The organism is Clostridium sp. Marseille-QA1073 (assembly GCF_054863625.1).
Genome location: NZ_JBSVQM010000019.1, coordinates 1 through 57,671 on the forward strand (window position 1 = coordinate 1; position 57,671 = coordinate 57,671).

General features: G+C 27.1%; 58 protein-coding genes and 1 pseudogene (1 of these 59 running past the window's edge). 43 read left to right on the forward strand and 16 right to left on the reverse strand.

What is annotated here, in order from left to right:
• Positions 1-88 precede the first annotated feature (88 nt).
• The gene (locus ACY1IQ_RS15365; protein WP_461614788.1) at positions 89-463 is read left to right on the forward strand and encodes a phage holin family protein; all 375 of its coding nucleotides are present in this window, start codon (positions 89-91) and stop codon (positions 461-463) included.
• A 352-nt stretch (positions 464-815) separates the two neighbouring features.
• On the forward strand, positions 816-1,313 hold the full coding sequence (locus ACY1IQ_RS15370; RefSeq protein ID WP_461614789.1) for a hypothetical protein: 498 nt from the start codon (positions 816-818) through the stop codon (positions 1,311-1,313).
• Between the two features lie 111 nt (positions 1,314-1,424).
• Here ACY1IQ_RS15370 and ACY1IQ_RS15375 read toward each other — a convergent pair whose 3' ends face one another.
• Positions 1,425-2,510, reverse strand: a complete 1,086-nt coding sequence (locus ACY1IQ_RS15375; protein ID WP_461614790.1) for a YibE/F family protein — start codon at positions 2,508-2,510, stop codon at positions 1,425-1,427.
• Between the two features lie 207 nt (positions 2,511-2,717).
• On the opposite strand from ACY1IQ_RS15375, the gene ACY1IQ_RS15380 reads away from it, so the two are divergent.
• The 6 genes from ACY1IQ_RS15380 (at position 2,718) to ACY1IQ_RS15405 (ending at position 6,798) form a co-directional block, all read left to right on the forward strand.
• A complete protein-coding gene (locus tag ACY1IQ_RS15380) occupies positions 2,718-3,146 on the forward strand; it encodes a Fur family transcriptional regulator (RefSeq protein WP_461614791.1) in 429 nt (142 codons plus the stop codon).
• A gap of 14 nt (positions 3,147-3,160) precedes the next feature.
• Positions 3,161-4,126 (forward strand): metal ABC transporter solute-binding protein, Zn/Mn family, encoded by a 966-nt coding sequence (locus ACY1IQ_RS15385; protein ID WP_461614792.1) that lies wholly within the window; start codon positions 3,161-3,163, stop codon positions 4,124-4,126.
• Between the two features lies 1 nt (position 4,127).
• Positions 4,128-4,814 (forward strand): metal ABC transporter ATP-binding protein, encoded by a 687-nt coding sequence (locus ACY1IQ_RS15390; RefSeq protein ID WP_461614793.1) that lies wholly within the window; start codon positions 4,128-4,130, stop codon positions 4,812-4,814.
• Entirely contained in the window at positions 4,811-5,638 is an 828-nt protein-coding gene (locus ACY1IQ_RS15395; protein WP_461614794.1) for a metal ABC transporter permease, read from the forward strand. The genes ACY1IQ_RS15390 and ACY1IQ_RS15395 overlap by 4 nt, the downstream gene beginning before the upstream one ends.
• Positions 5,639-5,642: 4 nt before the next feature.
• On the forward strand, positions 5,643-6,215 hold the full coding sequence (locus ACY1IQ_RS15400) for a TIGR03943 family putative permease subunit (RefSeq protein ID WP_461614795.1): 573 nt from the start codon (positions 5,643-5,645) through the stop codon (positions 6,213-6,215).
• Between the two features lie 301 nt (positions 6,216-6,516).
• Positions 6,517-6,798 carry a DUF1599 domain-containing protein gene (locus ACY1IQ_RS15405; RefSeq protein WP_461614867.1) on the forward strand — a complete coding sequence of 94 codons (282 nt, stop codon included), beginning with the start codon at positions 6,517-6,519 and terminating at the stop codon, positions 6,796-6,798.
• Between the two features lie 130 nt (positions 6,799-6,928).
• Here ACY1IQ_RS15405 and ACY1IQ_RS15410 read toward each other — a convergent pair whose 3' ends face one another.
• Complete coding sequence (locus ACY1IQ_RS15410; protein WP_461614796.1) at positions 6,929-7,276, reverse strand: DUF3147 family protein; 348 nt, start codon at positions 7,274-7,276, stop codon at positions 6,929-6,931.
• Positions 7,277-7,290: 14 nt separating this feature from the next.
• Entirely contained in the window at positions 7,291-7,563 is a 273-nt protein-coding gene (locus ACY1IQ_RS15415; protein WP_461614797.1) for a metal-sensing transcriptional repressor, read from the reverse strand.
• Positions 7,564-8,120: 557 nt separating this feature from the next.
• Between ACY1IQ_RS15415 and ACY1IQ_RS15420 the strand changes: the two genes are divergently transcribed.
• The gene (locus ACY1IQ_RS15420) at positions 8,121-8,504 is read left to right on the forward strand and encodes a hypothetical protein (protein WP_461614798.1); all 384 of its coding nucleotides are present in this window, start codon (positions 8,121-8,123) and stop codon (positions 8,502-8,504) included.
• Between the two features lie 189 nt (positions 8,505-8,693).
• On the opposite strand, the gene ACY1IQ_RS15425 is transcribed toward ACY1IQ_RS15420, so the two are convergent.
• The gene (locus ACY1IQ_RS15425; RefSeq protein WP_461614799.1) at positions 8,694-9,170 is read right to left on the reverse strand and encodes a GNAT family N-acetyltransferase; all 477 of its coding nucleotides are present in this window, start codon (positions 9,168-9,170) and stop codon (positions 8,694-8,696) included.
• Between the two features lie 107 nt (positions 9,171-9,277).
• Positions 9,278-9,700 carry an NUDIX hydrolase gene (locus tag ACY1IQ_RS15430; RefSeq protein WP_461614800.1) on the reverse strand — a complete coding sequence of 141 codons (423 nt, stop codon included), beginning with the start codon at positions 9,698-9,700 and terminating at the stop codon, positions 9,278-9,280.
• Positions 9,701-10,423: 723 nt separating this feature from the next.
• Here ACY1IQ_RS15430 and ACY1IQ_RS15435 point away from each other — a divergent pair.
• From ACY1IQ_RS15435 to ACY1IQ_RS15460, 6 genes are all read left to right on the forward strand, one after another.
• A complete protein-coding gene (locus tag ACY1IQ_RS15435; protein ID WP_461614801.1) occupies positions 10,424-10,558 on the forward strand; it encodes a hypothetical protein in 135 nt (44 codons plus the stop codon).
• A gap of 228 nt (positions 10,559-10,786) precedes the next feature.
• On the forward strand, positions 10,787-10,960 hold the full coding sequence (locus tag ACY1IQ_RS15440; protein ID WP_291581545.1) for a hypothetical protein: 174 nt from the start codon (positions 10,787-10,789) through the stop codon (positions 10,958-10,960).
• Positions 10,961-11,232: 272 nt separating this feature from the next.
• Positions 11,233-11,418 (forward strand): hypothetical protein, encoded by a 186-nt coding sequence (locus tag ACY1IQ_RS15445; RefSeq protein ID WP_461614802.1) that lies wholly within the window; start codon positions 11,233-11,235, stop codon positions 11,416-11,418.
• A gap of 20 nt (positions 11,419-11,438) precedes the next feature.
• The gene (locus ACY1IQ_RS15450; protein ID WP_461614803.1) at positions 11,439-11,792 is read left to right on the forward strand and encodes a hypothetical protein; all 354 of its coding nucleotides are present in this window, start codon (positions 11,439-11,441) and stop codon (positions 11,790-11,792) included.
• Between the two features lie 176 nt (positions 11,793-11,968).
• On the forward strand, positions 11,969-12,835 hold the full coding sequence (locus tag ACY1IQ_RS15455; protein ID WP_461614804.1) for a DMT family transporter: 867 nt from the start codon (positions 11,969-11,971) through the stop codon (positions 12,833-12,835).
• A 27-nt stretch (positions 12,836-12,862) separates the two neighbouring features.
• Complete coding sequence (locus tag ACY1IQ_RS15460; RefSeq protein ID WP_461614805.1) at positions 12,863-13,999, forward strand: ComEC/Rec2 family competence protein; 1,137 nt, start codon at positions 12,863-12,865, stop codon at positions 13,997-13,999.
• Between the two features lie 100 nt (positions 14,000-14,099).
• Here ACY1IQ_RS15460 and ACY1IQ_RS15465 read toward each other — a convergent pair whose 3' ends face one another.
• From ACY1IQ_RS15465 to pflB, 4 genes are all read right to left on the reverse strand, one after another.
• Complete coding sequence (locus ACY1IQ_RS15465; protein WP_461614806.1) at positions 14,100-15,188, reverse strand: AI-2E family transporter; 1,089 nt, start codon at positions 15,186-15,188, stop codon at positions 14,100-14,102.
• Positions 15,189-15,287: 99 nt separating this feature from the next.
• Positions 15,288-15,782 (reverse strand): hypothetical protein, encoded by a 495-nt coding sequence (locus tag ACY1IQ_RS15470; RefSeq protein WP_461614807.1) that lies wholly within the window; start codon positions 15,780-15,782, stop codon positions 15,288-15,290.
• Positions 15,783-16,087: 305 nt separating this feature from the next.
• Positions 16,088-16,834 carry a pyruvate formate-lyase-activating protein gene (gene pflA, locus ACY1IQ_RS15475; RefSeq protein WP_461614808.1) on the reverse strand — a complete coding sequence of 249 codons (747 nt, stop codon included), beginning with the start codon at positions 16,832-16,834 and terminating at the stop codon, positions 16,088-16,090.
• Between the two features lie 123 nt (positions 16,835-16,957).
• On the reverse strand, positions 16,958-19,186 hold the full coding sequence (pflB, locus tag ACY1IQ_RS15480; protein ID WP_461614809.1) for a formate C-acetyltransferase: 2,229 nt from the start codon (positions 19,184-19,186) through the stop codon (positions 16,958-16,960).
• A gap of 678 nt (positions 19,187-19,864) precedes the next feature.
• Between pflB and ACY1IQ_RS15485 the strand changes: the two genes are divergently transcribed.
• From ACY1IQ_RS15485 to ACY1IQ_RS15540, 12 genes and pseudogenes are all read left to right on the forward strand, one after another.
• On the forward strand, positions 19,865-20,722 hold the full coding sequence (locus ACY1IQ_RS15485; protein WP_461614810.1) for a hypothetical protein: 858 nt from the start codon (positions 19,865-19,867) through the stop codon (positions 20,720-20,722).
• Between the two features lie 259 nt (positions 20,723-20,981).
• Positions 20,982-22,274 carry a trigger factor gene (gene tig / locus ACY1IQ_RS15490; RefSeq protein ID WP_461614811.1) on the forward strand — a complete coding sequence of 431 codons (1,293 nt, stop codon included), beginning with the start codon at positions 20,982-20,984 and terminating at the stop codon, positions 22,272-22,274.
• A gap of 153 nt (positions 22,275-22,427) precedes the next feature.
• Positions 22,428-23,015: an ATP-dependent Clp endopeptidase proteolytic subunit ClpP gene (gene clpP, locus ACY1IQ_RS15495; RefSeq protein ID WP_461614812.1), complete on the forward strand. Its 588-nt coding sequence runs from the start codon at positions 22,428-22,430 to the stop codon at positions 23,013-23,015.
• 19 nt (positions 23,016-23,034) lie between these two features.
• Entirely contained in the window at positions 23,035-24,327 is a 1,293-nt protein-coding gene (gene clpX / locus ACY1IQ_RS15500; protein ID WP_461614813.1) for an ATP-dependent Clp protease ATP-binding subunit ClpX, read from the forward strand.
• Between the two features lie 432 nt (positions 24,328-24,759).
• Positions 24,760-26,445, forward strand: a complete 1,686-nt coding sequence (gene lonB / locus ACY1IQ_RS15505; protein WP_461614814.1) for an ATP-dependent protease LonB — start codon at positions 24,760-24,762, stop codon at positions 26,443-26,445.
• A 160-nt stretch (positions 26,446-26,605) separates the two neighbouring features.
• Positions 26,606-28,939, forward strand: a pseudogene (lon, locus tag ACY1IQ_RS15510) (endopeptidase La).
• Positions 28,929-29,516: a ribosome biogenesis GTP-binding protein YihA/YsxC gene (gene yihA / locus ACY1IQ_RS15515; protein ID WP_461614815.1), complete on the forward strand. Its 588-nt coding sequence runs from the start codon at positions 28,929-28,931 to the stop codon at positions 29,514-29,516. Before lon ends, yihA begins: the two are co-directional and overlap by 11 nt.
• A 605-nt stretch (positions 29,517-30,121) precedes the next feature.
• Positions 30,122-30,628, forward strand: a complete 507-nt coding sequence (locus ACY1IQ_RS15520; RefSeq protein ID WP_461614816.1) for a lysostaphin resistance A-like protein — start codon at positions 30,122-30,124, stop codon at positions 30,626-30,628.
• A gap of 481 nt (positions 30,629-31,109) precedes the next feature.
• Positions 31,110-31,628 (forward strand): hypothetical protein, encoded by a 519-nt coding sequence (locus tag ACY1IQ_RS15525; protein ID WP_461614817.1) that lies wholly within the window; start codon positions 31,110-31,112, stop codon positions 31,626-31,628.
• Between the two features lie 74 nt (positions 31,629-31,702).
• A complete protein-coding gene (locus tag ACY1IQ_RS15530) occupies positions 31,703-31,972 on the forward strand; it encodes a hypothetical protein (protein ID WP_461614818.1) in 270 nt (89 codons plus the stop codon).
• Positions 31,973-31,991: 19 nt separating this feature from the next.
• The gene (locus ACY1IQ_RS15535; protein WP_461614819.1) at positions 31,992-32,213 is read left to right on the forward strand and encodes a hypothetical protein; all 222 of its coding nucleotides are present in this window, start codon (positions 31,992-31,994) and stop codon (positions 32,211-32,213) included.
• A gap of 182 nt (positions 32,214-32,395) precedes the next feature.
• Positions 32,396-33,319 (forward strand): hypothetical protein, encoded by a 924-nt coding sequence (locus tag ACY1IQ_RS15540; protein WP_461614820.1) that lies wholly within the window; start codon positions 32,396-32,398, stop codon positions 33,317-33,319.
• A 50-nt stretch (positions 33,320-33,369) separates the two neighbouring features.
• On the opposite strand, the gene ACY1IQ_RS15545 is transcribed toward ACY1IQ_RS15540, so the two are convergent.
• The 3 genes from ACY1IQ_RS15545 to perR form a co-directional block, all read right to left on the reverse strand.
• Positions 33,370-33,750 (reverse strand): bactofilin family protein, encoded by a 381-nt coding sequence (locus tag ACY1IQ_RS15545; protein WP_461614821.1) that lies wholly within the window; start codon positions 33,748-33,750, stop codon positions 33,370-33,372.
• 194 nt (positions 33,751-33,944) lie between these two features.
• On the reverse strand, positions 33,945-34,880 hold the full coding sequence (locus ACY1IQ_RS15550) for a VCBS repeat-containing protein (RefSeq protein ID WP_461614822.1): 936 nt from the start codon (positions 34,878-34,880) through the stop codon (positions 33,945-33,947).
• Positions 34,881-35,200: 320 nt separating this feature from the next.
• Positions 35,201-35,638: a transcriptional regulator PerR gene (perR, locus tag ACY1IQ_RS15555; protein WP_461614823.1), complete on the reverse strand. Its 438-nt coding sequence runs from the start codon at positions 35,636-35,638 to the stop codon at positions 35,201-35,203.
• A 174-nt stretch (positions 35,639-35,812) separates the two neighbouring features.
• Between perR and ACY1IQ_RS15560 the strand changes: the two genes are divergently transcribed.
• The 6 genes from ACY1IQ_RS15560 to ACY1IQ_RS15585 all read left to right on the forward strand — a co-directional run bounded on the left by ACY1IQ_RS15560 (position 35,813) and on the right by ACY1IQ_RS15585 (position 42,046).
• A complete protein-coding gene (locus ACY1IQ_RS15560; RefSeq protein WP_461614824.1) occupies positions 35,813-37,189 on the forward strand; it encodes a PhoH family protein in 1,377 nt (458 codons plus the stop codon).
• A gap of 311 nt (positions 37,190-37,500) precedes the next feature.
• Complete coding sequence (locus ACY1IQ_RS15565; RefSeq protein WP_461614825.1) at positions 37,501-38,511, forward strand: phosphodiester glycosidase family protein; 1,011 nt, start codon at positions 37,501-37,503, stop codon at positions 38,509-38,511.
• 19 nt (positions 38,512-38,530) lie between these two features.
• On the forward strand, positions 38,531-39,556 hold the full coding sequence (locus ACY1IQ_RS15570; protein WP_461614826.1) for a hypothetical protein: 1,026 nt from the start codon (positions 38,531-38,533) through the stop codon (positions 39,554-39,556).
• Positions 39,557-40,145: 589 nt separating this feature from the next.
• Positions 40,146-40,793 carry a site-2 protease family protein gene (locus ACY1IQ_RS15575; protein WP_461614827.1) on the forward strand — a complete coding sequence of 216 codons (648 nt, stop codon included), beginning with the start codon at positions 40,146-40,148 and terminating at the stop codon, positions 40,791-40,793.
• Between the two features lie 29 nt (positions 40,794-40,822).
• A complete protein-coding gene (trmB, locus tag ACY1IQ_RS15580; RefSeq protein ID WP_461614828.1) occupies positions 40,823-41,482 on the forward strand; it encodes a tRNA (guanosine(46)-N7)-methyltransferase TrmB in 660 nt (219 codons plus the stop codon).
• Positions 41,483-41,728: 246 nt separating this feature from the next.
• Positions 41,729-42,046 (forward strand): GNAT family N-acetyltransferase, encoded by a 318-nt coding sequence (locus ACY1IQ_RS15585; protein ID WP_461614868.1) that lies wholly within the window; start codon positions 41,729-41,731, stop codon positions 42,044-42,046.
• A 232-nt stretch (positions 42,047-42,278) separates the two neighbouring features.
• Here the strand turns inward: ACY1IQ_RS15585 and ACY1IQ_RS15590 are convergent, their stop codons facing one another.
• Positions 42,279-43,070: a metal ABC transporter permease gene (locus ACY1IQ_RS15590; protein WP_461614829.1), complete on the reverse strand. Its 792-nt coding sequence runs from the start codon at positions 43,068-43,070 to the stop codon at positions 42,279-42,281.
• A gap of 9 nt (positions 43,071-43,079) precedes the next feature.
• A complete protein-coding gene (locus tag ACY1IQ_RS15595; protein WP_461614830.1) occupies positions 43,080-43,733 on the reverse strand; it encodes a metal ABC transporter ATP-binding protein in 654 nt (217 codons plus the stop codon).
• Between the two features lie 436 nt (positions 43,734-44,169).
• On the opposite strand from ACY1IQ_RS15595, the gene ACY1IQ_RS15600 reads away from it, so the two are divergent.
• The 10 genes from ACY1IQ_RS15600 to ACY1IQ_RS15645 all read left to right on the forward strand — a co-directional run bounded on the left by ACY1IQ_RS15600 (position 44,170) and on the right by ACY1IQ_RS15645 (position 54,947).
• The gene (locus tag ACY1IQ_RS15600; RefSeq protein WP_461614831.1) at positions 44,170-45,087 is read left to right on the forward strand and encodes a metal ABC transporter substrate-binding protein; all 918 of its coding nucleotides are present in this window, start codon (positions 44,170-44,172) and stop codon (positions 45,085-45,087) included.
• 473 nt (positions 45,088-45,560) lie between these two features.
• Positions 45,561-46,175 (forward strand): histidine phosphatase family protein, encoded by a 615-nt coding sequence (locus ACY1IQ_RS15605; protein ID WP_461614832.1) that lies wholly within the window; start codon positions 45,561-45,563, stop codon positions 46,173-46,175.
• 10 nt (positions 46,176-46,185) lie between these two features.
• A complete protein-coding gene (gene cobU, locus ACY1IQ_RS15610) occupies positions 46,186-46,743 on the forward strand; it encodes a bifunctional adenosylcobinamide kinase/adenosylcobinamide-phosphate guanylyltransferase (RefSeq protein WP_461614833.1) in 558 nt (185 codons plus the stop codon).
• Positions 46,744-46,815: 72 nt separating this feature from the next.
• Positions 46,816-47,565 carry an adenosylcobinamide-GDP ribazoletransferase gene (cobS, locus tag ACY1IQ_RS15615; protein WP_461614834.1) on the forward strand — a complete coding sequence of 250 codons (750 nt, stop codon included), beginning with the start codon at positions 46,816-46,818 and terminating at the stop codon, positions 47,563-47,565.
• A 12-nt stretch (positions 47,566-47,577) separates the two neighbouring features.
• The gene (locus ACY1IQ_RS15620; RefSeq protein WP_461614835.1) at positions 47,578-47,796 is read left to right on the forward strand and encodes a DUF1450 domain-containing protein; all 219 of its coding nucleotides are present in this window, start codon (positions 47,578-47,580) and stop codon (positions 47,794-47,796) included.
• A gap of 507 nt (positions 47,797-48,303) precedes the next feature.
• Positions 48,304-49,152: a DegV family protein gene (locus ACY1IQ_RS15625; protein WP_461614836.1), complete on the forward strand. Its 849-nt coding sequence runs from the start codon at positions 48,304-48,306 to the stop codon at positions 49,150-49,152.
• A 534-nt stretch (positions 49,153-49,686) separates the two neighbouring features.
• Positions 49,687-50,535, forward strand: a complete 849-nt coding sequence (locus tag ACY1IQ_RS15630; RefSeq protein WP_461614837.1) for a DegV family protein — start codon at positions 49,687-49,689, stop codon at positions 50,533-50,535.
• Between the two features lie 4 nt (positions 50,536-50,539).
• Positions 50,540-50,986, forward strand: a complete 447-nt coding sequence (locus ACY1IQ_RS15635) for a PadR family transcriptional regulator (protein ID WP_461614838.1) — start codon at positions 50,540-50,542, stop codon at positions 50,984-50,986.
• 179 nt (positions 50,987-51,165) lie between these two features.
• A complete protein-coding gene (locus tag ACY1IQ_RS15640; RefSeq protein WP_461614839.1) occupies positions 51,166-52,914 on the forward strand; it encodes an ABC transporter ATP-binding protein in 1,749 nt (582 codons plus the stop codon).
• A gap of 2 nt (positions 52,915-52,916) precedes the next feature.
• Positions 52,917-54,947, forward strand: coding sequence for an ABC transporter ATP-binding protein (locus tag ACY1IQ_RS15645; RefSeq protein WP_461614840.1), 2,031 nt, complete (start codon positions 52,917-52,919; stop codon positions 54,945-54,947).
• 513 nt (positions 54,948-55,460) lie between these two features.
• Here ACY1IQ_RS15645 and ACY1IQ_RS15650 read toward each other — a convergent pair.
• Together ACY1IQ_RS15650 and ACY1IQ_RS15655 are read right to left on the reverse strand one after the other, a co-directional pair.
• The gene (locus ACY1IQ_RS15650) at positions 55,461-56,213 is read right to left on the reverse strand and encodes a DUF4397 domain-containing protein (RefSeq protein ID WP_461614841.1); all 753 of its coding nucleotides are present in this window, start codon (positions 56,211-56,213) and stop codon (positions 55,461-55,463) included.
• Between the two features lie 705 nt (positions 56,214-56,918).
• Positions 56,919-57,671 carry the 3' portion of a magnesium transporter CorA family protein gene (locus tag ACY1IQ_RS15655; protein WP_461614842.1) on the reverse strand. The gene runs 186 nt beyond the window's last position, so 753 of the gene's 939 nt are visible here — the last part of the coding sequence; its start codon lies off the right edge, out of view; the stop codon is at positions 56,919-56,921.

Here is a 57,671-nt window from a genome sequence, read left to right on the forward strand (position 1 = left end):
ATATATATTCTTCATTATTTATTATATTTCTCAATTATATGAGCATACTATATATGTGACAATAATAATTTATAAGGGAGGAATTTTAATGGAACAGAATAAAGAAAATAAAAGAGATGATTCAAATAATAATAGTATTTGGGGGTGGATATTAAGATTAATATTAGTTGCAGTTGTTTTAGGGATAACATCATTTTTAACACCTGGATTTACTATTCAAGGATTATGGTCATTTTTGATAGCTGCACTTGTAATAACTGTATTAGATTATTTCGCAGAATCACTTATGGGAGTTGACGCATCTCCTATAGGAAAAGGATTAAAAGGATTTGCTATTGCTGCTGTAATAATATATTTGGCACAATTTTTAGTTCCAAATATGAGAGTATCTATAATAGGAGCATTATTAGCAGCTATAATTATAGGAATTTTAGATGCATTATTACCTGGAAGGATAATGTAATCTAACTATTTCGTAAAATGCTTTATTTGAAACGCATTTTTAAAGTAAGTGAGTTAATTTTATATTAGATTGAGATCTAGAAATGCTGAATATTTAGTTTACTTTAAATAATACATAAGAGCTTGCAAAAGCTCTTTTTTATGTTTAAAATATTACAAAGTTATATTAAACATTCAATACTGTATCCATATATTAATATAAAATATGTAATCTTAATTTAAGAGAAGCTTAAAATTATACATATAGATATCTCCCAAAATATATGATAATATAAATTTTAGAATTGCATATACTATATAGCTAAAATATAAATAATATTTAGTAAATTATCATTTTAGATAGGAGAGTACGTATGTATAAAGATTTTTTTATCAGCCAAAATGAACAAGAATTTTACCCAGAGGTTTCTTGTGGAATAGCAAGCTTATCAATGTTGTTAAAATATCATGGCATATTGGAGTGGCAAGATTTTAAAATCTTAGGTGAAAAATTAAATTTTAAGTTATCTCCTGGAGAAAAAGGATATGATGAAGATGATTCACCTTATGGAGTTTATCCAGAGGATATTTTTAAATTTTGTGTTGAAAACAAAATTAAATTTAGAATGTCTTTTTATGATGATGAGTGGAAAGAATGTTTAAAAATAGCGCCTATTATGGTTCTTCTTACAGGTAATGAAGAAGAATTTGGACTTAGAAATAGCCATTGGGTTGTATTGGTAGAGAGAAATAAGGACTACTTTACGTACTATGATCCTTGGTATAAAAAAGAGAATGATGAATATATAAGGCATATTTGGTATAAGGATTTTCATGAATATTACACAGGAATAGCCTGTCAAATACTATAATTATAGATGTATGAATAGGTATAATAATTAAGTCTACGAGATAAGTGAAAGGACTATATCAAAATAGAAAATAATTTCTATTTTGATATAGTCCTTTCTATAATATATATGTTAATCCATAAAGGCTCTAGCAAAAACTGTTAAAGGTACTGATAATATAATCCCTATGCTACCAGCTAGCGATCTTAGAACTTCTATTGATATGTCTTCTAAATTAATAATATAGGTAAAATCTACATTATGTGCCATAAAAATCATTAAGCTCACCAAAGAGCTACCTACATAAGCTAAAATAAGAGTGTTTGACATTGTTCCTATTACATCTCTACCTACGTTCATTCCACAGTTAATCAATGCTTGTCTAGTTATATCTTTATTACTCTCTTTTATTTCATTCATTGCTGTAGCAACAGACATACTCATATCAATGTTTGCACCTAATGCCCCAATTACAACACTTGAAAATAATATGGATTGAAAATTAAAGTTAATTTTTTGAGGAATTCTTAGTAGTTGCATATCTTCTTCAACGTTAATAGATATTTGAAGAGATTTACTCATTATTGCAGTAACTATTCCAGCGATAGTTACACCACCTAATGTTCCTATAAAAGAAGCAAAAGTTTTTTTACTAACTCCATTTTGAATGATTAATGAAAAGAAAGCTATAATCAAGCTGCAGATAATTGTAAGAACTATAGGATTATATCCGCTAAGTAATCCAGGCAAAAGTAATATTGAAATTACATATATGGTAAATGCTACAGATAATAGAGCATTTACACCTTTTATTCCACCTACAATTAGTACTAATAATATAAAAAAGGAAACTAAAAATAATAACTTTTTTTCCCTAATATATTGATATATTGTAATGTTTAAATTTTCCTCATTGGATGCTTGAATTAATAATAAAACCTTATCATTCTTTTTTAAAGATAATAAATTATTACTTAATGATAAAGTATTGTCAACAATAAACTCCTTTCCTTTATATATACCATCTTCTACAATCACTTTTACTTTTTCAATATCTGAAGAATCTGATTTCAATACTTCTTTTATTGTAGCTTTGCTAAATTCTTCATTAGTAAAAGAATTATTCTTGCTTATATTAATATGAAATGGTGATAAAAGAAAAATTATGAGAAATAAAAGTAGTGTAAATATTATTCTTGAAAAGGAAAAGGAGCTCATGGAATTCACCTCTCGAATGTAAAATAATTACAAATATATTATGATATCATAATGGAATTGTCAAGAAAACTTTGGAATTAAACTAAAATATTTTAAATAAAAGGAGATGAAAAAATTATGAGATTTATCAAATGATATTGACAAATAAATTAAAATAGTGATATCCTTATTAAAACTCATTCCTAGTTTCAATAAGGAGGTATTATTATGCCAAATACAAATAAACAATCTAACATTTCAAGGAATACTAAGCAAAAAGCATTAATACTTGATTGTATGAAAGATCATAATGGAGAACACATTACAGCTGAAGAAATCATTGATATCTTAAAAGCAAATGAAACTCCAGTAGCAAAGTCTACAGTATATCGTTACCTATCACAATTAGAGGAAAGTGGCTTAGTGAGGAAGTATTTACTTACAGAAAATCAACCAGCTTGTTATCAATTCATAGGTGAAAATACAATATGTCAAGAACATTATCACCTTATGTGCCAATCTTGCGGTCAGATTGTGCATTTTGAAAATTCTGCACTTCAGGGATTATTGGAGAGTATAAAATCAACAGATGGATTTACTATTGATGGACGTAGAACTGTATTTTATGGATTATGTAAATCCTGTGCCAACTTATAGTAGGAGGATAAAAAATGAAAAAGTTATTATCTATGTTTACAATTATAGTAATGATGTTTTATCTTACTGCTTGCAATAACGCAAATGAAAACCAAGAAGTTAGTAATCATAAATTAACTATTGTTGCATCACTATTCCCACAATATGATTTTGCTCGTCAGATTGTGGGAGATAGGGCAGAAGTTAAATTACTCTTACCGCCAGGAATAGAAAGTCATACTTTTGATCCTAAGCCTAGTGATATGTCAAACATTTATAATGCAGATATGTTTATATATACAGGTAAATATATGGAGCCTTGGGCTGAAAAGGTGATAGAAGGGGTATCGAATAAAAACTTATTAGTAATTGATGCGTCAAATGGGATTAGTCTGGTGAAAGAAGAACATGATCATGATGAGCACAAAGAGGACCATGAAGAAGATAATCATGATGAAGATGGACACCATCATGAATATGATCCACATATTTGGCTTGATCCAACTTTAGCAATGAAGATGGTTGATAATATTGTAGCTGGACTTTGTGAAAAAGACGTTAACAATGCTGAATTCTATCGTAAAAATGCAGATAACTACAAAAAAGAGTTACAGAATTTAGATGACGATATTTTTAAAGTGGTAAAAAGGGGTAAAAGAGATATATTGGTGTTTGGAGGACGTTTCGCCTATAGCTATTTTCTAAATCATTATGGTTTAAAATATGAATCTGCTTATGATTCTTGTTCTACTGAAGGTGAGCCAAGTGTACAAGCTATAACTTCCATTATTGATTATATAAAGAAAAATGACATTCCTTGTATATATCACGAAGAGTTTGTAGATCCAAAAGTAGCTAAGTCTATTGCACATCAAACAGGTATATCAGCAGAACTTTTTAGTACAGCACACAATCTATCAAAAAATCAATTAGAGAATAAAACAACATACATTGATATTATGCGGGAAAATCTTGAGAATATCAAAAAAGGATTGAATTAATATGTGGATTTTAAAAGTTTCTCACTTAGATATATTTTATCAATCCGTATTGGCTGTAAAAGATGTGAGTTTTGAAATAGCCGATGGAGATTATTTTTGTATTGTAGGATCAAACGGGTCTGGGAAAAGCTCATTAGTGAAAGGTATATTAGGACTTGTACCATTTAATAGAGGAAAAGTGGAGTTTTATATATCAAAAGAACAAGTAGCTTATTTGCCCCAGATTAGTACAATTCCTTCTGATTTGCCTGCTACAGTTCATGAAATCATAATTACAGGAAGACAAAAAAGTGCTAGGAGAATTCCTTTCTACTCACGAGATGATATAAAAGCTACAAAAGAAGCTATGGCTCTTTTAGAAATAACAGATATATCAAACAAGAGGATTGGAGAACTTTCAGGTGGTCAGAAGCAAAGAGTATTGCTGGCCAGAGCACTATGTAAAAATCCTAAATTATTAATTTTGGATGAACCTTGTTCTGGTTTGGATGAAGATATTACGAAGAGTTTATATAGGATATTATCAGACTTAAACACTAAGCATAATATCACAATTCTAATGGTTTCTCATGATCTAAATAAAGTTGAAAAATATGCTAAACGTGTAGCTGTGATGGATAATCACTTACAATTTTGTGGGAACATGGAGGAGTGGCAAGTTTTTAGAAGAGGAGATATAAGGAAATGACAATAAATAAAATATTTGAAATTTTTAACTATCCTTTTGTTGCTCGTGCTCTGATTGTAGGGTTACTAGTGTCTCTTTGTGCTGCTCTTCTCGGTGTAATACTAGTTCTAAAACGTTATTCATTGATAGGTCATGGACTTGCAAATGTTGGGTTTGCATCACTATCCTTTGCTATGTCTATAGGACTATCTCCTTTATATACATCCATGCCTGTAGTGATTGTAGCTTCATTTATCATTATGGCTGTTAGTCAGAAAAAAGGTGTAGCTGGAGATGTAGCTATTGGAATTGCATCAACAGCTTCTCTTTCAGCAGGTGTTATCATAACATCTATAACAAGAGGATTTAATATAGATGTTTGCAACTACATGTTTGGCAGCATATTAGCAATGAATAATTTCGACATTTTCTTAAGTATTATATTGTCAATCTTGGTAATAGGGCTTTTTATTTTATTTTATAATAGACTATTTCTCATAATTTGTGATGAGAGTTTTGCTAAAGCTTCTGGTATTAATGTTACAATATATCAATTTCTAATAGCCTTCTTAACAGCTCTCACTGTAGTGGTTGGAATGAGAATTATGGGTACGCTTCTCATTTCAAGTCTCATCATTTTTCCCGCTATAACTGCTAAAAAAATTGTTCATAGCTTTAAAGCACTAGTAATTACTTCTGCCATTATTTCTATGGTTTGCTTTATTATTGGAATCATAGTGTCCTTTATTTTTAATATGCCAACTGGAGCAAGTATTGTTACAGTAAATATTGTTATGATGATTCTTTCGGAACTTGCTAGCAAGTGCATTAGAAGAGGGAGATGAAAAAATGAAAAAAATGTGTTTAATGGCGCTTATTTTTATATTGACTATAAGTGTAGGTGGATGTGGCACTTCTAATCAAAGTATGCCTGATAACTATTGGGATAAAGAAATAGCTGATAACTCTATTATGGTTGATACACCAAGTAATACATATGATTCAGATGGGCAAAGTGAAAAAAATATTGATAGAAAGGACTCTAGTTCTGAAAATCAATCAAGACCTAAGGCAGATATTATAATTCGTGATAATTTCTTTCTTGGACAGCTTGATGATATGTACATTAATTTAAATAGTTATAAAGGTAAGACTATTCAATATGAGGGATTTATATACAACTTAGTAGAAGAAGAGAATGCAAAGCAACCATTTGCCGTTTGTCGTAAATATTTTTGTTGCGGTACAGATGCATATCTTGTAGGATTACCATGTGAATTTAGTGGGGATATACCTGACAATAACCTTTGGGTAGTTGTGACAGGTATATTAACGGAGGACGAGGAAGGTCACTCACCTTATTTAAAAGTGACAGATTTATCCGCCTTAAGTGAGCCAGGTAATGAATTTATATATAAATAAAATTTTATAAAAGTTGAGTATAAAAAAGAATATAGCTATTTTTGAATATAAATAGATTAAATAATTAATACTTTAGTAAATGAAACTGTATGTTACATTTTTTATATTTAACAAATAATTTTTAGAAATTTTGTTTGCTTTGTGAAAAGAAAATTTTATTCATTATTTTTAAAAAGTTTATAAATTGATTATGAACATTTTAAAAGAACTTAGAATTGTGAGTATAAAAAGATTTAAATAACTAAATAAACAAAATTTGTAGTATACTATATATATTAAATAGAAATGCTAAGAGGAGATAATTATGGATAAGTCATCTAAACACATGGAAATATGTAAAGAACTAAATAGTTTATACGCAAGAAAAAATCATGACTATGGAGATAGCTTTGGTAAGGGATTTAAAGAATATGGCATGGTAATGCCGATAATAAGATTGGAAGATAAATTAAGTAGGCTTAAGACATTAATTAAAGCAGAAAATAAGGTTGATGAGAGTATAGAAGATACATTAATGGATTTAGCTAATTATTCTATAATGACATTAATAGAATTAAAGTATGAAAAAAGTCGCATAGAATGAAGTTAAAAGTGTATTGATAGAAGAAGTTAATAATTATATTTAAAGTAATATATATGTTATAAAGAGCAAAAGATTGAATCTAGTGTATCTAGTTAACTGATAAAATTTCTTTATTCAATCTTTTTAGAATTTATAAATTAATTCCAATTTTATTTAAAATATAAGAGTATGCAGTATAAAAAATAATCATAATAATAGAAGAGAAAATTATTGATTGAATAAAATTAAAGCCATGCTTAAGCAAAATAGCTAAAGCTATAAAGAATAACATTGAAGGTAAGATCATAAAACATATAGATGAAGATAAAGAAATTACTTGATTTATATCTTTAGTATCATTATAAAGCCATATTAAAGCCAATATGGAAGTTATAGGTAAAGATATAATAATAGCTCCAACAAAAGGAGATTTCTTACTAATAGTAGATACAATAGCAATTAGAAGAGATGATATTAACGTTTTTAAAATAAACTGCATACTCTATATCTCCTTTATTTTAGAAATTTATCTAAAGCATTTTTAAAATCATTAAGAGTTTCTGTATTATTCGTTTCTATAGCCTCTATAACACAATGATTAATATGATCTTCTAGTATTATCTTTCCAATATTATTTATGGCAGAACGAACGGCAGATATTTGAATTAATAGCTCACTGCAATCTCTACCTTCTTCAGCCATACGTTTTACACCTTCTAAATGACCTATAGCTCTAGACAACCTATTAATTACATTTTTTTGTTGTGGATGATTATGATTATGCATATAATTTCCTCCTTTAATATCCCTATAGGGGGGATATTAAAATTATATCACTAAGGTTAACAAAAGACAAAGGGACATACTATAAATGTAAATTTTTTAGAAAATAAAACTTACATTCATAGTTTAAACATAAATGAAGGTATACGTAAAGGTAACAGAAAATTATAAAGTCTGGCTTTAAGAAGCGATTCCTAGTTTTGATTAAAGATAATTAAACGAATAGATTTTTTTATATAAAAAATTTCCAAAAGAGAAGATATAAGTATATGACTAATAAACGCAAGTTTACTAAAAAGTAAATGGCATCATTAGGATTAAAAAAACTGAAAATGGTGATTATATAAATCCAGAGGAGAGAACTAATTCAAAATATAGATCTATAAAAAAAGAGTCTAAATAAGGCCCTTTTTTATTTATATGTATATTAGAAGTGAAAAAACTCGCAAAAAAGTAAAATTTATATTAGTATGTATAAAAGTGGTTGAATATATAGGATTATGTATATTACAATGATATAGGGAGATAGTTGAATATTATTTTATAAAAGGGGGATATTTATGAAAGTTAAACGTTCTAAAATATTATTAATTTCAGCAATATTAGGTTTATTATATTCAATATACATTATATCATATTTTAGCAATGGAATATTTAGTAGTAAAGAAAGTACAGAAATTCTAGGGGCAGCTATAGCGACAGCAGTAGTTACACCACACATAATTTTAGTTGTTTTAGCAACAATTTTTAATTGGATAGCATATTTTTCAAATAAAAGAGGTTTTGCACTTACAGGGGGTATTTTATATGCGGTAGGTGGAGTTATTTTTATTATGTACATTATATTTGTTATTCCATCAATGATATTAAGCTTTGTTGGGTATGCGAAGTTAAAAAAGATTATAGAAATAAATAATTCTATAACAATTGAGGCTAAGAAGTAATAAAAAATATATAATTTAAATATACATTTTTCAACTATCTCAAGTGAAGCAATTGATATATTACATCATAGAAATTATATAACAGTTGATTTAAGTTACAGTACAGATGATTGGACATATGTACATGAACAATTGTTTTAGATGAATAATTAAAGTAGTTATAGATTTCCTATCTATAACTACTTTAGTTTAATCTAATAATTTCTTTATGAATAGCACTCTATCTTCACCATTTCCATCATAATTTGTAATTACAGAAATTCCATCAACCTTTTTATTTCCATTTTCTATTTCAAATCCCATTTTTCTATGGAATGCAATAGAACCTTTATTTATAGGAGATGTTACAGAATGAACTGTAGTACAACCAGATTTTTTTACTACATTAAAGAACAGTTCATATAATTCTTTTGCAATTCCTGATTTTCTATAGTCTGGATGAATGCCTATAAAGTGAATATATGCTTCAGCTGGATAACTTTGTGATATAAAACCAATTAGAAATCCTATAATTTTATTATTTTCTTCTGCTATAAAACTAGTATTTTGAAAATGCTTGACAAACAATCTAGGCAACATATCACTCATATGTCTTCCACCCCACCAAGCATCTATTACTGATATAATTTCTGTATAATCAGATTCTTGTACTGTACGAGTATTCATTTCTAACACCTTCTTTTTTAATAATACAATTATTATGATAAGATATTTTAATACAAATTGTAATATTAACTATTAGACCATAATAGAATAAACTAGTTCAAAATCTATTAAATAATACATTTCACAGTTAATATTTTTTCATATAAATATGGTTGAATTTTAGGATATGTCAGATCATTTGGAAGTTCATCAAATAGCTTTACCTCCTCAATCTCTGAAATTGGTAAAATGCCCATTTCACTTACTTCACAAAAAAATAGCCTCCCAAATAGTTTCCCATTGAAATCATTTATTGAATAATCACAAACAGGTTTTAGAGTAAATTCTTTTGCACCAGTTTCTTCAAACAATTCCCGTTTAGCGGTATTATCAATAGTTTCTCCTATTTCTCTATGACCTCCTGGAATTTCCCAAGATTTCCTCTCTTTATGTCTAACATAAACCCATCTTCCTTGATATATGGTACTTATTACTGCAAATGTTAGTTCTTCATCGTCAATTTTACCTATTTCATAGAATTCTATCTTCATAAATCCTCACCTTTACTCCTTAATAAATATTTATACTATAATGTAATATCATATAATTACGTTATAATATAGCTGAGTTTATTCTCTAAATTATATAAGCTATAGAAGAAATTATCAATAAATTCATTATTCTTATTGTGCAAAGTATAGAATGATGTATTATGGAGAGTATTATATAGCTTCTAAAGTTTCTATCTATTATCTTGTGTTTGGATGATAGTTACATAATTATATTAAGTGAAAATATTCAATTTGTTAAACTACCTACAACACAGCCTTGGGGGATACGATCTGTCTGGTTTAAAGACTTAGACGGTAATATAATAAATTTTATTCAAAGTTATAAAAATTTATTATAATTGTTAGTTCAAATATTTCAATATATATTCAATTAATAGTAAATCAAATATTATTAATTCATATTTTAATGATATTAATAAGAAATATTAAAAATATATATTTAACATTTTGGAAGTTTAATTAAGAGTTCGCTAAAGAGCTTTTTTTTTATTTTAATATTTCTTTTGTATAATTTTTAAATTTAGAAAGCATGTAGCAAAAAATATATTAAAAAACATATTATTTAGTTTTTATTTTTAAATAAAAGTATGACGAGCTATGTTTGGGAATAGGATATATAAATACCAATATTTTATAAAAATTACTAAAAATTCTTGTGACTATTTACTACACGTAGTATAATATAGTTAAGGAGGTGATTCTGTGGCTGTGCTAATTGATATATTAGATTTAGTGTTAAAATTGTTAGGCATAGTGATTGCAATACTAACGATAAAAAATCTAAATCAACAAAATAAAAAGAACGCCCCTAAGTCCAAAAAGAAGCGTTCTAAATAACTTGAGGAGAGGAGACAGAACTCCTTCCTATAGAATAAATTATAGCACACCTAAAATTGAATGGAAAGAAAAATAGAAGTTACTGAATTAGTAGTAATTTTTTTACAATAACATGGTTAGGAAAAACATGCTTTACTAAAGCGGGATTATTAGATTTAATTGGTATACCTATAATGTTATTAGCTACAATTATGATATTTACTAAATGGTTTAAAAGGTGATTTAATAATGGAAAAAGCAAGGCAAACTTTAGCAAATCAAAATTGGGAAAAGAAAAATAGAGAATATGCTAGTTATCTAAAAAGTCGTTCTAGTGCAAGAAGCTTTATAAGAAATAAAGCTACATTAGAAGATTTAGAAGAACTAAAGACATTAATTAAAGTAAGAGAAAATGAAAAATAAAATAAAATATAAGCTAAGAGATATATCTCTTAGCTTATATTTATATTTTTAAAATTTTAATAAAATAAATCAATTGAAAAATTACCACGTTATACCTAAAATTTATATAGATCATATATCTTTTAATTTAATTTTTTTACTCGTAATGATTAATAGTTTTTATAAGAAGTAAGCTAATAGTTTTGATATATAAATTAATTTCTTGATGATATATAATGTAGTTCTACTTATAAAGAAACGCTCATAAATTCATAATAAAGGAGGATTTATCAATGATAGAACAGCAAAATTCAAAGACTATGATAGATATAGAGGACTCTTTAGAAGAGATGGATTTAGAAGAATGCAAAGATGAAAAGAAAAAAATAAATTGTAAACCTATAATGTGGGCTATGTTAGGAATAGGAACATTATATTTTTTATACATCATATATAGAACTTTCGGAGGTTATTTATAAATATATTAGGGAGGGGTTATATGGAAGATAATCGTTATGGACAATATACTATTTATAAATATGAAATTGAAGAGAGGTATCCTTATAATATCGAAGCACAAGTTGAATATGCTAAGAGCAATGGTGATAAACAATTTTATATAATGTTTTTATGTGAAGTCTGTGAAAAAATTTCTAATAGTGCTAATGGGGCTATAGAGAATTTCAATTTTACCCCTTATCAAATTAATTCTATTTTTAAAGCCTTAGCTTTTGCTATACAAAATATTGCTATAGAAGATGATGAACATAATTTAAAATATATAGAAAGTAAATTAGTTCCTACAGTAGGTGGTATAATAAGACAAAGTAAAGGGAGAATAACAGTAAAATAAGAATCAGAAAAACTTACAGCTTATGCTTGTAAGTTTTTTCTCTTTTAAAAATGCCTAATATTAAAAGATTTAATTGTTATTTAAATGTTTAAAAATTTAGAATAAATTATTAACACTATTAAAAAAAACAATTGTAAGATAAAATTAATATAGCACAAAAGAAAGGATATGAGATTATGGATAATAAAACAAAGGGAATATCATATATGCTTTTAGCATCTTTTTGCTTTGCTATAATGAGCCTTTTAGTTAAAATTGCAGGGGATGTACCTTCCATTGAAAAAAGCTTTTTTAGAAACATAGTTAGTTGCATTGTTGCTTTAGTACTTATTATAAAGAACAAGGAAAGTTTCTTTGGAAAAAAGGAAAATCAGAAATATCTATTAGGTAGATCTATATTGGGAACATTAGGAGTAATATTATATTTTTATTGTATAGATAACATGGTATTATCAGACTCTTCTATGTTAAATAAATTAAGTCCCTTTTTCGTTATAATTTTTTCTGCTTTATTTTTAAAAGAAAGGATAACTAAGGTTCAATTAGCTGCAATAACTACAGCTTTCTTAGGAAGCTTATTAATAATTAAGCCATCCTTTAATATGAATGTAATGCCTGCATTAATAGGTGTTGCTTCTGCAGCTTTTGCAGGAGGTGCATATACATTTGTAAGGTTTTTAAGAGATAAAGAAAAATATTATACTATAGTTTTCTATTTTTCTTTCGTATCTATATTATTTAATCTTCCTTTGATGATAATGGTATACAAACCTTTAACTTTAAATCAACTGCTAGCATTATTAGGAGCAGGAGTTTTTGCTTCTATAGCACAATTTTCATTAACAGTAGCATATAAATATGCACCAGCTAGTGAAATATCTATATACGACTATGCAAATATAATTTTTACAGCTTTATTAGGAATGTTCTTACTAGGAGAAATTCCAGATTTATTAAGTATATTAGGGTATGTAGTTATAATTTCAGCTGGATTTTTAATGTTCATGTACAATAAAAGAAAGGTTAAAAAATTAAGTTCATAAAAACTAAGGAAATTAGGAGGGATACAAATGAAGAAAGGAATTTTTAAAATTAAAAACTTATTTATATTTATAATTTTAATAATAACTTCTATATTTTTAATTGGATGTGCACAAATATCTTTAGAAGAAGGAAATGATGAAAAAGTAGATGTAAATTCTACGGGGAAACTCATGGTACACTTTATTGATGTAGGTCAAGCAGACAGTATTCTAATAGAACAAGGAAACTCTACAATGCTTATTGATGCTGGTAATAATGATGATGGAAAGATTATTAAGGATTATCTAAGTAAAAGAAATATAACTAAAATAGACTATTTAGTAGGTACCCATCCTCATGAAGATCATATAGGTGCTATGGATGATGTTATCTATGAATTTGAAATAGGAAAAATATTTATGCCTAAAAAAACTTCCACTACAAAGACTTATAGAGATGTAGTAACAGCTGCTAGTAAAAAGTCATTAAAATTTACAGCTCCTAAAGTGGGATACAGCTTTAAACTAGGAGAAGCTACTTTTACCATATTAGCACCTATAAAAGATTATGAAGATGCTAACGATAGTTCCATAGTTTTAAAGATGAAATACGGAAATAACACATTTTTATTTACAGGAGATGCAGAAGGTCCTTCAGAACAAGATATTTTAAATAAGAAAAGTGACTTAACTGCAGATGTTTTAAAATTAGGCCATCATGGATCAAGAACTTCTTCCTCAGATAAATTTTTAGATGCAGTAAATCCTAAATATGGAGTAATAACTTGTGAGAAGAATAATGATTATGGACATCCTCATATTGAAACTGTAAAAAAGATGAAAGAAAGAAATATAAAACTTTATAGAACAGATGAGCAAGGTACAGTTGTAGCTACTAGTGATGGGAAAAAAATAACTTTTAATAAATCAGTAGCTAGCTATAACGAAGGAGTAAGAAAAAATAAAGAAGAAAATAATATTCAAACGAAAAATCAGGGTAATAAGAGTACTACTAATAAAAATAATAATTCTAGCAAAGTAGTATACTTTACACCTAAAGGAAAAGTATATCACTACAAGAAGGAGTGTAGTACTTTATCAAATAGTAAAAATATATTAGATGGTAGTTTAAAGGATGCTAAAAATCAAGGGAAAAATGATCCTTGTGAAAAATGTGCAAGCTAATAAGTAAATATATGCCTATAAATAAAAGATGGGACATTGTCCCATCTTTTATTTAATAAATTTTAATTATAAAATATTTAAGATACGTAAATATTTTGTTTTAATTTGATATCTTTATTTCTTTAGATCTTTGCTTAGATTGAATATAGTATTGATAAATGTTTTTAACTAATATTTTAATAATATTATATATTGGTACTGCTACAAAAGCAGCAAAGAATCCACCTAAGTACACACTTGCGGTAATTACTATAATTGTTGTAAGTGGGTACATATGAAGCTGATTACCTGTTATATTAGGAGTTATTATATTGCCTTCAAGTTGCTGAACAATTACTGCTAATATACCTATTTTAACAGCCATTGGAAAACCCATTCCTAAAGCTATTATTAAAGCAGGGAATATTCCTAATATAGGGCCTAAAAATGGAATGAATGAAGTTATAAAGGCAAAGAAAGCTAATACAAAAGCATTAGGCATTCTTATTATCAAATATCCTATAAACATCAATATACCTATTACACAGGCAACCATCATCTGAGCTGTTATATATTGCTTAAGTACTGTATCTATTTCCTTAATAATTTTTACTACAAAGCTTTTAATCTTTACAGGTAATATTTTTACAAAGGAATTATAAATTTTATAGTCATCTTTTAATATATAGAACATAATAATAGGAATAAGTATTAATTGAGCAAAAAAATTACTTACAGAGCCTACTACACCTGCAACACCTATACTTATATCTAAAAATGAACTAGTTATAAAAGATGCGGTTTTTTTCAGAATATCATCTATTCTTAATAATTCATTAAGTTTTGGATATAAATAATTATATTTTTCTGATAGATTTTGAATGCTTACAGTAAGATTTGTAACTAAGCTTGAACTTTCTTTTGCTATAGTAGAACTAGCATAAGTGGATATACCTATCAACAATATTAATATAGATATTATAGTTATTGTTGTTGCTAATCCATTAGAAATATTTTTAGATTTTAAAAATCTATTTATAGGTCTTAATATATAGTATAAAAATATAGCTAGAATAGCAGGTATTAATGCAGCGTCTTTTAAACTAACTAAAGGTGTAAAAATAAAGCTTACTTTAGTTGATAAGAAAATCATCAGTAAGATTAAGTTTATTATGATAAGATATAAAATTGTTTTATTTTCTTTTAACATATTATCCTCCAATAGTATTTAATATATTTAGTATTTTACTATATTTTTATATATTATGTAGTGCAAAATAAAAGCCCATATCAAAATGGGCTTTCAAAACTATTGCATTGACTTCAAATCAATAATTTTACTTTTTTTAGGCTTTAAATTCAGTGCATCCATTATTCCTTCGTATTCAGCTTCAACTGCTTGGAAAATAACAGATAAAGTTTCAAATACAATTTCAGCATCAAAATTATTGTTGAAAGGAATGGAAGCTTTTGCACTGACTACATTTTGATCTTCATAGAAAGAAACATATTTATAAGTAGAATTTAAGTCATTAAATAATTTATAAAGTTTAATTTTTGCATCTTCATCACTTGGTGTACTTGTTATATGAAATACATATATATCAGCTAGAGTATCATCATCTCTTAATGCTATAACTGCTCTTTTTTCTGTTCCTCCACCTAAAACTGGTTTTTCAATACCATTAACAGCTATTTTCTCAGGAAAAGAGAAGATAGTAAATTCATCTATATTCATTCCTTTATTCATAGGTATTTGGTGTTCTTCAATGAATTTTTCAAAAGCTTTAGTGTTAAATCTCATTAGCTTGTCCCCTTTCAATATAGCGAGAAATAGTTATAAAATAATTCAAAATATATATAATAGTTACATTATCTCATAAAGTAATTAATAAGTAAATATCAAATATTATATGATTGATAAATGATAATTATTACCAAAATGTGGATAAAGTTGTGGAAAATGTGGAAAAAAATGTAATAAGTTAATAGAATTACTTTTACTATATAATTAATCTAGAAAAGAAGTGTTTTAGAGGTTTAATATAAAAAAGGCTTAACTCTAAATTAAAAACTATTTTAGAGCTAAACCTTTATCATATTATTAGGTTAGGATACTTTTATATTAGTTTTATCTAAATCTACAAGAGAATATAAATAAGTTTCTAATTCTTTAGTTTTTTCTTTATCCATAGCTGGAACATCTTCTAATTTGTATTTCATACCCAAAGCCTCATACTTATTTATTCCTAATAGATGATAGGGAAGAAGTTCAATTTTATCTACATTTGGAATTTCTTCATTTATTATTTTAGCTATTTTTTCTATATGCTCTTTAGAATCTGTATGGCCAGGGATAATTACATGTCTAACCCAAACTCTAGTGGTACTTTTTCTAAGAGCTTCTAAGAATAGGTTAACATCTTTAGTATCTTGTCCTGTTAGTTTAATATAACCAGTACTATCTATATGCTTTATATCAAGTAAAACTAAATCTGTATATTTCAATATTTCATCATAATGACCATGTCCATAACCAGCAGTATCAATGGCAGTGTGTATTCCATGTTGTTTACATTGTTTTAACATATCAAGTAGAAATTCATCTTGAAATAAAGGGTCTCCACCAGAAAAGGTTACTCCACCACCTGAATTTTTAAAGTAGGGTTTAAATCTAATAATTTTTTTTATTATTTCATCAGAAGTCATCTCATTGCCACCATTCAAGCTCCAGGTGTCTGGATTATGACAATAAGCACATCTTAATTTACATCCTTGCATAAATACTATTGTTCTTATACCAGGACCATCTACAAGCCCCATGCTTTCAATTGAATGAATTCTTCCTTTTACCATAATATCTTCTCCTTAACTAGGCATTTATATAATTGTATTAAAAAAACCATTAGATTAAAGTTAATAGCTTTTTTAATACAGTAGAACTACCTATATTAGTATAGGTAATTCTACTTAAATTAATTACATTGATTCATGGAATGTTCTGCTTATAACTTCTAATTGTTGAGCTTTAGTTAATCTATTGAAATTAACAGCATATCCAGAAACTCTAATTGTTAATGTTGGGTATTTATCTGGGTTTTCCATAGCATCTAATAATGTTTCTCTATTTAAAACATTGACGTTTAAGTGGAAGGCGCTTTGGCCGAAATATCCATCCATTATAGATACTAAATTACTAATTCTTTCTTCTTGAGTTTTTCCTAATGCATCAGGAATTATTGAGAAGGTATTTGAAACTCCATCTTGACAAGATTCTTTGTAAGGAATCTTAGCAACTGAGTTTAATGATGCTAAGGCACCATTTTCATCTCTTCCATGCATTGGGTTAGCACCTGGTGCAAATGGTTCACCAGCTTTTCTTCCATCTGGAGTAGCACCGGTTTTTTTACCATAGACAACATTAGATGTTATTGTTAACACTGATAATGAGTGTTCAGCATCTCTATATGTCTTGTGCTTCTTTAACATTTCAGAGAATTTCTTAACAACTTCTACAGCGATATCATCAACTCTATCGTCATCATTTCCGTATTTAGGGAAATCGCCTTCAATTTTAAAGTCTATAGCTATTCCATCTTCATTTCTAATAGGTGTAACTTTAGCATATTTTATAGCACTTAATGAGTCAGCTACAACTGATAATCCTGCAACTCCAAAAGCCATAAATCTTTTGATATTTGTATCGTGTAAAGCCATTTGTCCAGCTTCATAAGCATATTTATCATGCATATAATGAATTGTATTCATTGTATCAACATATAATTCAGCTACATATTCAAGAACTTCAAAGAACTTAGCTTTAACCTTTTTGTAATCAAGAACCTCATCAGTCATCTTATCTAGTCCTTTAATTACAGTTTTAAATGTTTTTTCATCAACTCCGCCATTAATAGCATATAATAGTGACTTACCTAAATTAGCTCTAGCTCCAAAGAATTGCATTCTCTTACCAATTTCCATAGCTGATACGCAACAAGCAATACCGTAGTCATCACCATATACCGGTCTCATTATATCGTCATTTTCGTATTGAATTGCTCCAGTTTCAATTGACATTTTTGCACAATACTTCTTAAAATTTTCTGGTAATTTTTCTGACCATAAAACTGTCATATTTGGTTCTGGGGCAGGATTTAGGTTAATTAATGTATGCAGGAATCTAAATGATGTCTTAGTTACAAGTGGTTTGCCATTTACGCTAACTCCACCAATTGCCTCTGTTATCCAGTTTGGATCTCCAGCAAATAGTTCATTATAATCAGGAGTTCTTAAATGTCTAGCTATTCTTAACTTTATAACAAATTGATCAATCATTTCTTGAGCTTCTACTTCTGTTATAATACCTTTTTCTAAATCTCTTTGAATATATATATCTAAGAATGTGCTAACTCTTCCTAATGACATTGCAGCGCCATTGTTTTCTTTTATAGCTGCTAAATATGCAAGGTAAGTAAACTGTACAGCTTCTTTAGCATCTTTAGCAGGTTCTGAAATATCTATTCCATAAGAAGCAGCCATAGCTTTTATATCTTCCATAGCTATAATTTGTTCATTAACTTCTTCTCTTTGTCTTATTAAATCATCTAAAGCTGGTCCTTTAAGTTCAGCTAAGTCTTTTTTCTTTTCATTAATTAGAAAATCCATTCCATAAAGTGCTATTCTTCTATAATCACCAATAATTCTTCCTCTTCCATAAGCGTCTGGAAGACCAGTTAATAATCCAGCACTTCTAGCTGCTCTTATTTCATCAGTATAAGCATGAAAAACACCTTGATTATGAGTTTTTCTATATTTAGGGAAATATTTGTTTATTTCTTCATTTAATTCAAATCCGTAAGCTTCTAAAGATTGCTCTACCATTCTAAATCCACCAAATGGGTTAACTATTCTTTTTAGTGGAGCATCTGTTTGTAGTCCAACAATAACTTCGTTATCTCTGTCTATATATCCAGGACCAAAGTTGTTAATTCCGGATACTTCATTGACTTCAACATCAATTATTCCTTTTTTTATTTCTTCTATTATTAGTGCATGAGTTTTTTCCCAAACCTTAGCAGTTTTATCTGACATTCCTACTAAAAAAGTATCATCACCTTCATATAATGAATAGTTCTTTTGAATAAATTCTCTTACATCAATAGATTCTTGCCACAGCTCGCCTTTAAAGCCTTCCCATTGTTTAAACATTTACTATTCCTCCTAATATATTACAATTTAAAAAATAAAACAGTTCTTATATTTAACTATAACAGCATAAGGTTAAATATAAATTTATTCAATAGTCTTTATTTGTAATTAATAATTATTTCACCTTGTGTTATAATTGTATTACTAATACAGAACTAATTCAATAGATTTTTATATTTTCAGAATATTTAGACTTAATCAATAATTACTATTTTTCATTCATGATAACGTATACTAAAGCATTTATATGGTGATGCTGAAATATAAAATTCAAAATATGTCATTTTTGATAAAGAAAACTGAAAAAAAAGCAGTATAATTATAAAATGTGAATGAAGAAAAAATAAAAAAATTAATAGTGTATTACATATAAAAACACATCTGTTTTTGATTTTGACTAATACAGTTTTGAGAGGGTAAAAAAAGTGATAAAAACAAAAGTAAGAATTAATTAAAAACAGTAATTAAACTGTAATAATTTATATATTATATTGTTATTTGTACTCTTTATCTAATATGTGTAATAATAAGTTACAGTAAATAAATAAAAAAATACTAATTCCATTAAAAATGAGTTATAATAGAATGAGTAGAATTAAATAACTATTTGAAAGTATGCTTTAAAAATAATATTCTATTTTATTTAATGCAATTATACTGAGTATGGAGGGAAGACAAGTGGGAAGAAGAAAGCCTAGCATGTTTAGTAAGGATTACGAAAAACAGATGAGAAAAAGAAGAAGAAGATATATAATGCTAATTTTAACTTGTATTGCAGCTGTTATAGTTATAGTATTTAGCTCGCCAATAAAACAAAGCTTATTAAATATAAAAAACACTGCAATATTAAATAAAGATAGTAAAGATAAAGATAATAAAAATGAAAAATCAGAAACTACTACGAATAATAATAAGGAAGATAATAAAGATAAAATAGATAATAAAAGCCAAGAAGAGAATAAAGAAGAAAATTTAAAAAAAGAAGAAGTTAATAAGCCAAAGACAACACAAGAAGAAAAAGAAATTAAATTAAATGATAATGCTACTGTAAAAGTTGTTATAGAGAATAAAGACAATGATAAGAAAATTATATCTATTAGCAATGCTGAAAATACTACCAGTGATATTAGTCCCTCAGGAAAACAGGCTGTTTTTGAAGAAAAAAAAGAACAAAGAATTTTCTTGATGAATGTAAATGGCGATTTAAAGGAAATAACAAAAAAAGAATATATATCTACAGAAAATGAAGTTTTTTCTAAAGAGTCTGTACTTCAATATAACCCAGGATATCTATGGAGTGGTAATCCCAAATTTATAGATGAAAAAAATATTGCATATATAAGTTATTTACCGTGGATAAATGAGGAAAAAAATCAATATGTATGGATGATAAAGTTACAAAATTTAGAACATATCGCTTATTATAATTTAACAGGTAAAGATATTAAATTTGGAAAAATTGAAGAAAAAGGATTAATTATTAATATAGATGGTAAGGTGAATTATTTAAACGGCGAAGGAAATATAACTTATTAATAGGAAAGTTTGTAAATTTACTTGTAATTTTATATGAATTTATTGTATAATTTGAAACAAACTCTACAATTTATATTATTTTGTAATGTCAATTTATATATTTTAGAGTAAGATGTATTAATAGATGCCAGTTTTATTATTCGCAATATTAGGATTTAGCGTTATTAAAAAAATGACAATTAATCTATGTAATTATTAAGAAAGTATGGTATAATCTATTAGGTTAATATTCATTTATGATATTAGGAGGAAGAAAACAATGAACGTTAAAATGGAAAAACTAGAAAAAAACGTTGTAAAACTAGAAATAATCGTTGAAGCTGAAAAATTTAATGAAGCTTTAAAGAAATCTTTTGCTAAAAATGCTAAGAAATTTAACATACCAGGATTTAGAAAGGGTAAAGCTCCACTTAATATAGTAAAAAAATATTATGGCGAAGGAGTATTATTTGAAGACGCTATAGACATGATATATAGAGATACATATCCAAAAGCGTTAGAAGAAAATAACATAAATCCAATTGATTATCCATCAATAGATATAGTTCAAATTGGAGAAGGAAAAGAGTTCATATATACTGCTGAGATAACAGTTATGCCAGAAGTTGAACTTGGTGAGTACAAAGCTTTAGAAGTTAAGAAAAATGAATATAATGTGACTGATGAAGATGTTGAAAATAAATTAAAAGAAGCTCAATATAGAAATGCAAGAATTGAGGTTAAAGAAGATAAAGTTATAGAAAAAGGTGATATAGCTGTTATTGACTTTAAAGGATTTACAGGTGATGTTGCTTTTGAAGGCGGAGAAGGAACTGATTATGAATTAGAGATAGGTTCAGGTACATTTATAGACAATTTTGAAGAACAATTAATAGGTTTAAAAGCTGGTGACTTTAAAGAAGTTAATGTAACTTTCCCAGAGCAATATGGAAGAGAAGAATTAAATGGAAAACCAGCTAAATTTGAAGTGAAAATTAAAACTGTTAAGGTGAAAGAATTACCTGCTATAGATGATGAATTTGCTAAAGAAGTTTCTGAATTTGAAACATTAGAAGAGTATAGAAATGATATAAAAGCTAATTTAGAGGAAGCAAATGAAATAAGAGTAAAAAAAGAATATGAAGAAGCTGTTATAAATGCAGCAGTAGCTAATGCTAAAATTGATATTCCAGAAGTTATGATAAATAGAGAAATAGATGGAATGTTAAAAGATTTAGAAACTAGATTACAATATCAAGGACTAGATATTCAAACATACTATCAATTTACAAATACAAGTGAAGAAAGCTTTAGACAACAAATGAAAGAAGTTGCTACAAATAAAGTTAAAACAGAAATCGTTATGGATAAAATAGCAGAAGTAGAAAATATAACAGCAACTGAAGAAGAAGTTAAAGCTAAAGCTAAACAAATGGCTGAAATGTATTATGGAGCTTCAGAGGCAGATAAAACTGCTGATTTATTAATAAATTCTCAAAAAGAGTATTTACAACTTCAAGTTACTACTGAAAAAGTTAAAGATATGTTAGTTGAAAGTAGTAAAGCTATCTAAATTTTATAATAAAACGTGTTTAAAAGAATTAATTGCCAGAGCAATCTGGCAATTAATTTTAAATATATAGGATTAAAGTTAAATTATAAGGATAAACTTAAATAGTAGAAGTTTTGTGCTATAATTTATAATATATAAAAAGGAGGATGTTGTATGAGTTTAGTACCAATGGTTATAGAGCAAACTAATAAAGGTGAAAGATCTTACGATATTTATTCTAGACTTTTAAAAGATAGAATAATATTTTTAAGCGAAGAAGTTAATCCTACAACCGCTAGTTTAGTTGTAGCTCAATTATTATTTTTAGAGTCAGAAGATCCAGATAAGGACATACATTTATATATAAATAGTCCAGGAGGCTCAATTACAGATGGTATGGCTATATACGATACCATGAATTATATAAAGCCAGATGTATCAACAATTTGTACTGGTATGGCAGCTTCAATGGGAGCATTTTTATTATCTGCTGGAACAAAAGGAAAGCGTTTTGCTCTTCCAAATAGTGAAATAATGATACACCAGCCACTAGGTGGATTTAAAGGCCAGGCAACTGATATAGATATTCATGCAAAAAGAATATTGAGAACGAAAGAAACTTTAAATAAAATATTAAGTGAAAATACAGGTCAGTCACTTGAAAAAATTCAAAGTGATGTGGAGAGAGATTATTTCATGACTGCAGAGGAAGCTAAAGAGTATGGATTAATCGATGAGGTTTATGAATTTAAGAAGAAATAGCAGTTAGAGAGGTGTAGACATGCCAAGAAATGATGAAAAGAAAAAGTTCAAATGTTCCTTCTGTGGTAAAAGCGAGGAACAGGTTAGAAGACTAATAGCTGGTCCAGGTGTTTATATATGTGATGAATGCATAGAATTATGTTCTGAAATCATCATAGATGAAAAAGAAGATGATATTCAAATTGACATGGAAACACTACCAAAACCAGACGAGATTAAAAAATATCTTGACCAATATGTAGTTGGGCAGGACAATGCAAAAAAATCTTTAGCTGTTGCAGTATATAATCATTACAAAAGAATTAGTTCAAATGTAAGTGAAGGTGATGTTGAACTTCAAAAGAGTAATATATTACTTCTAGGACCAACAGGTTCAGGTAAAACCCTTCTTGCTCAAACTTTGGCTAAAATGTTAAATGTACCATTTGCTATTGCAGACGCTACTACTTTAACAGAGGCAGGATATGTTGGAGAAGATGTAGAAAATATATTACTTAAATTAATTCAAAATTCTGATTACGATATTGAAAGAGCAGAAAAGGGTATTATATATATAGATGAAATAGATAAGATAGCAAGAAAGTCAGAAAATCCTTCTATTACACGTGACGTATCTGGCGAGGGCGTACAACAAGCATTGCTAAAAATATTAGAAGGAACTGTTTCATCAGTACCGCCACAAGGTGGAAGAAAGCATCCGCATCAAGAGTTTATTCAAATTAATACCTCAAATATATTATTTATCTGTGGAGGAGCTTTTGATGGCTTAGAAAAAATAATAACTAGAAGAACACAAAAATCTTCTATGGGATTTGGAGCTAAAGTTCAATCTAAGGAAAATATAGATATAGGAGCATTATTAAAAGAAATAATGCCTGGTGACTTATTAAAATTTGGTTTAATTCCGGAGTTTGTTGGAAGATTACCAATAGTTGTTACATTAGAGGCTTTAGATGAAAATGCTTTAGTTAATATATTAAGTGAGCCTAAAAACGCTCTTGTTAAGCAATATAAAAAATTATTCGAAATGGATAATGTACAATTAGATTTTGATGAAGCTGCATTGAGAGCAATTGCTAAAGAAGCTATTAAAAGAAACACTGGAGCTAGAGGATTAAGAGCTATTATAGAAGAAACTATGAAAGATATTATGTTTGAAGTTCCTTCAAGAGAAGAAATAGAAAAAGTTATTATTACTGAAGAGTCAGTGAAAGATAAAAAACCTCAATTCGTAATAGCTGAAAGTGGAAAAAGAGCTCCATTAAAATTAGAAGCTAAAAATAAAGTTAAAAGAGGTTCAGAACCAGCTTAATACAGGATAACGTACCTCAAGTTAAAACTTATTGAAGCTTTTATTTAAAGTTTATAATACAAAATATAAAAAGTTTAGTCCTAAAATAATTTTATTTTAGGACTAAACTTTTTATTTTTAACATTGATATAAGCTTTTTAAAGTTATATTTTGAAATTCTAGTAAAATTGAAATCTAGAAATTTTACATAAGGGTTAGTAAATATTTTATTAAATAATAGAAAAGCTAATTATAATCTTATATTTATTATAGTATTTAAAGTTTATATAAGAAACTACTTATATTTTTATGATTTTGAATGTTTTTTATTACATTATGGAATAGAAAATTGTGTAATTGTAAAGAATAGTAATATGTTTAAAAGTTATATGGAAAATTTATCTAATGAAAGGAGGATTAGCTTAATTTTATAGAATCTAAGCTAAATTATTTATGAGCGATAAATTATTATTCTTTACTATGGGAATACAAATGGTTTTTACAATTATAATAGGGTTATACTTTTTTAATGCTTTAAAGGGTCAACAAAGCAATAAGGTTGTAATTAACAAAGAAAATCAAAAAGAAATAGATAAATTAAAAAAAATGAAAAGCATATCATTATCTATGCCTTTAACGGAAAAAAGTAGACCTAGTAGCTTTGAGGAAATAATAGGTCAAGAAAAAGGAATTAAAGCACTTCAGGCGGCTATTTGTGGTCCTAATCCACAGCATGTAATTATTTATGGACCTCCAGGAGTAGGAAAAACTGCAGCTGCAAGACTAGTTCTTGAAGATGCTAAAAGAAGAAAAACATCTCCTTTTAAAGAAGAAGCCAAATTTGTAGAAATAGATGCTACAACTATTAGATTTGATGAAAGAGGGATAGCTGACCCACTTATAGGTTCGGTACATGATCCTATATATCAGGGGGCTGGACCATTAGGAGTTGCAGGTGTTCCTCAACCAAAGCCAGGTGCTGTTACTAAAGCGCACGGAGGTGTATTATTTATAGATGAAATAGGAGAGTTACATCCTATAGAAATGAATAAGTTATTAAAAGTTTTAGAAGATAGAAAAGTATTTTTAGACAGTGCATATTATAATTCAGAAGATCAAAATATGCCTAGTTATATAAAAGAAATATTTGACAATGGATTACCAGCAGACTTTAGGTTGATAGGTGCTACAACTAGAAGCCCTGAAGAAATAGTACCGGCTATTAGGTCAAGATGTGTAGAAATTTTCTTTAGAGCTTTGCAACCAGAAGAAATAGAAATAATAGCAAATAACGCTATGAAAAAAATAGGCTTATTACTTGAAGAAAAAGCTTGTGAATTAGTAGGATTATATTCTACTAATGGAAGAGATGCGGTTAACTTAATACAGTTAGCTTCAGGAATCGCTATTAATGAAAATAGAGATACTGTAACAGTAAGTGATATAGAATGGGTTATTGAGAATGGCCAATACAGTCCAAGACCAAATAAGAAAATAAAGGAAAGTCCTCAAGTTGGTTTTGTAAATGGATTAGCAGTGTATGGAGCAAATATAGGTTCTGTAATGGAAATAGAAGCTAGCGCTAGAGCAGTAAATTTAAGAAAAGGAAAAATTAAAATTACTGGAATTGTAGAAGAAGAAGAAATCAGTGGTCATAATAAAAAAATAAAAAGGAAGAGTACTGCTAGATGTTCTGTAGAAAATGTTTTAACAGTACTAGAAAGATTTTTTAACATAGATACTGATAAGTATGATATACACGTAAACTTTCCAGGAGGTTCGCCAGTAGATGGACCTTCAGCAGGTATTAGTATAACAACTGCTCTCTATAGCGCTATAACAGGGGTAGCTATAGATAATAAAGTTGCTATGACAGGAGAGATTTCTATTCATGGTGATGTTAAGCCGATTGGTGGAGTAAATGCTAAAATACATGCAGCTAAGAAAGCAGGAGTTACAAAAGTAATAATACCAAAAGAAAACTGGCAAGAAAGTTTTAAAGATATAGAAGGCGTAAAAATTGTTGCAGTAACCAATATAGAAGAAGTAATAAAAGAAGCTTTAATCAAAGAGAATGTTGTAAATATTCCAGTGGAAAATGGAGTAGATATTCTTACAGCTCAGTCTGCAGATATGTAAATATTAGGCTATGTATTAAATACATAGCCTAAATTAATTTCATGATTATTATTAATTGAAAAAACTTCTTTTTATAGGTATAATATATAAGTCTAGCTATATACTTTTTTAAATAAATTAAAGAAATCATTTTATTAATTATAGAAATGAGGGGAGAAAAATGGAGAATAATATTAAAAAGCTTCCTTTAATTCCTCTAAGAGGGGTAAATATCTTTCCATATATGGTTTTACATTTTGATGTGGGAAGAGAAAAATCAATTCTTGCCCTTGAAGAAGCAATGTCAAAGGATCAAAAAATATTTTTAGTTTCTCAAAAAGATGCTAAGGTTGAAGAACCAGAAGAAAAAGATATATACAAGGTTGGAACTGTGTGCAATATAAAACAGTTTGTTAAATTGCCAGGAAACTACATGAGAGTTCTAGTGGAGGGATTATCAAGAGCAAGAATAGTAAACTATATAGATGAAGAAGATTCAATTTATTCTGAGGTTGAAATAATTAAAGACATACAATATGAAAATGATAGTGAATGTATGGCATATGTAACATCTATAGAAGAAGCTTTTGATAGATATTTAGAACTTATAGGTGACATGAGTTCAGAAGTTCTGATAGATTTAGAAGATGAAGAAGACTATGGTAGATTTTGTGACACTATAGGTTCTTATATGATGTTAAAGCAAAATAAGAAACAAGAACTTTTAGAAGCTATAGATGTTAAAGAGCGTTTAGAAAAGCTCCTTATATTTATAGAAAACGAAATTGAAGTTGTTACACTAGAAAAGAAAATAGGAACTAAAATTAAGAGCAAAATTGGAAAGGTTCAGAAGGAATATTATTTAAGGGAGCAACTAAAAGTAATACAAGAAGAATTAGGTGAAGAAGACGAAGAAAGTAGAGAAATAAGAGAATACGAAGAAAAGATTAATAAAAATAAGTTGCCTAAAGAAGTTAAAGAAAAAGCAATTTATGAACTAAATAGATTAAAGAGTAGCGGAGTTCATACACAGGAAGCAGTAGTTATAAAAAATTATCTGGATTGGGTATTAGAGCTTCCATGGAACAAGCTAACTAAAGACAATTTAGATATAAAGAATGCTAGAAAAGTCTTAAATGATGAGCATTATGGACTTGAAGATGTTAAAGAAAGAATAATTGAGTATCTAGCAGTAAGAAAGCTAAGTAGAACTTTAAAAGGTCCTATACTTTGTCTTGTAGGACCACCAGGAGTAGGAAAAACTTCTATTGCTAAATCTGTGGCTAATGCGCTAGGACGTAAGTTTGTAAGAATGAGTTTAGGTGGAGTTAAAGATGAAGCTGAGATAAGAGGACATAGAAAGACTTACGTAGGTGCAATACCGGGTAGAATTATAAATGGTATGAAAGAAGCAGGATATAAAAATCCATTATTTTTATTGGATGAGATTGATAAAATGGGTGCAGATCACAGAGGAAGCCTTGCAGATGCACTGCTTGAAGTTTTAGACAGTGAACAAAATTCAACTTTTAGAGATCACTACTTAGAACTAGATTTCGATTTATCAAAAGTTTTATTTATAACAACAGCAAACTCTTTAGATACTATATCTAGACCATTATTAGATAGAATGGAAATAATAGAAGTAACAGGATATACACCAGATGAGAAATTTTTTATTGCTAAAGATCATTTAATTCCTAAACTATTAAAAGAGCATAACATGGAAGAAGGCCAAATTAAAATATATGATTCTGCCATAAGAAATATAGTAGAGAATTATACAAGAGAATCAGGAGTTAGAAATTTAGAAAGAAAAATATCTTCTGTTATAAGAAAAGCTATTACTGAAATGGTAGAAAAGGATAAGAAAAAGGTAGCTATAACTACAAGTTATGTTAGAAAGTATTTAGGACCAGAAATTTATAGTTATGATGATTTAGATAGAGAAGATAAAATAGGTGTTGTAACTTGACTTGCATGGACTGGATATGGCGGAGATACATTGCCTGTAGAGGTAACTGTTATGGAGGGAAATGGTAAACTTCAATTAACAGGACAATTGGGTGATGTAATGAAAGAATCTGCTAAGGCAGGATATAGTTATGTAAGAGCAAATAGTAAACATTTTAACATTGAAGATAATTTTTACAAGGATAAAGATATTCATATACATGTACCAGAAGGTGCAGTACCTAAAGATGGACCATCAGCAGGTGTAACAATGGTAACAGCAATGGTATCCGCATTAAGTAATAAAAAAGTTAAACATAATGTGGCTATGACTGGAGAGGTTACTTTAACAGGAAGAGTGCTTCCAATTGGTGGATTAAAAGAAAAGAGTTTAGCAGCCTATAGAATGGGGATAGATACAATTATTATACCTAAAGATAACAAAAAAGATCTTGACAAACTGCCAAAATCTTTAAAAAGCAAATTAAACTTTATAATAGCGGAAAACGTAGATGATGTATTAGAAAATGCATTAATTGGAGAGATGAAAAATGGAAATTAAGCAATCAGAATTCACTATATCAGCAGTAAAACCAGAACAATATCCTACAGACAATAGAATTGAATTTGCATTTGTAGGTCGTTCAAATGTTGGAAAATCATCACTTATAAATACTTTAACCAATAGAAGAAAGCTGGTTAAAGTAAGTGGTACACCAGGAAAAACTAGATTAATAAATTTCTTCATAATTAATAATGAATTTTATTTTGTAGACTTACCTGGCTACGGATATGCTAAAGTATCTAAAAGTGAAAAGGCAACTTGGGGACAAATGATGGAAAGATATTTAGTTAATAGGCCCCAACTTAAAAAAGTTGTATTACTAGTAGATTCAAGGCATAAACCTACAAATGATGATATATCTATGTATGAATGGATAAAACATTATGGATATGGTGTGGTGGTAGTTGCTACTAAAAAAGACAAATTAACTAAAAATGAACTTTTTAAAAGCAACAAGTTAATTAGAGAAACCTTAAAAATGGATAAAGATGAGCCGCTTCTTTTTTTCTCATCTTTAAAGAAAGAAGGAAAAGAAGATCTTTTAGAGGAATTATTTAAGGGAATAGAAATATAATAATAAAGGCATATACAATTTAAGTATATGCCTTTATTAAAGTATAGTCCTATATTTTATGGAATTTTTTAATGGAATTTCAACTTATATGTAATTTTAATTTCTATAATAAAAATTCATTTTCATAAATTGAAAATTGTGAATTAAAGATATGAATTATGGTTAAAACTCCACAGTCAAACCTTTGGAGTTCTTTAGAAAAAATTTTATTTTAAGAAATTCACTTAAGGTGAATTTCATTCTCAACTCTTTATTCTTAAAAGATTAAGGTATTTTTATAAAAAATAAATTATAATTACTTATCTTAAAATGAGTTAATTAACTGTTATTTTTTATAAAAATATTATATAGTATACTAATATCAATTAATTTTAATAGGAGGTAGTAGGTTGCAATTATTAGTTAATATATTAATTTTACTGCTAGTTTATTTTTTACCTTATTTTGTATTTATATATGAATATAGCTATAAGAGAGGGGTTTATAAATTATTTTCAGTAAAAAACATTTTTTTTACTTTAATATATACATTATTAGTATTAATTAGTCCGTCGATGATAGCTAATTTATATCCTTTTATTATAGTAATAATATTAATAATACATATGAAAAAATCAAATTTAGATGACTATTATGGATATGAATTTTCTATAAAAACTATAGACATATTCTCTGCTTTTAAATATGGAATTATATCATATATTATAATGATATCTGCATCAATATTATGGAGTTGGATATTAAGAAATTTAGGTGTTCAATTGAAAGAGCAAGAAGTAGTTACAATATTATCAGATTATGATTTATTAAGTTTCTTTATAGCAGTGCCTTCAACTGTAATATTTGCGCCCATATTAGAAGAATTTGTATTTAGATATTTACTATTTGAGAAATTTTTAAAAAAGAGAATTGGACTTATATTAGCTAGTATAATAACTAGTATAATATTTGCTTTAGTACATTTTAGCTTAACTGCCTTTTTAGTTTTATTTACAGTAAGTATGGTTACTTGTTATTTAATTGACAAAAAAGGTTATTGGTATGCTGTTATAGCTCATCTATCTTTAAATTTAATGACTACAATTTATTTATTTATTGATAAATTTAATTAAATAAAAAAGCCAGCAATATTGTTGGCTTTTTTTATTTTTAAGATAATCACTGTTGAAAAATAATTATTTAAAAAATAGAGAATATTTTCTATAACTGTAAATTGCAAAGTGTAAATAGTAAATTGAATAATTCTAATTATGATACTAAAAAGAATAAATTATTTTTTCATATATTAATTTTAGAATTGGTATATCTATATATTTACAAATCCTACTGACAGAATAAAGTAAAATACAATAATTGGTGATTTTTTAAGGTGTTTTATATCAGGGTCTAATACTTTACAGAAAGAGTTTTATTGTAACAGAAATTAAGATTATTTAATAGTATGTTATTAGAAAACGAAAGAAAAAATTCAATAAGGCTAATAAGATAGTAAATTTGTAAATTAGCTACAAATTAGTGTCAAAACATTTAATAAACCATATTATGTAATATACAAAAGATATATTAATAATCTATAAGAGGAGGAGAAAATATATGGATATCAACTCTTTATTAAATCTAATGTCAAACATTAACATTCCAGAAGGAGAGGAAGGAGAAAGTTGTCATAATGATAGGGGGTTCTTCGGGGGAAGAAGAATATTCTTAATAATTATTATATTCCTAATATTCTGTTGTGGCTGTGGTGGAAATGGTTTCTTTAACAACTTCGGAAACAATTGTTGTGACCCATGTTGCGATCCTTGCTGTGACCCATGCTGTGACCCATGTTGCTGTGACCCATGTTGCTGTGATCCGTGCTGTTGCTGCTGTGATGATGGTAAACATCATAAACGTCGTAAACGTGATAAACACCGAGATAAAGATTGTTGTTGCTGCTGCTGTTGCTGTGATCCATGCTGCTGTAACTTTGGTTTTGGAGGCTGGAATGGTGGCTGGAACGGTGGCTGGGGATTTGGAAACAACTGCTTCGGAGGCGGCTGTGGCTTCGGTGGAACTGGCATATGGTTTATAATCATAATACTAATCATCTTCTGTAATAGAAAATTCTAAGGAAAAATTTATCAATGAAGCAAAAGTTATAGAAATTTTAGAACAAAACTTAGATTAAAATGGAGGTATGAACTATGTTTGGATGGGGAAATAAAGGATTTTGTTGCGACCCATGTACTATTATACTAATAATATTAATATTATCCAATCAATGCTTATTGAATACACGTGATTGTGATGATAACTCTAGCAGAAACGCTTTAACATTGTTATTCCTTTTCTGGTTATGTTGTAGTAAAGGATTTGGAAATAGAGGATTCGGATTCGATTGCTGCTGTGACGGTAAAGATGGAAGACGCTCTAGAAGAAGACGTAGACGTTCAAGAAGAATTTGTTGTTGCTAACTAAAAAGGAGCTGATACTATGTGTGGCAGTATAAATGAATGTAACCCATGCATAATATTACTAATAATAGTAATTTTAAATCAAGGAAATCTATTAAATACTAAGCACATAGAAGGTAGAATTGCTATGATTTTAGTACTAATTTTCTTCTTCTGTGGATTTAATAGAGGTGGTTTTATTGGTAAATTTAATTCACAATGTGGATGCAGATTTCCAGTTGTAAGAAGATGTTGCTGTTAATGGGTTTTAACGAAAGAAGATTTATAATGTAAAGCCATGGCCCAGGAGGGGTGGTTTATAAAGAGATAAGAGTTTTTAGCAGTCCATGTGACAACGTGGATTGCTTTTTAAAATATTATAGCTATAGTTTCTAAATATAGGAGGGAAAAAATACGCCCTCCTAATTATAAAGAGGTGATTTTGTGGGAAAGCATAAACATCGTAGAAAAAGAGATAGATATGAATGTGAAAATTGTAAATATTATGCTCAAATGAATCGAATGAATCAAATGAATCGAATGAACCCGATGAATCGAATGAATCCTATGAATCAAGCAAATCCTATGAATCAAATGAATCAGATGAATCAAATGAATAATCCTAATTTTAGAGGTGGAAACCCTAATAATTTTAATGGCGGAAATCTAGGAAATAGTCTATTAACGCTATTAACTACTCTAGGCGGAGGTGGAAGCGGAAATGATTATGATGGAGATATGATAAGTAATTTAATGTCAACATTTATGGGGAATGGAAATAATAGCAGACAGAATAATTTTAATTTAAATGATTTGGGTAGTTTATTTAATAATGTTAATAATACTAACAGAAATCAAGGAAATGGAAATCCTTTCAGTGGATTGGAAAACATCTTTGCAAATATAACTGAAAATGACATAAATGCATTTCAAAGTGTTCTAGGAGATTTATTTAATAATCAAAATGGGGATGGAGGAAATGAAAATTTAAATTTTGAAGATATGTTTGGCGATTTAGACATAGGTTCTATTTTAAATAATCTAGGAAATATGGATTTTAATGATATGAATTTAGATGGGATGGATTTTGATTTAAATGATTTAAGTTTAAATTCATTAAATGAAAACTATAATGGTGAAATTATTGATGCGGAAAATGTAATAGAGGTAGATAATAAGGCAAAAACAGATAATAAGGCAAAAACAGATAATAAACAAAAATCATCAAAATCTAAATCACATAATTCATCTAAGAAGTTTAAAGAAGATGAACTTTATGATATTATAAAAATACTTATGCAGCTCATTGAGCCTTATAAACTAGAGTTATTGAGAAAATTTTTAAGACAACATGGCAAAGAAAAATAGTATTAAAAAACACACTATTGTTAGTGTGTTTTTAATTAATACGGAATATATTAATTTTCAGGTAGAAATATAGGTGTTTCATTTAAAGTTACCATAGTGCATTTGCCATCTAAAAATCCACTTTCATTAATAACAAGTTTTTTTATAGATATATCACCCTTAACCCTACCTTGATTTTCTATGGTTAAGCTATCATTACAATTAACATTTCCGTTGACGGCACCGTTAATAAAAGCATTATTGCAATAAATTGCACCGTTTACCTCTCCATTAATCCCTATTATTATATCGTCCTCCCAGTTAATGTCTCCTTCAATTATGCCATCTACTTTTAAAAGACCTGTACCAGAAAAATTTCCATTGACTTTACAATTTTCTCCAATTAGTGTTTCAATTTTGTTAAGATTATTTTTTTCCTTATCATAAAACATAAATATACCTCCATATAAAAATTATTGATATATTAAGAAAAAATAAAATTTGTTTTAATGAATAAAATATTACATATTGGTTAAAATTATAAATGTAATAGGAGTTGAAATCTCCATAACTAAAGTTTTTACATCTTTAGTTAAACCCCCCATCCCCCTTGGGACCTTAAATGGTCCCTTTTTTGTGCTATATTTTACTTTCTTACATTAATTGATGTTATCATGTATTCACGCTCAAAAGCTTTCTTAGCTAGCATAAGATCAATAGTATAATTATTAATTACTTTATAGTCATTTTTTTCAATTCCTTTAAAGTTTAATGTCCATCTAACCTCTAGAGGTCTATCTTGAGAATCATAACTAATCTCTTTAAAAAAACCATCTTGAAAGTGATAAGCTGTATTTTTAGATGAAAGTTGATATACCATAGAAAGCTCATTACCACTTATATAAGTGCTGAAATAATTGGGAATATTAGTATTTATGCTTGGAAAATTTTCAATAAAGCTTATAAAATCACGTATTAACTTATTTCCTATATAGTTGTCAGGATAAGAATATTCAAAGGTTTTAAATTTATCATTTATAAATATATGATTTTCTAATTTAGTTTCATTATTTTTAAAATTTCCAGTTACAATTTTAGGGGTTTTATTATTTTTATTATCTATAAATCCTAAGATATTATAATATGAAGAGTAGATGTTTTCGTAGCCTTCTCCATTAAAACGAAAAATATGTTGAATAGATTTTTCGTTTATAGAAGACTGAATAAATATTTCTTTTATATTATCCCTAGACACATCTTCTAGTATAACTTTCATAGGCCAATAGGTTTTATGCTCACCTAATGTAGGAATATCTTTATTAGGATTTAGACTATAACTAATTTGATCACTTAAATTTATTTGAACAAGATAGTTATTGTCATCAGTTTTTATATAAAGAGCATCTTTATATCCATCTCCATTCAAATCTTCATTAACTATTTTATTATTATCTATTGTAAAAAATGTAGGTAATGAATTTTTATTTTTATTTAATATAAAAATTATAGCTGTAATTATAAGAACAATTATAAATACTATATAGCTGTATTTTCTCTTAACAAAATTTTTAATTGATTTCACCAAAGTCACCCCCACTAAAGTATATGAAGATCTATTAATTTATAGGACAAGTTTTTTTATTAAATATAAAAAGTGAATTTAATTAAATTATTTTAATAGGGTAAATAAAGTAGTATTATATATATTTGAAAGTCTTTGATAATTAGTAGAATCATTGATTATGAAAAGTTTATATTTAGTTGAAATTAGAACTTAAAGTATTTAGGAGAAGGTTTAAAGTAAGAGATAACAGAGAATGTATGCATTGTAAAAAAAGCTAAAAAATTAAAATTATTTTATAACATTAGAAATAAGTAATTTATTAAAAAAAGTAGAGTTAGTTATACTAACTCTACTTTTGATTCATTATCAGCTTTACATTCACTGCATAATCCATAAAAATATATTTGATTTGTTAAAACACTGTAATCTGTAAATTCCTTAACTTCTTCATTTAAATTGGAGAAAGATACACCTTTAATATCATCAACTTTTGAACAATTAACACATTGAATATGTGAATGTGGTTCAATAGTACCATCATATCTAAAGTTACCTTCACCTACATTAATTTCTTGAATTAAGTTCACAGATACTAAAACTTTTAATGCCTTGTAAACTGTGGCAAGGCTCATTGTAGGATATTCTTCTTGCAGTGCTTTGTATATTGTTTCTGCTGAAGGATGTTCATTAGTAGAACATAGATACTTATATACAGCTATACGCTGAGGGGTAAGTTTTAATTTTTTTTCCTTAAAAATTTGTGTAAAATTTAACATAATCATCAACCTCATTTTAAGATTACTATTATTATATAATAAAAATTATCCATTATCAATAATTATTTAGAAAATTAGTATAATAAAAATTTTTCCATGTAAAATATAATATATTTATTCATTTATTGCAAATAAAACATATATTAATAGTATAGGAGAGGAGGAGTATAGATTTTGAAAAAGACCTATGTTTTAGATACTAATGTTATTCTGTATTCATCCACAGCACTATTATCATTTGGGAACAATGACGTGGTAATACCAGAAATTGTGCTTGAGGAGCTAGATAACTTTAAAAAGGATAAGACCGATTTAGGAGCAAATGCTAGGCAAGCATCAAGATTAATTGATTCCCTTAGAGGAGAAGGCCAACTTAATAAAGGAGTTAGGCTACCTTGTGGTGGACTTTTGAGAGTAGAAATGAATCATCATGATACAGAAATTCCTATATCTTGGGACAAAAGTAAGCCGGATAATCGAATAATCCAACTTTGTAAGGGATTAAAAGAAAAGGGCGAAGATGTAATTTTAATAACTAAGGATACTTTTGAAAGAATTAAAGCAGATATAGTGGATATAAAAAGTGAAGATTTCTATGAGAAAGTAGTTCCAGAAGACTATAATCAATATACAGGAAGAATAGAGGTGTATGTTCCATCACATAAAATTGAAGAGTTTTATAATAAAAAGTCGTTAGATATAGAATCAATGCTTTACTACAATGAAGATAAAGAAGAATATTATGTACCACAGTTATATGTTAACCAATTTGTTTTAATGCATTCCATGGAAAATTCTAAACAAACAGCACTTGGAAGATTTGATGGTAAAAAAGTAGTTCCATTATATTATAAAGATATTAAACCTATGGGAATTTCTCCGAGAAATGTAGGCCAAAAATTTATGCTTGAAGCATTATGTACAGAGCCATCCAAAGCACCATTAGTTATAATAAAAGGCCCTGCAGGTACAGCTAAAACACTATTTTCTTTAGCTACAGGACTTGAAAAAATATTAGAGGAAAACACAGGTCAGTATAGAAGAATTTTAGTATGTCGGCCCAATATTACCATGGACGAAGAGATAGGTTTTTTACCTGGTACGGAAGAAGAAAAAATAGCTCCATTTATGAGACCTGTTTTTGACAATCTTGAGATATTGGTGGATTCTGATGAAAAAGAACGATATAAAAATGAAAAGGAATTACAGGATAAAATAAGAGAATTATTTGATAGAAGAATAATAACTACAGAAGCAGTAGCTTATCTAAGAGGACGTTCTATAGTAAAAAATTGGCTTATAATTGATGAAGCTCAAAATCTTTCACCTAAACAAATTAAAGCAATTACAACAAGAGTAGGAATAGGTACAAAACTAATTTTAATAGGAGATCCAGATCAAATAGATCATCCATTTATGGACGCTAGATCAAATGGATTATGTTATGCTTCAGAGAAAATGAAGGGGAGCGAACTTTGTTATCAAGTAACTTTAAAATTTGATGAATGTGAGAGATCTCCATTAGCTTTTGAAGCTGCTCAAAAATTGTAGTTTTTTAATGATTTACAGAGAATTTAATTCAATTATAAAGTAGAATGTCCTACTTTATAATTGAATTTTTTCAATTTCTACGATATTATATAATGTGTTTTTACTTTTGTAATGGAATTGATACAAATTTATACTATATATGTGAGTAAATAGTATTATGATAAAATATAAATACATAAAATTAATTAATATTTCTAATAACAATCTAATGACTTTCAAAGAAAAATACTATAAACTATATAACATATGGAATTTAACACTTTATTATAGTATGATGCTCACTATAAATTATCTAATAAAGGAAGGTTAAAATGAACGTAAGAAAATCTAAAAAATCAGTTAAGAAAAAGAATAAAATTAAATTCATAATTAGTTTTATACTTTTTCAAATAGTATTTACTGGAATAACCGCTCCGTTTTTAGCTTATTATGGACCTTTTGAGAATGTAAGAAATACGCTTGTAACTACAGCTATGACAACTCTAAGTCACCAGTGGATTGCAGAGTTGTTTTTGAGTAAAGAAACAATTAATAAAATATTAAAAGAACAGGCAGTAACTAATTTATCTCAAAAGAAGGACGCGGAAACAGAAGTTATTGTTAGTAATAAAAATGATAAAACAATTGAAAGGTTTGAAGTAAATAGTAATAAATTTACAGGTTATGTATTAATTATTAATGATGCTACAAGAGTTAAAGTAGGGTATAGTGAAAAATTAGAAGTAGAAGGCCAAACGACCAGTGAAATAGCTGAAAATAATGATGCTATTGCAGCAATAAATGGTGGTGGATTTACAGATGAAGCTACAGGATCATTGTGGACAGGCACTGGTGCAAAGCCTACTGGTATAATAATGAGTAATGGTGATATTAAATATAATGATTTAAGTAGTGATGATGAGCAAAGAGAAGTAGTAGCAATTACTGAAGATGGAGTTCTACTAGTAGGTAGCTATAGCTTAAATGAATTGATACAACATAAAGCGAAAGAAGCAGTTAGCTTTGGACCTGCGTTAATAGTTGATGGACAAAAGGCGATTACTAATGGAGATGGCGGATGGGGAATTGCACCGAGAACAGCCATAGGTCAGAGAAAAGATGGTGCAATAATACTATTAGTTATTGATGGTAGACAAACAAATAGTATAGGAGCTACATTAAAAGAAGTCCAAGACGTATTGTATGAGTATGGAGCTTATAATGCTAGCAATTTAGATGGTGGATCATCTTCTACAATGTATTACAAAGGAGAAGTAATTAATAGTCCATCAGATTCATTAGGTGAAAGAGCAGTTCCGTCAGCTATATATGTAGAAAAATAACATAAGTAAGGAGAATAGTATGAAGATAATAAAAAGATTAACACTTTGGATGGCTATATCTTTAGGAATTCAATGTGTTGGATTTTATTATATTGACAATAACTTTTTAAGTTTAGAAAGTAAAATAAAGGGTAAAAAAGTAGTAGAAGAAAAGGTAGAAGAGAAAAAGAGTAAAATTAAAATTCCATCTGATGCAAATAAAATTTCTGTATCTTATGATAGTAAATATTTATCCTATATAAAAAATAATGTTTTAACAGTAGTAAAGGTACAAGATGGACAAACTGACGAAATAACTCTTGAACCAGATGCTGAAGTGAGCTTCTATAAATGGTTACCAGATAGAAATAGAGTATTATTTGTTGAGAAGATTGTAAACTATGGCTCAAGTAAATTAACTCTTTATTCTTATGATGTAAAAAAGAAAGATAAATCATTAATTAAAGAGTTTGATTGGAATGAAGAAAGTGCAATAGTAGAAGATATTGCAGTATCAACACTTACAGGCCTTACTTATGTGAAGATAGTAGATAGTGAAAATGTAAGCAGTATATATAGAATTGATAGAATGGGTACAATGAATAAAACATATACTGTACCTAGACATATAAGCAATATGGAGCTTTTAAGAAGAGAAGACATATTACTTTATGAAGGTGAGGTTTATAATCAAGTTTATTCGTCTCAAACTAGCGAGGTGTTGTATTTCCCAGAATATGAGCGAATTACCATATTAGGTAGAGATGATGAGGATAAAATCTATATAGGTGGATTAGAAAACGGTTTGGTTAATAAGATATTCTATGGATGTATTACTGAAGATACTTCACAATGGCAACAAATAGCTTTAAATGTATCTTCAGAAAATCAAAATATATATATTTCTGCTGAAGGTAATATATACATACATGATAAAGATAATAAAATTGTTAGAGAACAAAAGTCAAACAAAGAAACAATTTATGAAGGTGAATTTATTCAATTTCAGAACAATGGTGTAGTAACTAAAAGTGGAGATAATATAGAAATTATTGCCTATAAATAAAGACTATGAATTTTCATAGTCTTTATTTATAAATTAATAATATTATATTTAAAGTTTGCTTATGAAGATATAATTTATAATTTTATTACAGATAAGTTTAATTTCTAAAATTAAGTTATAGAATTTATATTTAAAAGATTAAAATCATTTATAAATTTGAAATAAAGGTTATATATAGGCGTCCAATATAAAAACTTAAAATACTTAGGAAAATAATTTTCTAAAATAGCTTAAATCCTTAGAAATTGAGGATTAACAATTAATAATGAAGAATTCAGGAAAAAATTCACTAGAGGTGAATTTCTTGAAATAAAATTTATAAAAACTCCAAAGGCTTTAGCAGTGGAGTTTTAACCATAATTCTTCATTTTTCATTCTTAGTTTTTAATTCATAGAAAAGAATTTTTGTTATGAAAATTAAAATCATGTATAAGTTAAATTTTTATTGTGGAATCCTATATAGCATATATTAATATCTTTATAGTGTAAAAAATTATTTTTTATAAGATATTCTCTATAGTAGATTATTTTGATATAATTATAGGGATAATCAATTTTTTTTGATTACAAGTAGAAAGGGGACGTTCTAATGAGAATTGATTTGTTAGGAAAAGTATTAATGATACCAGCAATATTAGTTGCATTTACTTTTCATGAATATGCTCATGCAAGGGTTGCAGTTAAATTAGGAGATAATACCCCTAAATATCAAGGTAGATTAACATTAAATCCTTTTGCACATATAGATTTTTTAGGATTTTTCATGATTTTATTTTGGGGATTTGGCTGGGCTAAACCAGTGCAAGTAAATCCAAATGCCTTAAAGAATTATTATAAAGATGATTTGAAGATATCTATAGCAGGACCATTAGCAAATTTAGCATGCTCAATTGTAGCTATAATTGTATTGGCAATATTAGGAAAGATGCTTCCAAATACTAAATTAAGTTCAATTATAAATACAATAGTGTATTTGACAGCTTATTATAATTGTTTCTGGTTGTTTTTAAATTTAATTCCTATACCAGGCTTTGATGGATTTCATATATTAAAAGATTTATTTCCACGTCAATTTTATAAAATATCAGATAAAATATATGGATATCAATTAATTATTTTTATATTATTAATTGCGCCTGTACTTGGTGGTGGAAGATCATTACTGACTTATTTAGTTCAGATGCCAGCAAACTACCTATTTTCATTTTTGACTAATTTAGTGGGATTAGTAATTTAATATTTTGTTATACATAAGGAGAGGAATATATGCGCTTAAGAAAAAAGCATTGGGCAAGACCAGAAATGCAGAGTAGTGAAGTAGTTGTTTTCAATCAATATGACCACAAAGGAAAGTGGAAAGAAGAATTTGAAAACAATAATGAAATACATTTAGAATTAGGTTGTGGTAGGGGAGGACATATTGCCAATAGAGCAAAAATGAATCCTAATATTAACTATGTGGGCATAGATTTAAAAGATGAAGTATTAGTTTATGCCTTAAGAAAAGTTAAAGAAGCTAGAGCTGATGAAAGCATACTAGATAAAGATATAAATGTTAGATTGATGCCTTTAAACATCATGTTAATAGATAATGTTTTTGATAAGGATGAAATAAGTAAAATCTATATTAATTTTTGTAATCCTTGGCCAAAGGAGAGACATAATAAAAGAAGATTAACTCATACTAAATTTTTAGCACAGTATAAGAAATTTCTTAAAAAAGGTGGAGAAATTTGGTTTAAAACTGATGATACAGAACTTTTTAAGGATTCCATAGATTACTTTAAAGAAAGTGGATTTGAAATAGAATATATGACCTATGACCTTCATAATAGTGATTTTAAGGACAATGTTGTAACAGAATATGAAGCAAAATTTACTGCTTTAGGCATGAAAACGATGTTTTTAACTGCAAGATTAAAATAATAAATAAGAACTACTATAAAATATATTTTATAGTAGTTCTTATTTATTATATAGATATACCAGCTATAAAATTAATATATATGTGAAAATAATTAGTATTTTTTAGTATTATAGTTCGAACTTTGAATTCACAATTATATAAGATAGAAGTTTTAATAATTTAGCAACACAATTATATAAAGCTATAAATTAAATTGGGAAGTAGTACAGTTCTATATATAGGCAAACTACGTTAAAACTTAATGTATATCTCTAAGGTATTTTAATTCACAAGATAAAGACGTAATGAAATTTTTAACTATTCCAGATAAATATCCGCCATTTGCAAAAGAGGAGACAGAAGAATGGATTAAACTTTGCGTGAGTCGTGAAAATAGATACTGTCAAAAAGTAATAATCACAGAAGAAGGAAAATATATTGGATGGACAGATTTAAAGAATTTTAACAGAGTGAATAAAAATGCTGAATTAGGTGTTGCTATAGGAGATAAAAACTTTTTAGGCAAAGGTTATGGAAGTTTAGCAATAAAAAGTATGTTACAAATAGAATTTAATGATTTTTAACTAGAAAAAATATGGTTAAGAGTAGATTATGATAATAGAAATCCTATAAAAAGCTACGAGAGATGTGGATTTATTAAGGAAGGTATAATGAGAAAAGATAGATTATGAAGGGGTAAGTACATTAATAGATATAGATTTAGTATTTTGAAGGAAGAATTTACTTTATAATTATATACTTTAGATTTAAAAGTATAGGAAATAAAAAAATATGTATTTCATAAGAAATACATATTTATTTTCTAAAGCTTTTAAATACTATAGTTATAACAAGAATGAATACAGAAATTAATGCTATTGTACCACCTGGAGCACAGTTTAAATAATATGAAGAAATTAGCCCTAAAATAATATCTATAAAGCCAAAAATTATTGAAAAAATCATAGTCTTTTTAAAACCTTTATTAAGCTGAAGAGCAGTTGCCACAGGAAGAGCTATCATTGAAGACATAACTAATATTCCCATAACTCTTATAGAAACAGAAATAGTAGCACCTACTAGTAATGCAAAAACATAGTTTATAAGTTTTACTCTAATGTTAGCTACTTTTGCACCTTCTTCATCAAAGGTTATATAGACTAATTTATTATATAGCTTATATAAAACTAAAATTGAAATAATACTTAATACTAGCATGATAAATAAATCATCCTTGGTTACAGTTAAAATACTTCCAAATAAAAATGAATTTATATTAGCATTAGTCTTTCCCATACTAACGAGAGTGATACCAATACCTATACTTAAGGTTAAAACTATAGGTAGGATTAGTTCTGCATATTTTCTGTAATAATTTCTTAATAGTTCAATCAACAATCCACATATACTAGTAAATATGAATGCACAAAGTATAGGGCTATATCCCGTAACTAGACCTATAGCCACTCCGGCAAAGGAACTATGAGCTAGGGTATCACCCATCATTGAATACCTTTTAAGTACTAAAAATACGCCAACTAAAGGGCATAAAATAGAAATAAATATAGCAGCTATAAAAGCATTTTGCATAAACTCGTATTGAAACATAGTAGCCTCCTAATTTAAATCAAAATTTTCTTTATACTCTTTAATGGTATATAACACACCATTACCATTATTCATAGAGTATATATGAGAAGAATTTTCTAACGCAATTTTTATATTATGTTCTATGGAAAGTATAGTAATGTTATGAGATTTATTTAAATGCTTGATTAGCCTATATAAGTCTGCTATGCTCTTTTCGTCTAAAGCTGTAGAAGGCTCATCTAATATTAATAAATCACATTGACCCATAATAGCTCTAGCAATGAAAATTTTTTGTTGTTGTCCTCCTGAGAGTCCCCCTATTAGAGAATTTTTATATTTTTCCATATTAACAGCTCTAAGTGACTCATCTATAACTTTTTTGTCAGCTATTTTAAGAGTTTTCCTATGTATATTTAAAACTTCATATACAGTTATAGGAAATTGCGAATTAAAACCATCTATTTTTTGGGGTACATATCCTATATTTTTTGAGTTAATTGATATAGCTCCTTTAATAGGTTTTAAAATATTAAGTATTAGTTTTACTATAGTGGTTTTACCACTACCATTTTCACCTATTATAGAAACATAGCTACCATCTTCTATATAAAGATTTAGATTATCTATCATATAAGGTTTAATATTATTATAAGAAAAACTCAAATTATTTATTTTTATCATATTTAATCTCCTTTTACTAAACTTAACTATGTACTTCTATAATCTTATCCATCTAATAACTTTTAATAACAATAAAAGGAAATTTGAATAAAAGACATTTTTATTGATAATAATTAGATAGCACTTAATATACAAGTTGATTGTAGACAAGTGAATATGATAAGTTTATATCTTAAAATATAAATAAGTTACAAATTTTTATAGATATAAGCTAAATGCTTAAAAATAGTTAGTTTAATAGAAATTTTTAAAGTATTTTTTATATATTTATCTTGTAATAATTTACATTATTAAAGATATATAATATAATAATAATGTAAATGCAAATAATTTGCAATAGAATATGTCTCTATATTTACAAGGCTTGTTAATTATACTATAATAAGCAAATGTGTGCAAATGCAAATCATTTTCGATTGAAAGGTGTGTTTTTATAGTGAAAAAATTTATTACTTACATATTGGTATTAATGTTCTCAGTGTCTTTAATAGGCTGCAATAATAAAGATAATAATATCAATACAGAAAAAAATGATAAAATAAAAGTAGTAGCTAGCTTTTATGCAATGGAGGAATTTGCTAAGGAAATAGGAAAAGAAAAGATAGATGTATATACTATTGTTCCAGATGGAGTGGAACCACATGATTTTGAACCTAAAGCAAAGGATTTAGAGAGTTTAGAAAAAGCAGATCTACTAGTTTTAAATGGATTAGATATGGAACATTGGAAAGATGACGTTCTAAAAGTTATAAAGAATACTAAGTTAAAAATTGTAGATACATCTAAAGATGGAGATTTTATTAAAATTGAAGAAAGAGATCATAAAGAAGAAGAGCATGAACACGGTGCTTACGACCCTCATTTATGGCTTAGTTTAAATATGGCAAAATTCCAAGCTAATAATATAAAAAATGCACTGATAGAAGTAGATAGTGATAATAAGGATTATTATGAAAAAAATTATAATGAATTTGCCAAAGAACTTGATAATCTGTACAATGATTATAAGAGTAAATTTCAACAAATTTCAAATAAAAATTTTGTTACTGGTCATGAAACTTTTGGATATCTATGCAGAGACTTTGGGTTAAATCAATATAGCATTGAGGGAGTATTTGCAGAAGGAGAACCGTCTCCTAAACAGCTTAAAGAATTAACTGATTTATGTAAAGAGAAAAATATAACTACAGTTTTCGTTGAAAATTTAGTTAGTCCTCAAATATCAGAAACACTAGCTCGTGAAGTGAATGGAAAAACTGAAAAAATATATACACTTCATAGTAGTGAAGATGGACTAAGCTATATAGAAGCTATGAAGTATAATTTAGAAACTATATATAATAGTATGAAATAATCATTAATATAAATATAGTATCAATTATAATTTTACATCAAAAAATCGTGGCACTGTCACGATTTTTTAATAATAAATTATAGTTTTTCACCGTAATGTTGTTTTTTATATGAAAAAAGTAATATAAAGTATGTATAGATAAACTACCTTAAAAATTAATGCATAGCTGAATATAGCTACACCTTTAAATATTTTAATTTACAACTTTAATCAATGGAGAGTTGAAAATGGTCAATTGACAATTATAGTGAAAATTAATTTTGCAAATTAATTTCTTCAAATAGATTATTCAATAAAAGTGATTGTGCCACTTTAAAAAGAAATGAATTCAAAACTTCTCTTATAAAAGAGAAGTATCAATAATTCTCAATTATATAAGGTAGAAATTCAAATAATTAACAACATAATAATATAAGTATATAGATTAAATTTAAAGGTAATACATCTATATAAGTACATGTAGGGGTGTTTATATGAACATATATTTAGTGAGACATGGTGAAACTATTCAAAATAAAAATAAAGTATTTTATGGTACAATAGATGAAGGGTTAACGGAAAAAGGAGTAATTGAATCAAAAAAATTAAATACCTTTTTTAAAGAAATTGACTTAGATGTGGTTTATTTAAGTAATAAAAAAAGAACCTATGAGACTTCTAAGATAATACTAGGTGAAAAATTTAAAAGATTAGAAAAAAATAATAAAATAATTATAGATAAAAGAATAAATGAAACTAACTTTGGAGAGTTTGAAGGGAAAAGTTATGAAGAACTTTTAAAATGCTATCCTGAGGAATGTGATATATGGGAAAAAGATTGGAAGGGTTTTGTACCTCCTAATGGAGAGAGCTATATAGAGTTATACAATAGAGCATCTAATTTTTTAAAAGATATATTAAGCTTAACCTGTGAAAATGTGCTAGTTGTAACTCATAGTGGAGTAATAAGGGCCATATACTCTTATATTATGAATGAAAATATGGATTTATTTTGGAAATTTTCTTCAAGGAATGGAGATGTTTCAATTGTAAAATACGAATATGAAAATTTATTCTTAGATGGAATAATTCATAATAAATTTTTATAAGGAAAGTAGGGTGTATCAAATGAGTAGAGTAATATTAGTTACAGGAGGTAGTAGAAGTGGTAAAAGTAGTTATGCAGAAAGTATTTTTGATAAGAGAGATGATGTATTATATATAGCTACAGCTATAGTAACAGATAATGAAATGAAAAATAGAATAGACAAACATAAAAAAGGACGAAATCAAAAGTGGAGGACTTATGAGGGATATAGAGATTTACATAAAGCTATAGAAAATATAGAGGAACCAAATATATTATTAGATTGTGTAACAATAATGGTAACTAATTTATTATTTGATAAAGAATTAGATTTTGATAATATAACCATGAAAGAAGTAGATAGAATACAAGACAATATTAAAAAAGAATTTGAAAAACTTATTTTAATGGCTAAAGAAAAAAATAAGGTTTTAGTTATGGTTACTAATGAAGTAGGAAGTGGATTAGTACCTGAATATAAATTGAGTAGAATTTATAGAGATATAGCAGGATTTACTAATCAATTTATAGCAAAACTTTCTGATGAAGTTTATTTTGTAACCTGTGGATTACCATTAAAATTAAAATAAGACATTTGAAATAAAATAGACTAGTATATTGACTAGTTATTTTTTTGAAGATGCTTAAGTTAGGAGTAAGTTATGAAAAAATATATAAATGATTTTTTATTATATATTCAATTTTTTACTAGAATACCTGTTAACCTTCAATTAGATTGTAGTAATGAAAATTTTAGAAGAGGAGCCATGTTTTTTCCAATAATAGGCTTTATAGTAGGAGGGATTCAATATTTAGTATATTTATTATTAAATAAATATCTACCTTCTAGTATAACAGCCATTTTTGTAGTATTAACATTTGTGCTGCTTACAGGAGCATTACACTTAGATGGTTTAGGTGATGTTTGTGATGGCTTTTTTGCTTTCAAAGGTGGCAAGGAAAAAATTATTGATATAATGAAAGATAGTAGAATAGGAGTATATTCTTGTGTAGCTATAATTTTGGATTTATTATTTAAGTATAATTTAATAAAATTAGCAATAGATTCATATGTACCTAAAATAATAATTGTGGCACCTATCATAGCAAGATTTTCAGTGGTGTTATTAGCTACAATAGGGAAAAATGCTAAATCTACAGGTACAGGTAATATATTTATTGGAAATATAGAAACTATAAATATAGTAGTGACAGCTGTAATATGTTTATTATTGCAATTTATATTTATTAGTCTTAAAGATATAGTAATTTTAACTTTTACTGCAATTATTATAACTTTATTATTTAATAAACTTTGTGAGCATAAAATAAATGGATTAACAGGAGACACTTTAGGGGCAATAAATGAGTTAGTTGAAATATTAACTTTAACTATATTTTTCATTATTTAGAGGAGAATAAAAATGGGAGAAAATAAAATAAGTTTTTGTGCTTACAATGAAGGGCATGAAAGAGTAATGGAAAAAATAAAAAAAGATTTTCCTGAACATAAGACTACATTAAATAAATGTATAGGTGCTTGTGATAAATGTGGAGGAAAATTAATTACCAGAGTTAATGGAAAACTTATAGAAGCGGACAGTGAAGAAGAGCTTTACAAAAGTATAAAAAAAGAAATTTAAAAATGATTTTAAGAGATTGGTTAATAGTCAATTCCCAATTTCATATTAATGTAAATTTAAATAATTTAATAGTATAATTATATGAATTCATAGATTAAATTTAAAAGTAGCATATTATAATAATTAATATATTAGTGTTCTTTTTAGATCCACTATAATAGATTAAAATATAATATTTATAAAAAATTATATATTTAACTTTAATATTTTAATTAAAGTATGGACATTTACTAAAATTTATTATAAAATTTCCTTTAAACAGGTAAATTATTATATTTAATTCAAGTGTTAAAATAAAGGCTTTAGTAATTTAAGTATTACTGAAGCTTTTATTTTTTAGTAGATTTTTTAACAATTATTATTAATAATTGTTAACTTTAGATTAAATTTTCTAATTAATTTGTTAATTTTAAAATATTTATCTTTTTTGACATATATCACTATTGATATAACTATCAATAGTGATATATAATGTATTACGACTTTAAGTTTAAGGAGTGATTGATATTGGAAAAAATTGCAATAATAACAGATAGCTCGAGTGATTTATCAAAAGAATTTGTAGAAAAGTATAATATAAATATACTTCCCTTTAGAATTATATATAAGGACAGAGAATTTAGTGATGGAGTAGATATAACAACAAAGGAAATATGTGAAAATCTACATAAAGAAATACCAACATCTTCTTTACCATCAATGAAAGATATGGAAGATACATTTAAAAAACTGGAAAGCGAAAACTATACTCATGCTATTATAATCACATTATCTAGTCAATTATCAGGACTTTATAATGCTGTTAAACTTGCAAGTGAAAATCATCCAACTATAAAAAGCTATGTCTTTGATTCAAAGATAATTTCTTATGCACATGGAGCAATAGCTATGGAATGTGCAGAAATGATAAAAAGTGGGTCAAGCTTTGATGAAATAGTTGCTAAGTTACCAGAAATGAGGAAGAAAGCAAATGGCTTTTATATAGTTGGTACATTAGAGTATTTAAAAAAGGGTGGAAGAATAGGAAAAGTTGCTGGAACAATAGCAGAGCTTTTACATATAAAACCGATAATATCAGTTGATGATCATGGGCATTACTATACTCGGGATAAAGTAAGAGGTAGAAAGCAATCTATTAGTAGAATGTTATCAATTGGAAATGAATTATTAGATAAAAATAAGCAAAATATATACATTATACATGGTGAAGCAGAAGAAGAAGCTAGAAAGCTTTTAGCTGAATATGAGAAACATCCTAATATAAATAGAGCTTATTTTGGTGGATATGTAAGTGCAGTATCTGGAGTACATAGTGGACCGGGATTTATAGCGGTAGTGTTTTATGAAGCACAATAAATTATAGTATATACATATAGAAATTTAAAGATATTTAACTGTAAAATGCCTAATAAAAATTTTAAATATAAAAAATAATAAAATTAGTTTATTAAATAAATTCAATTAAAAAGTTATGATTATAAAAGTGTGATTTTAAATATACTTAATAGTTTAAGTGGATATAAACAACAATTAATTACTTTCGTAAATTTTGAAATCACAGTTCTTTCACCTGTATTTGCTAATATGTATTCATAGGAAAAAAGAATAGCTTAAATGCATTTTAATGCATTTAAGCTATTTTCACTGTTATTTAGAAGTAGTATATCTATATAGAAATTGAATATTATTTAAAAAATTATTAAAGATAATAGTAATTATATCTCATTAGCATAATAAGGTAGTTTGCGGACGAATATAGAGTACCTTATTTTTTATAAAAAATTATTTTAGATTTAATATTATATATCACTATTGATAATACTATCAGTAGTGATATATAATATTATTAAGTAATAATAAATGGAATTTTAGTTTTTAGGAGTGATATATTTGGAAAAAATAGCATTAATTACAGATAGTACTTCAGATTTAAATAAAGAAATGATAGATAAATATAATATAATAGTTCTACCTTTTAGAATTATCTTTAAAGATAGAGAATTTAAAGATGGAATAGAAATAACACCTCAAGAAATATATAAATCATTTGAAAAGGAGGTTCCTACTTCGTCATTGCCTTCAATGAAAGATATGGAGGAAGTTTTTGAAAAACTAGAAAGAGAGGGATATACTCATGCTATTGCAGTAACTTTATCTAGTAAATTATCAGGAATATATAATGCATTGAAGCTGGTGAGTGAAGAGTATCCTTCTATAAAGACTCATGTATTTGATTCAAAACTTATATCTTATGGAGAGTCAGTTATTATTTTAGAGGCGGCTAAAATGATAGAAAAAGGTATGAGCTTTGATGAAGTAGTTAAAAAGTTACCGGAAATAAAGAAAAGAGCGCATGCCTTCTTTGTAGTTGGAACTTTAGAATATTTAAAAAAAGGTGGAAGAATAGGAAAAGTTGCAGGAACTATTGCAGAACTTTTAAATATAAAGCCTATTATTCATGTAGATGAAGAGGGATCTTATGCAACATATGATAAGGTTAGGGGACGAAAACAATCTATTAATAGAATGATTGCTATAGGCAATGAGATGCTAGATGAAAAGAAATGTGATATTTACGTAATTCACGGAGAAGCAGAAGAAGAAGCTAGAAGGATTATAGAGGAGATATCTAGACATCCCAATGCAAACAGTGTTAATTTCGGTGGATATATAAGTCCTGTATCTGGAGTTCATAGTGGCCCAGGCTTTTTAGGTGTACTTTTCTATGAGGTGGAATAATTAAATGGCTAATTCTTTTCCCGATATTAAGGCAGAAGAAAAGCGATTATATGAAGAATATAAGAAAAAATTAAATGAACTTCGTAAAGTACAAAATGAAAATGAAGCGGTAGGTCAAGTATTTACGAAGGGGCTTCTGCCGATATATGTTATGTATATATTAAGTTTAGGTCCAACAAATGGCAATGATATTTCTCATCAAATTGGAGAGAAAACTAATGGATTATGGCTTCCAAGCACAGGAGGTATATATCCACTATTAAAAAAATTAGAAAAGGAAAAGTATGTTGAAGGACATTGGGATGATTCTAAAAAGAAAATGCAGAAAATTTACAAGTTAACCAAAGAAGGAGAAATTGAATTTAAGAATAAAAGAGAACTTCTTAGAGGTAAAATTGAAGAGGCATTAGAAGTTTTTAAAATAATATATAGTGATTTATATTCTGATTAAAAATCCATGATTTTCATGGATTTTTTACTTTAAATTATTTGAATATTGTGAAAAATTCGAGGCTCGAAATAAATTATTGAAAACTATAAAAAAATATTATAGCATAATATTATGGGGTTTATAGAAAATTCTAAATTTTAAAACAATATTTAGATATTTAATTGAAAGGGGGCAAATTAATGAGAAAGCTAAAGTCACTACTGAAATATACAATGAAATACAAAAAAAGATATTTTATAGGTATTCTTTTTTTAATTGTAGTGGATATTGTTCAGCTTATTCCACCTAAGATTTTAGGAGGGCTAACAGACAGTCTAGCACAAGGAAATGCTACTACTAGTACAATTACTAAAGCAATTCTCTATATGATGATAATAGCTGTGACTATGTCTATAGGTCGTTTTATGTGGAGAATTTATATTAATGGCACGTCTAGAATGATAGAGTATGATATTAGGAGTAAGTTTTTTAAGCATTTACAGAAGCTTTCAACAAATTTTTATAATGAAAATAAGACAGGGGATCTAATGGCACTAGCCACCAATGACTTAAATGCTATAAGAATGGCTTTGGGACAAGGTGTTATAATGTTTTTTGATGCTTTAGTACTAACTATAGCTACTTTATTTATAATGTTAAGTATAAATGTAAAATTAACTTTATTAGCACTGCTTCCATTACCTTTTGTTGCACTTATATCACGAAAATTTGGTAAAAAAATACACGGGAAATTTATGAGAGTTCAAAAATGCTTTTCAAAGCTCACTGATTTAGTTCAAGAAAACTTCTCGGGAATTAGAATTATTAAGTCTTTTGTACAAGAAGAAAAAGAATTTGAAAGATTTGCTAAGGAAAATCAAAATAATTTTGAAGCAAATATGGATTTTATACGAATATGGGGTGTGTTTTCTCCACTGATAGAACTTATTTCTTCATTAAGTTTTGTGGTATTAGTTGCAGTAGGAGGAGTATTTGTTATTCTCGGGGATATATCCTTAGGTGAATTTGTAGCCTTTAATATGTATTTAGGAAATTTAGTATGGCCAATGATGGCAGTTGGATGGGTAATAAATGTACTTCAAAGAGGGTTTGCATCCTTAGAAAGAGTTGAGGAAATATTAAATCAAAAACCTGAAATTATTGATAAATATGTTCATAAAGTTGAGTCAATTAAAGGAGATATAATAATTAAAGATTTGACTTTTACTTATCCTAAAGCTACTCATCCTGCACTTAAGAATATAAGTGTTAATATAAAGGAAGGAGAAACATTAGGAATTGTAGGACGTACAGGAAGTAGTAAAAGTACATTAGTTCATCTTTTATTGAGGCTTTATAATATACCTAATGGAAAAATATTTATTGCAGGCAAAGACATAAATAGAATTCAGTTAAATACTTTAAGACATAATATAGGTTTTGTATCTCAAGATCCATTTTTATTTTCTACCACTATTGCAGAAAATGTGAATTTGGCATTTGATGAGTTAGATATGAATAAGGTTTATGAAGCTACTAAAAATGCAGATATATATGAGAATATTATAGATTTTCCAGAACAATTTAAAACAATGGTAGGAGAAAGAGGCGTCACTTTATCAGGAGGACAAAAACAACGTATTTCTATTTCTAGGGCACTAATTAAAAATCCTGAACTTTTAATATTAGACGATTGTCTGTCAGCAGTTGATGCTAAAACTGAGGCAAAAATATTAGAGAATCTTAATGAGATAATGAAAAATAAAACATCTATAATAATTTCTCATAGAATTTCAGCAGTTAAAGAAGCAGATCAAATTATTGTATTAGATGAAGGTGAAATTGTACAAAGAGGTAAGCACGATGAACTTAAAAATCAAGAAGGTATTTATAAGGATATTTATGAAAAGCAACAAATTGAGCAAGCAATTATGGCGGAGGAGGTATAAGTATGGAAAATTTTAATTTAGAAGAAGAAAGCTTGATGAAACAATATGATTCAAAGCTCATGAAAAGACTCCTTAAATTTGCAAAGCCATACAAACTTCATATATTAGGTGTTATAGTAATAATGTTTATAGTAACTTGCTTAGATTTATTAAGACCATATATTATTAAAACTGCTATAGATAATGACATAAATCCAGATAAATCATGCTATATAATTACAGAAAAAGCAGTAAATAATAGTATAAAATTAAAAGATGGTTTTTATGTAGTTAATAATGATTCTTTAGAAGGTAGAAGAGCTTCCTTAGTATACAATGATAAAAAAGTCTATGTAATAGATGGAGAGATAAAGGAAAATGGTCCATATACCATAGATGGAGAAAGATTAATACAAGGAGAAAATACTTATTCAGCCTATAAGATTTCTAAGAAAGAAGTTAAAATTTTACGAAGTGGCAATCTTTCATCTGTAGGTAGAAAGGCTATATATATATTAGTTATTTCAATATTAATATTTATATTAAATTATATTCAAATCTTCATATTGCAATATACAGGTCAAAAAATTGTATATAATATAAGAGATACTGTGTTTAGACATGTAGAAGGATTATCACTATCATTTTTTGATAAAAATCCTGTAGGGAGATTAGTTACAAGGGTTACTAATGATGTAGAAACTTTAAATGAAATGTATACTTCAGTATTAGTATATTTATTTAAAGATTTTTTCTTAATTACAGGAATAATAATTGCTATGTTTTTGTTAGATGTAAAGTTGGCATTAATAACAATAGTTACATTGCCATTAATTATATTAGTATCATATATATTTAAAAAATATGATAGAGAGGCCTATAGAAAGGTTAGATCTAGACTTTCAAGAATAAACTCATCTTTAGCTGAAAATATAAATGGGATGAAAATAGTTCAAATTTATAGTAAAGAAGATAAAAAGTATAAGGAATTCGATAATATAAATACTTCTTATTCTGAAGCTGCAATGGAGCAGATTAAAGTATTTGCTATATTCAGACCAGTTATGGACTTTATATATCAAATAGCATTAGCTATATTAATTTGGGCAGGAGGAAAAGCAGTGCTTAATACTGACATTCATATAGGAGTACTATATGCTTTTGTCAGCTATATTCAACAATTCTTTCAACCAATTTTTGACCTTTCTGAGAAATTTGATATTATGCAGTCTGCTATGGCATCATCTGAAAGAATATTTATGCTTTTAGATACTGATACTACAATTAAAAATCCTGAAAATCCAGTAGAAATACAGAGATTTAAAGGAGAAATAGAATTTAAGAACGTTTGGTTTGCCTATAATAATGAAGATTGGGTGCTTAGAGATGTAAGTTTTAAAATAAATATAGGAGAAACTATTGCCTTTGTAGGTGCTACTGGGGCAGGAAAAACATCAATAATAAGCTTAATAAGTCGATTATATGATATTCAAAAAGGTGAAATATTAATTGATGGTGTAAATATAAAAACTATGAGAAAAGAAGATTTGAGAAGAAATTTAGCAACAGTATTACAGGATGTATTCTTATTTACTGGTGACATTAAGAGTAATGTTAGATTAAATAATGATAATATCAGTGATGAAGAAGTTATAAGAGCATGTGAATATGTTAATGCTAATATATTTATAGAAAAACTTCCAGAAAAATATGATGCTCCTGTAAATGAAAGAGGTTCTACTTTTTCTCAAGGAGAACGTCAACTGGTTGCTTTTGCTAGAGCATTAGCTTTTGATCCACCTATATTAGTTTTGGATGAGGCAACTGCAAATATAGATACAGAAACAGAAAGTTTGATTCAAGATGCATTAGGAAAATTGACAGAAGGAAGAACAACTATAATTGTTGCTCATAGACTTTCAACTATTAAAAATGCAGATAAGATTATAGTGCTTCATAAAGGAAAAATCAGAGAAGTTGGAAAGCATGAAGAGCTTCTTGTAAAAGGAGGTTTATATAGCAATTTATATAAGCTTCAATATGCACAGCATTAATCCATTTGAAGTTGAATGTTAAGCTAAAATAATATTATATAAATATAGGGTTTCTTGACCAAAATTTAACTTATGCATGATTTTAATTCTCACAACAAAAATTCTCGTTTATGTATTAAAAATTAGGAATTAAGGATGAATAATTATGGTTAAAACTTCACGGCTAAAGCTTTTGGAGTTTTCTTAAAATAAATTTTACTTTAAGAAATTCATCTTTAGTGAATTTTTTCCTGAATTCTTCATTCTTTATTATTAATCCTTAATTTCTAAGGATTTAAGCTATTTTTATAGAAAATTTATTTTTCTAGAGTATATATTAAATTTTTCGCATTGTATCCCTATAGATATGGTAAGATGAAATTAATTAATATGTATTTTAAATAATAAAAAATGGCTAGCAATTTTTGCTAGCCCATCTAATTATAAATAAGTTTTATGGGGGAAACATTCAAACTGCAATTTACAGCTTGAAAGATACTTGCAAAATTCATTTAAATAAATTACATATTTAAATTAATGCTTTAAATATGTAAGACCATCTAGCGGTATTAATACTTGCGGTGCAGGTTCGTCTCCTACAAGTCCTATAGCATAAATAGTATAAAATCTATCACCACGAAGTCTTATATTAGGTATATATAATATATTTGTAGTACTATTTGGATATGTTATTTCAAAAGTATATATTCCAGGTGTCATTTCAATATAATCTGTTATATCTTTATACATTACATTTCCAAATAATATATTTCCTACAGGAATAGTTACATCCACTGGCGGACCATTTGGAATTAAATGAACAAATCTAATTTTTGCTTTGTTTATATTATTTACTCCATTATATTTTTCTTCTATAGGATATAATTCAAAACTTTCAGGAAAATCTCCAATAGCCGCTACAGTAAAAATTGTGTTTCCAGGAATAGTTAGATTATTATTATATAATAAATTTTTACCGTTGGTAGATCTATAAATTTTTATATTATATGTTCCAGGCATTAATTTAACATAATCAGTAAATTCTCTATAGTTAAAATTTCTCACTAGAAGCTTATCATTTACATATACATCTACAATAGGTGCATTAGGTGATGCATGAAGTAATCTAACATAGGTAATCATACTACCCATATTATTCATACTATTCATGTTGGTCATGTTATTCATATTGCTTATATTACTCATATTATTCATGTTATCCATGTTATTCATATTACTCATATTATCCATATCACTTCTGGTATTTATATTTCTATGATAATACATATTCAACCTCTTTATTTAGTATTTCTAAAATTAGTATATGGGTGATTTGGAATTTGGTGATATTATTTCTAAAAAATATAATAATAATTTTATATTTTATAAGATTTTCTAATTATTTATTGGTAGTTTTACTAAAAAGATTATTAAAAATTTAGTTAAATGTTTTTATACGGAGAATTAAATTTAATGCCTAATACAATTGTAGTACCAGAGAATTAATATTATAAAACTTATTCGGAGATTATTATGTACTATATAATGTTTAGAATTTAAGATTATGGTATAATTATGTTATTATTAACAAGTAAATAGTTTATAATATAATAACAAATTTTAAAATTATCTTATAAATATAGAACTAAAAAACTAGGATATATCAATTATTTAATAAAAAGGCTGCTAAAATATAATTTTTAATAATATGATTATAGTTTAAATATAGACTTTATAAAATGGAGATTACGATGATTGATTTGATAGATTTTTTCTAAAAATAGCAATTATATTTTCAATAATTATGTCGATAGGTATGATTTTAAGTACTAATGAGTATACTTTTATATCATTATTGATATCATTAATATTAATAATATTATCTACTTTAAAAAAAAGAAGAGATAAACATTGAATAATTTAATGAATATTTAATATGATATTACATTGAAAATATAAAATTAAAAAAAGCTCTACCTAAATGGCACAGCTTTAAAACATATCTTTTTTATTCAGTATTATAGCTACTACTATTGTAATAGCCATAATAATTGCTCCTACAATTAAGAAACCACTACCATTTTCACCAAAAGGTACACCGCCTACATTCATTCCAAACATTCCAGAAATTAGTGTAGGAATAGACAATACTATGGTAACTGAGGTTAAATACTTCATAACCATATTTTGATTGTTAGAAATTATAGATGCAAAAGCATCCATAGTACCACTTAAAACATCACTATATATATTACACATTTCAATTGCCTGTCTAGTTTCTACGATTACATCTTCTAGCACATCTTTATCTTCCTCATACTTTTGAACCATTTCTAGTTTTAGTAATTTTTCTAATGTAATTTCATTAGATTTTAGTGAGGTTGAAAAATACACTAAAGATTTTTGAAGTGCCAATAATTGAATTAATTCTCTATTTCTCATAGACTTGTAAAGGCTTTTTTCAACTAATATACTTTTTTTATTTATTTGTCTTAAGTATAGTAAAAAATAACTTGCCACTCTAAATAATATTTGAAGCATAAATCTAGAACGTTTAAAGGAATAAAAAGAAGAAATTTTGCCTTTAATAAAATCAGAAATAATTTTACTATTTTTAAGACAAACAGTAATTATATTATTTTCAGTGTGAATTATGGCTAATGGATATGTATCGTAGGTTAGTGAATTATCATCTATATCTGTAAATGGTATATCTACAATTACTAAGGTACAGTTTTCCTCTAT

Excerpts from the sequence above, each read along its gene's own strand:
- ACY1IQ_RS15395 (WP_461614794.1), top strand. The coding sequence starts at position 4,811 with ATGACAATAAATAAAATATTTGAAATTTTTAACTATCCTTTTGTTGCT.
- yihA (WP_461614815.1), top strand. The coding sequence starts at position 28,929 with ATGGAAATTAAGCAATCAGAATTCACTATATCAGCAGTAAAACCAGAA.
- ACY1IQ_RS15650 (WP_461614841.1), bottom strand. The coding sequence starts at position 56,213 with ATGTATTATCATAGAAATATAAATACCAGAAGTGATATGGATAATATG.
- trmB (WP_461614828.1), top strand. The coding sequence starts at position 40,823 with ATGCGCTTAAGAAAAAAGCATTGGGCAAGACCAGAAATGCAGAGTAGT.
- ACY1IQ_RS15385 (WP_461614792.1), top strand. The coding sequence starts at position 3,161 with ATGAAAAAGTTATTATCTATGTTTACAATTATAGTAATGATGTTTTAT.
- lonB (WP_461614814.1), top strand. The coding sequence starts at position 24,760 with ATGAGCGATAAATTATTATTCTTTACTATGGGAATACAAATGGTTTTT.
- clpX (WP_461614813.1), top strand. The coding sequence starts at position 23,035 with ATGCCAAGAAATGATGAAAAGAAAAAGTTCAAATGTTCCTTCTGTGGT.
- ACY1IQ_RS15455 (WP_461614804.1), top strand. The coding sequence starts at position 11,969 with ATGGATAATAAAACAAAGGGAATATCATATATGCTTTTAGCATCTTTT.
- ACY1IQ_RS15460 (WP_461614805.1), top strand. The coding sequence starts at position 12,863 with ATGAAGAAAGGAATTTTTAAAATTAAAAACTTATTTATATTTATAATT.
- ACY1IQ_RS15375 (WP_461614790.1), bottom strand. The coding sequence starts at position 2,510 with ATGAGCTCCTTTTCCTTTTCAAGAATAATATTTACACTACTTTTATTT.
- ACY1IQ_RS15370 (WP_461614789.1), top strand. The coding sequence starts at position 816 with ATGTATAAAGATTTTTTTATCAGCCAAAATGAACAAGAATTTTACCCA.
- ACY1IQ_RS15430 (WP_461614800.1), bottom strand. The coding sequence starts at position 9,700 with ATGAAGATAGAATTCTATGAAATAGGTAAAATTGACGATGAAGAACTA.
- ACY1IQ_RS15645 (WP_461614840.1), top strand. The coding sequence starts at position 52,917 with ATGGAAAATTTTAATTTAGAAGAAGAAAGCTTGATGAAACAATATGAT.
- ACY1IQ_RS15390 (WP_461614793.1), top strand. The coding sequence starts at position 4,128 with ATGTGGATTTTAAAAGTTTCTCACTTAGATATATTTTATCAATCCGTA.
- ACY1IQ_RS15445 (WP_461614802.1), top strand. The coding sequence starts at position 11,233 with ATGATAGAACAGCAAAATTCAAAGACTATGATAGATATAGAGGACTCT.
- ACY1IQ_RS15640 (WP_461614839.1), top strand. The coding sequence starts at position 51,166 with ATGAGAAAGCTAAAGTCACTACTGAAATATACAATGAAATACAAAAAA.
- cobS (WP_461614834.1), top strand. The coding sequence starts at position 46,816 with ATGAAAAAATATATAAATGATTTTTTATTATATATTCAATTTTTTACT.
- ACY1IQ_RS15465 (WP_461614806.1), bottom strand. The coding sequence starts at position 15,188 with ATGTTAAAAGAAAATAAAACAATTTTATATCTTATCATAATAAACTTA.
- ACY1IQ_RS15415 (WP_461614797.1), bottom strand. The coding sequence starts at position 7,563 with ATGCATAATCATAATCATCCACAACAAAAAAATGTAATTAATAGGTTG.
- ACY1IQ_RS15545 (WP_461614821.1), bottom strand. The coding sequence starts at position 33,750 with ATGTTTTATGATAAGGAAAAAAATAATCTTAACAAAATTGAAACACTA.
- ACY1IQ_RS15535 (WP_461614819.1), top strand. The coding sequence starts at position 31,992 with ATGTGTGGCAGTATAAATGAATGTAACCCATGCATAATATTACTAATA.
- ACY1IQ_RS15420 (WP_461614798.1), top strand. The coding sequence starts at position 8,121 with ATGAAAGTTAAACGTTCTAAAATATTATTAATTTCAGCAATATTAGGT.
- ACY1IQ_RS15425 (WP_461614799.1), bottom strand. The coding sequence starts at position 9,170 with ATGAATACTCGTACAGTACAAGAATCTGATTATACAGAAATTATATCA.
- clpP (WP_461614812.1), top strand. The coding sequence starts at position 22,428 with ATGAGTTTAGTACCAATGGTTATAGAGCAAACTAATAAAGGTGAAAGA.
- perR (WP_461614823.1), bottom strand. The coding sequence starts at position 35,638 with ATGTTAAATTTTACACAAATTTTTAAGGAAAAAAAATTAAAACTTACC.
- ACY1IQ_RS15635 (WP_461614838.1), top strand. The coding sequence starts at position 50,540 with ATGGCTAATTCTTTTCCCGATATTAAGGCAGAAGAAAAGCGATTATAT.
- ACY1IQ_RS15380 (WP_461614791.1), top strand. The coding sequence starts at position 2,718 with ATGCCAAATACAAATAAACAATCTAACATTTCAAGGAATACTAAGCAA.
- ACY1IQ_RS15470 (WP_461614807.1), bottom strand. The coding sequence starts at position 15,782 with ATGAGATTTAACACTAAAGCTTTTGAAAAATTCATTGAAGAACACCAA.
- ACY1IQ_RS15595 (WP_461614830.1), bottom strand. The coding sequence starts at position 43,733 with ATGATAAAAATAAATAATTTGAGTTTTTCTTATAATAATATTAAACCT.
- ACY1IQ_RS15520 (WP_461614816.1), top strand. The coding sequence starts at position 30,122 with ATGAAAAAATCAAATTTAGATGACTATTATGGATATGAATTTTCTATA.
- ACY1IQ_RS15605 (WP_461614832.1), top strand. The coding sequence starts at position 45,561 with ATGAACATATATTTAGTGAGACATGGTGAAACTATTCAAAATAAAAAT.
- ACY1IQ_RS15570 (WP_461614826.1), top strand. The coding sequence starts at position 38,531 with ATGAAGATAATAAAAAGATTAACACTTTGGATGGCTATATCTTTAGGA.
- ACY1IQ_RS15365 (WP_461614788.1), top strand. The coding sequence starts at position 89 with ATGGAACAGAATAAAGAAAATAAAAGAGATGATTCAAATAATAATAGT.
- ACY1IQ_RS15525 (WP_461614817.1), top strand. The coding sequence starts at position 31,110 with ATGGATATCAACTCTTTATTAAATCTAATGTCAAACATTAACATTCCA.
- ACY1IQ_RS15620 (WP_461614835.1), top strand. The coding sequence starts at position 47,578 with ATGGGAGAAAATAAAATAAGTTTTTGTGCTTACAATGAAGGGCATGAA.
- ACY1IQ_RS15410 (WP_461614796.1), bottom strand. The coding sequence starts at position 7,276 with ATGCAGTTTATTTTAAAAACGTTAATATCATCTCTTCTAATTGCTATT.
- ACY1IQ_RS15400 (WP_461614795.1), top strand. The coding sequence starts at position 5,643 with ATGAAAAAAATGTGTTTAATGGCGCTTATTTTTATATTGACTATAAGT.
- pflA (WP_461614808.1), bottom strand. The coding sequence starts at position 16,834 with ATGGTAAAAGGAAGAATTCATTCAATTGAAAGCATGGGGCTTGTAGAT.
- ACY1IQ_RS15530 (WP_461614818.1), top strand. The coding sequence starts at position 31,703 with ATGTTTGGATGGGGAAATAAAGGATTTTGTTGCGACCCATGTACTATT.
- ACY1IQ_RS15590 (WP_461614829.1), bottom strand. The coding sequence starts at position 43,070 with ATGTTTCAATACGAGTTTATGCAAAATGCTTTTATAGCTGCTATATTT.
- ACY1IQ_RS15565 (WP_461614825.1), top strand. The coding sequence starts at position 37,501 with ATGAACGTAAGAAAATCTAAAAAATCAGTTAAGAAAAAGAATAAAATT.
- ACY1IQ_RS15450 (WP_461614803.1), top strand. The coding sequence starts at position 11,439 with ATGGAAGATAATCGTTATGGACAATATACTATTTATAAATATGAAATT.
- ACY1IQ_RS15440 (WP_291581545.1), top strand. The coding sequence starts at position 10,787 with ATGGAAAAAGCAAGGCAAACTTTAGCAAATCAAAATTGGGAAAAGAAA.
- tig (WP_461614811.1), top strand. The coding sequence starts at position 20,982 with ATGAACGTTAAAATGGAAAAACTAGAAAAAAACGTTGTAAAACTAGAA.
- ACY1IQ_RS15575 (WP_461614827.1), top strand. The coding sequence starts at position 40,146 with ATGAGAATTGATTTGTTAGGAAAAGTATTAATGATACCAGCAATATTA.
- pflB (WP_461614809.1), bottom strand. The coding sequence starts at position 19,186 with ATGTTTAAACAATGGGAAGGCTTTAAAGGCGAGCTGTGGCAAGAATCT.